Raw genomic sequence first — 57671 nt, 5'->3', positions numbered from 1 at the left:
CCTAGTCTCACCCCCGCAGGGTTGCTCAACAGTCTCCCAGACTGTTGAGGTGGTGGATAAAGAAAACAAAGTTTTTGTCAAAAGTGTTCTACCGAGCTTGAAAAGCAAACAACTTTGAGATTTGCTTTACAAGTTCTATCCGCCACCTCAAAGCAATGCTTTGAGCAATCAGTAGCTGCGTCGTTGGTTTATTATAACTATATACTTTATACTTTGAAGCTGGAAACTTTCGTCCCAGCTTCTTTTTAATATTCGCTTGCTTTGCAAGGTGCATTCTTCATCTAGTCTAAAATACACTTGTAGCAATCTTTTTAGACTTATACATCATTGCTCAGAAGTAGAACAAAATCAAGTTTTAAAAGTTACGTTTGTCCCGCTTCTTTAATTCGAACTACTTGATTGTGTTAATTTACTATTAACATGCTCTTGAACATTTTTTTCATGTTCTTCATAGGTATTTGCGAAATAAACATTTCCTGTTTCTGTATTGGCTACGAAGTAAAGATAATCCGTTTTGGCTGGATTAACAGTCGCTTCAATAGCAGAAAGACTAGGATTGTCTACAGGACCAGGCATTAAACCGGTATTTTTATAAACATTGTAAGGCGAATCAATATTAGTATCAATCGCAGCGTCTTCTGCTAAGGTTGTCTTTTGACCAAGCTTCCCTTGAGCATACAAAATTGCAATATTACTTTGCAAAGGCATGTTTTGATTTAAACGATTGTAAAAGACACTTGCGATGTTTTTTCGGTCTTGATCTGTTGAACCTTCTTTTTCAACCAAGGACGCAATTGTCAAAACATCGTGCACAGTCAAGTTCTTTGAGGCTAAAACATCATAATATTGCGACATGGTTTTATCCATTGCTGCTAACATTTGGTCAATGAGCGTTTCAGCAGTTATGCTGTTGGTCACATTGTAAGTAGCAGGGAAAAGATAGCCTTCTAAGCGATACTTAACACCGCTCTCTTTTTTAGCTAAATTGCCTAATAAGTTTGGATATTTTGTAGCTTCCTGAGTGATAAAATTATCATCTTGCACTTTCTTTAAGAACGTATCCGAAGACAATTTATTTTTCTTCAACTTCGCAATCGTTTTTGCAATTTGGTCAATCGTATATCCTTCTGGAATGGTTAATTTTTCCATTGAAGGATCCTGCGGAGTATCCGTTCCACCTTGCTGTAGCTTTTTAGCAATCGTATCCAAACTCATGCTCTTTTGCAGATTGTAATAACCCGATTGGAAATCTGCATAGTTATTAAACTTAGCATAATAGCTAAAAATCTGAGAATTTTTGATTAAACCAGCTTTTTCCAAGACCGTTCCAATTGCTTTGGTGCTCGATCCAGTCGGAATCTTAATCGTCACATACTTTGTATTTTTCGCATCAACTGGTTGTAAAGCTGATGTAACATAGCGATAAGCAAAGAAACCAGTTAAACCAATCCCTAAAAGCAACAAAATTAAGACCGTTTTGACGATTTTTCTGGCGATTTTGTTTTGACGCTTTTTCGTGTTAATCGTTTGAGCAGTCCGATTTGAACGGGAAAGTTTCTTTGTGTCTTGCTCCGTTCCGTAAACTGCAGGTCGAACCAATTCTTCCGGAGCTTTACTTTCTTCAACCGCTTGATTGGTTGGGTAAGAAACAGGCACTTTCGTTGTATGAGTATTAAACTCTTTATCTTCCCTAGCTGCCGCTTCGGCTTCTATTTGTTCAACGGTTGGAAGGGGACTTTCTAAAGGAGCAGGCTCTGGTTCGCCACTTTCTTCTTTTTGAACTTTTGGTATATCCTTTTCAGAAACAGTTGCTTTCTCTTCTTCCTGTGCAGAAGGAAGCACAGATTGACCCAAACCTAACTTTTCCTGCAAATCATTAGATTCTTCTACAGGTTTTGGTTGTTCAGTTCCCTTTGCTTTAGCCAAGTCGCGCAGAATCTGTTCTTTAAAACTCAGCCCTTCTTTTTCTTGTGAATCTTCAGCCAAATAGTTGACCTCCTTGTTCAATATCCCTACTATTATATCTTAAAAGGTAAAGAAAAGCAATAAGAGAATGCCTTTCTTTCAAGCATCCTACAGAATAATCAATTCTTTTCTCCACTATTTGGGAGTTTTCCAAAGCATATCATACCAAACTTCACCTGCATAAGTAGATTGGGATACACCCTCGTTGATAAAACCATGTTTTTCATAGTAAGTGACCAAATAATCATGACAGGTTAAGTTGATTCCCAAACGCTGGTCGCGAACAGCAATATCCTTCATTGTATTCAACAAACTTCTACCTAACCCCATATTTTGAGCATTTTTAGCAATAGATAAACTGGTCAACGAAATATAATGGTCTGTCAAATGACTATAATCTTCTACCTCAGAAGTAAAGGATTGATCTACTAAATGGCGTTCTGGACGAACAGGTCCTTCAAGGTATCCTAAAATCTGACCGTCTCGTTCAGCTACTAAGAAACTGGTTGTTAGTTTTTGGATATGGGCTTCTAAAATATCTCGACTCAGAGCTTCTTCTGGTCCAAAGTTTTCCCATTCAATAGTCGTAATAGCATCCAAATCTGATAAATTTGCCTGTCTAATCTTCATTTTCCCTCCTTAAAATATGGATTTTCCCAAACGAATTCATATAAAATAGCATGGCTATCTCCCCTTTCAGAAATTCCTTCGTTTATGAAAGCATTCATTTCGTAGTAAGAAATCAACTCATCCGAACAAACCAACTGAAGACCTTTTTGATTTTGTGCAACAGCTATTTCTTTGCAAGCAGCTAAAAGCAAAGTTCCCAGTCCCTGCTCTTTAAAATCTGGATGAATGGATAAGCGCTGAATCGTCATAAAATCAGAATTTTGCTGCCACTTTGACGAATTGTCTATCATTTCCTTTGTCAAATGACGTGAAAAAACGGCTGACCCTACAAGGTAGCCAGCTATTTTCTCATTTAATTCCGCTATTAAAAAGTTCGTTTGACCCTGTTCAATCCATTTTTGGATTGTTTCTGCACCAGCTGCTTCTGTGGAAAAATTCGCCTCCTCAATCGCAACGATTGCCTTCCAATCTTCCAAAGAAGCTTCTCGAAGGGTGACTTGTGGTATTAGATTACTGGACATTGCTTGTCAAATTGGATAGCAAACGTTCAAAAGAATATTCATAAGTCTGAATATCCCCAGCTCCCATGAAAACATAAACAGCATTTGGGTGTTCTAACAATGGCGAAACATTGTCAACAGTAATAATTTCTGCCTTTTTGATAATTTTTTCAGCTAAATCTTCTACTTTGACATCTCCGTGATCCACTTCACGCGCAGAGCCATAGATTTGCGCCAAATAAACGGCATCGGCTTGATTCAAAGCTTCGGCAAATTCGTCCAAAAGTGCAATGGTCCTGGTAAAAGTATGTGGTTGGAAAATCGCAACAATTTCTTTACTTGGATATTTCTGACGAGCTGCATCCAACGTCGCAATAATTTCAGTTGGGTGATGCGCAAAATCATCAATAATTGTCGTTCCGTTGACCACTTTTTCAGTAAAACGACGTTTCACACCACCAAAAGTGACTAAATGCTCCCGAACTAAATTTAAGTCAAATCCAGCGGTGTATAACAAACCAATGACTGCTGTTGCATTCATGATATTGTGGCGACCAAAGCTAGGAATCTTAAATTCTCCTAATTCTTGCCCACGGAAAGAAACTTTAAAGCTAGAACCCGTTGTAGAACGAAGTAAATCATGAGCGATAAAGTCATTACCTTCATTAAAGCCATAGTAATAAATAGGAGCGTTAGTTGTGACCCGGCGCAATTCTTTGTCTTCACCGTAAACAAATAATCCTTTGCTAACCTGTTTAGCATAATCATTAAAAGCATTGAAAACATCTTCTAAGCTGGTGAAATAATCTGGGTGGTCGAAGTCAATATTCGTGATAATTGAATATTCAGGATGATAAGGCATAAAATGACGTTCGTATTCATCTGCTTCAAATGCAAAGTATTTCGCATTTGCAGAGCCGCGCCCCGTCCCGTCACCAATCAGGTAACTGGTATCCGTAATGTTTGACAAAACGTGTGCCAACATACCCGTCGTTGATGTCTTTCCATGTGCCCCTGCCACTCCCATGCTGACAAAATCACGCATGAAAGTTCCCAGAAATTCATGGTAGCGCTTATAAGCAATTCCATTTGCATCAGCATAGGCAATTTCAATATTATTATCCGGACGAAAAGCATTTCCTGCAATGACTTCTACATCTGCTTGAAGGTTTTTTTCGTCAAAAGGCAGGATTTTAATCCCTGCTTGCTCTAAGCCACGTTGTGTAAAATAATATTTCTCCACATCGCTTCCCTGAACGTGATGTCCCATTTGATGCAGCATCAATGCTAAAGCACTCATTCCAGAGCCTTTAATCCCGATAAAATGATAGGTTTTTGTCATAATTTCTCCTTAAATGCTAAGAGCGTTAAATTGGGTGAAACCAAGTTCACACAAAAATATTTGGCTCTTGTCAACGTTCGATTATTTTTCTTCCAGCCGTGTTAAATTTAGCTCTTGCGCTATCCGACGCTCTCTTTGGCTTTGCAATTCTTTTTTGTTGTAAATTTGACTTGTCTTTAAAAAGTCATAATTATTTTTAGATTTTTTGGGTGATTCCTTCGGCAAAGAGGTATTTACTTTGATATCTGCTAAAATATAATGGTCCTGTTTCAAATTCCGACTGTATTTTGCCAATTCACTACCATTTTCCTTTTGGAAAAATGCTGTTGGTTGATGTGAAATAGCTGTGTTACCATTCGTAACAGCAAGATAGGAGCGCTTTTTAGCTGTAAAATCCGATGTCAAATAAGCTGCCGAACGTTTCTTTTTTAAATCCGCTCTGGCTTCTTCTCTAGCCAATTCTGCATAACTTTTTGAAGCAGACTTTTTGGCTTTGACAGATTGAACAGCTGAAGTCGCTTGGTAAGACTTTGCCTGTCCTTCTTTTACTTGACTGTCTGCAATTTTTTTTACAATTGGTTCCCATTCTAAATAATTTTTATCGACATAGTCACCATTAATATTGCTGATAAGATCGCTTTCATCATAAAGATTCATGCGCGGCATTTCTGATAACATGACTTCATCGTCAGAAATCAATGGAAAAGTTTTTTCTTTCATTAGCACATTTCCTTTCAACACCTCATTATAACCTATTGGTGCTATTTTTCAAGTGTTTCTGTAGAAATTCCTAGAATTTCTCGTATTTCAGCAACAGATAGACTGCTACGAGATTCTGTTCCGTCTAAGATAGTTGACACGAGATGACGCTTGCTTTCTTGCAATTCTTGAATTTTTTCTTCGATTGTGCCTCGCGTAATCAATCGATAGACTTCTACATTTCTTTCTTGACCCATACGGTGAGCTCGACCAATTGCCTGGGACTCTACTGCTGGGTTCCACCAAAGGTCTACTAAGATAACAGTATCAGCACCTGTCAGGTTTAAGCCAACGCCACCAGCTTTTAGGGAGATTAGAAAAGCGTCTCCTTCCCCATTGTTGAAAGCATTTGTCATCTCTTGGCGATCTTTTGCTGGGGTGGAGCCTGTAATTTTAAACATCTCCATTTTCATCTTTTTCAATTCTTTTTCGATAATGTCTAGCATACCTCGGAATTGAGAAAAGATTAACACACGGTGGCTTCCTGTCTGAATCTGCTCTAATAGTTCTAGCAGGCTTTCTAGTTTGCCACTCTCTCCATGATAGTCCTCCATAAAGAGCGCAGGAGTATCGCAGATTTGACGTAATCGCATCAAGCCAGATAAGATTTCCATTTTACTGCGATTAAGTTCTTCATCTGTAGAAGTAAGCACACGCTCCTGCATTTGTTTTAGTTGTGCTAGGTAGATAGCTTTTTGACTATCTGCAAGCTCATTGCGATAAGAAACTTCGATGAGTTCTGGCAATTCTTGCAAGACATCTTCTTTCTTCCGCCGCATGACAAATGGTTTGATAAAACGAGCAACAGTTTCTGCAGGCAGTTTCAAAAAGTTCTTTTTGCTAGGTAATAATCCTGGCAAAACAATTTGAAAAATAGACCATAATTCGCTGAGGTTATTTTCAATCGGCGTTCCAGAAAGAGCAAAGGTATTTTTGACCTCAAAATTTCGTAAATGATGAGCAATCTTGGTCTGTGCATTTTTCATGACCTGCGCTTCATCTAAAAAGAGATAATCGAAGTTCAATTGACTATATTCTTCAACATCTTGACGGAAAGAAGCATAGCTTGTAATCATCACCTGATGACCTTCTGCAATCAAGTTATCTCTGACTGGTTTTAATCCATAAATGACCGCTACATCCATTTCTGGTGCAAATTTCGCAAACTCATCCAGCCAATTGTAAATCAAACTAGATGGAGCCAAAATCAAAACATTGGTCTCTTTTTTTAGCTGACTACTTAAAAAGGCAATGGTTTGAAGGGTTTTTCCCAACCCCATATCATCTGCTAAAATACCACCAAATCCGTAACGATGAAGCATAGACATCCATTTGACACCCGTTTCTTGGTAATCACGCAAAGTTGCTTCCACTTTTAATGTAGGTAGCGCAAACTCCTCTGGATGCGTCAAGTCAAAGGCTAAATGGCGGAACTCCTCTGAAAAGCTAACTTTTTCTTGGTCTTTAAACAATTCAGATAGCTGATAAGCAGCAATCTTCTGCGTTTGGAAAATGCCGTCTTTTCCTTTTTTAGCTCGTAAATCCTGTAAGGTTTTGCTGACTCTTTTTGTTTCTTCGTCAAACATGAGCACCTTGCCAGAGCGACTAATGAAATAATCATTAGCCGAAAAAAGAGCTTCTAAAGCATCATCCACTTCCACTTGGTCAATACTTGTAAAATCAAACCCGATGTCCAACAAGCCACCATTTGTCTGAACAGAAACTGCCGGTCTTTCCACTTGGTACAAGGCTGTCAGGTTTTCTGCCACAGATACCCTTCCCAAGCGTCTAAAATGAGGCAGAGTCGCCGTGAAAAAGGAGTAGATTTCTTGTGGTTGCAATGGTGGAAGAGTGCTTGTGAAATCTGCTTCAAAACCAGCAGACAGAGCTTGTTGAAAAACCTTTTGTTCTAACTGGAAATCGCTGGCAAATGGTAGTTCTTCCAACTTAAAACGAGTATCCACAACACGATTTCCATAGTCAAACTGGATTTTGAGACGAATTTCCTGAGTATCCAATAACTCGAAAGCAAACAGCGGAGTGAACGTATGAATCATCAAACTTTCTGGTGCGTGAATAGAGCCGACTTTACCAAATTCTAATAGTCCTGAAGCTAGTTTTGCTTGATCGCTTGTATCAAATTGAAGGCGTTTTTTGCGATCGGTATCCACAGGCAATTCTCGAATCACCTGAATCATCCGCTTTTGTTGCTCCGTCAGTTGATAGAAATGATCCCCATAAAAAATAAAGTCACCACCATACAAGATTTTATAATTTTGCTCTGTAATGGTGAGTTCAAAATAATCCAAATTTTCCTCTACTGTAAAATCATAGATGCCTACTTCAGCATGCAAATCTTGGAAAAAGATTTTGTCATAGTCATAAAGACTGTATTCTAAGCGAAAATGTGGTAAATTCATGAGTCGATTTACGCCTTCTTCAAACAGACTAGACGGAAAATAAAGATGTCTAGCTGCATTTGGAAAGATAAAAGAAGTATCTTGATCTTGCTGATAAGAAACAAGTCCTCGTAAAAACTGGATCACCTCTTGACTAGCTTCATCAAAAGCAGCCAATTGCATTTTTTCATAATAGTGCTTGCCGATTTGATAATAATCGCCTTTTTCAACAATCTTTAAAAAAGCACGAATATCCCGGATAACATAGGAGCGCTCATCTGGTAAACGACTGATGCGCAAGGTCCACAAAAATTGTCCTGTATAATCATCTTCTTGCCCGACCGCAGACAGTTCATAGCGGACGGCTACTTCTTCTGTCTGGAGGATTTTATCCAAGAAGAGACTGCCAAAAGAAACCTTCGTTTGAGTTTCTTCTGAAGTTGTTTGCTCCTCTTCAAGATTAGTCAAAACGACTTTTCCTTCAGGGTCATTTTTAAGAAAATATTCTAAACCTGCTAGATGAGCACAGTATTTCTTTTTTTGAAAAAAATCACAGGCACAAAAAATGGCTTCGTCGTCCAAGCTATATCGCAGATTGTGATTTTCAACTCGGCTGTAAATCATCTGATCTTTCACTTTGAGAATTTCAATTTTCCCTGCTTCGTAAAGGGCAATTCCTTCCGTCCGAATCTTCCCAGGAATCAATTTTGCCATAAGTACCACCTTTATTTTATCTATTCATTATACCATATTTTCAGCATAAAGAAAAAAAGCAAGGTTCTCCTCGCTTTCTTTTAGAAAATGTCCTCGTTGAGCTTTTTATAGTGCTTAGTGCGTGCAATCAACACTTTCATAAAACCGACTAGCAATATTGTATTTCCTATTACTAAGAATACTAAAAGGAGCCAAATTCCCAGTAAAAGTAGAGAGAATTTTGTTATCATCAACCAAATGACGCCCAATGTTATAGCAGCCAAGAAAAGATGTGCAATTCCTACAACTATCAAACTAAAAAGTGATAACCAATAGCGAAAACCAAACGGTTTGTACTTTCTATCATCATAATGAATATTCACATAAGCTGCACTTGCAATTCCAATGAGCACCACTTTAGCAATATTTATCTAATTCATATTTCTTTCTCACATAAGTACGTTAGACTAGTTATCTTGTACTGTACCACTTCTACTATTTTTATGTTCAGCCTTGTTTAGTTAGTTCCGCCCTACTTCCGCTTTCTGGCAATGAGATGAATTGGTGTTCCTTCAAATACGAAAGCTTTGCGGATTTGGTTTTCTAGGAAGCGCATATAAGAAAAGTGCATGAGCTCTTCTTCATTGACGAAAATAACAAAGGTTGGCGGTTTGGTCGCAACTTGTGTCGCATAGAAGATTTTCAGCCGTTTGCCTTTGTCGGTCGGTGTCGGATTAATCGCAATGGCATCCATGATGACGTCGTTGAGAACAGCTGACGGAATGCGAGTATTTTGACTTTGACTAATTCTCTTAATCATGCCTGGCAATTGATGCAAACGTTGCTTAGTCAGAGCTGATACAAAGACAATCGGTGCATAAGAGAGATACTGAAATTGGTCGCGAATATCGGCTTCCCAATTTTGCATTGTCTTGTTATCTTTTTCCAGCGTGTCCCACTTGTTAACAACGATAATAATTCCTTTACCTGCTTCATGAGCAAAACCAGCAATGCGCTTGTCATACTCGCGAATGCCCTCTTCAGCATTGAGCACCATAAGCACCACATCAGAGCGGTCAATAGCTCGCATAGCTCGCATAACAGAATACTTCTCTGTATTTTCATAGACCTTACCTGACTTACGCATACCCGCTGTATCAATCATGGTAAATTCTTGTCCCTCATCGTCCGTAAAGACCGTATCAATCGCATCACGAGTAGTACCAGCCACAGGACTAGCAATCACACGATCTTCTCCTAAAATCGCATTGATTAGGCTAGACTTGCCGACATTGGGACGACCGATGAGGCTGAATTTAATCATGTCTGGATTTTCAGCTGCTTCTTCATTGGGGAGATTTTCCACAATGGCATCTAAGATATCCCCCGTGCCAATCCCATGAACAGAAGAAACGGGATAAGGGTCACCCAAACCAAGCGCATAAAAATCAAAAATTTCACTACGCATCTCTGGGTTATCTACTTTATTAACCGCTAGAATAATCGGCTTGTGGGTCTTGTAGAGCATACGAGCCACATATTCATCCGCATCTGTAATACCTTCTTTTCCAGACACCACAAAAACGATGACATCCGCTTCCTCCATAGCAATCTCTGCTTGGTGCTTGATTTGCTCCATAAAAGGCGCATCTACATCATCAATCCCGCCTGTATCAATCATGCTAAACTTGCGATTCAGCCACTCAGCCGTTGCATAAATACGGTCTCTGGTCACTCCTTCAACATCCTCAACAATCGAAATCCGCTCCCCGGCAATCCGGTTAAAAAGTGTTGATTTGCCGACATTAGGACGGCCGACAATGGCAATAGTTGGTAAAGCCATAGTGTTCCTCTTTCTGTTCTAAGAAGCTGAGACACAATGCTCAGCTTCGCTTGTTTATGTAGTTATAATTACAGGGCGCAGCGGTTTGGAGAAACTCTATTGATTTTAAGCAATTTAGTGCCAACCAAACACTGCTAAGTGGTGTCTAATACGCTGATAAATCAACTTTTACACCCTTTTGGCGTCAAGTTTTACTTGACTTTATTTCCAACCTCGGAAGGTTTCCCAAACCTTTCGAGCTGTGCGGGCAAGCCAACAAAATCGAATTGTTTCGAAATGACCGATTTTGTCTCACTCTCTTTATTTTACAATAATTTCTTGTCTTGTAATAGATTTTGACTAGCAAGATTGGGCTTTTGAGCAAATTGCTTCGCTAGTCGCTCGCTCCATGTATCAGTTGCTCGATCTCCAGCATAGTCTGCTTGAATCTGATCATAGTTCTGAATAACAGATGTGTCCTGTTCTTGATAGTTTTCTTCAAAAACGACTGTTTCATACGGCAAACGTGGTTTAACAGCATGGTGCTGATCCGGCTTTCCCAAAGCCATTCCAAAAATAGGATACGTATAATCTGGTAAGTTAAACAGCTCTGCTATTTCCCTAGAAGCATAGCGAATCAAGCCAATGATGACCCCGCCATATCCCAGACTTTCAGCCGCCAAAAGAGTATTCTGCGCGACCAGACTAGCGTCAACAGAACTAATCAGAAGATTCTCCACTCCTTGTGAGTAAAAGGTATCCGTATGAAGTCGCACACCTTTCTCAGCTCGATTGAGGTCTCCGATAAAAAGAAGAAAAACAGACGACTGACGAATAGCCTCCTGAGGCACTAAATCAAACAAGGCTGCTTTCTTTTCTTGACTGCGAACAACAATAATCGAATAAGATTGGAAATTCTTCCAGCTAGAGGCTGCTCGACCAGCATCAATAATCGCCTTCAAATCCTCATCTGAAATCTGCTCATCTGTAAAACGACGAACAGAAGTATGCTTTTTCATCAAATCAATCGTTTCATTCATCGGCGATTTTCTCCTTCCAGACGAACTTCCTCTGCTAAGAATTTTATTCTTTCCATGACCCGACGAGCCTGCCAAGTTTCATCTCCGTTTTTGGATGTAGCAAAATGGCGTTCCAAATCCGCAAAATTAAAATTTGATGTAAAGAAAGTTGGCAAATTTTCCTGCATCCGATGCTGCAAAATAACCTGCAAAATCTCATCTCGCATCCAAAGACTTGATTGCTCCGCACCAATATCATCCAAAATCAAGACTTGTGCTACTTTTACTTCATCAATCTTTTCCTTAACGAGACCAGAAGAAATAGCATTCTTTACATCCAAAACAAAACTAGGATAATGAAGCAAGGTCGTGGAAACACTGCGTTTTTCCGACAAATCATGTGCTAAGGCTGCCATCATGTAACTTTTTCCCACGCCAAAATCACCATAAAGGTAAATCGCTTTTTTGTAGTTTGGATAATCTGCCACAAAATTCGTCAGCAACTCAAAAGCCTTATAACGACCAACATCGTCCAAATCCACTTTTGCCAAACTAGCTTCCTTGAGACTAGCCGGAAGACTAATTAAATTTAACCGTGCATTGATAGTTGCTTGTTTCTGCGCTTCGACTAGTTCTGGAGTTTCTTCATAAGAAACGTCTGCATACCCCTCATTCTTCACCAATATCGGCTTATAGCCTTTGGCAATATACGCTTTATCACCTAGCAAGAAACGGTTTCGCTCAGAAATATACTGATTAAACTTAGAAATGCTTCGTTTGATTTCAGCAGGTGTCAATCGCTCAGACTGGATAAAAGCCGCCACATCTGGATCGGCAACGATTTGTTTCACCAACTCTTCATAGTCAAATTGACGAGCTTGTTTCCTATGCGCCATCGTTTGTCCAACACTCTCCATCTAGTCACCTCCTTGGTCTAATTTCGCTAAAAGTTTTCTCTTTTGCTCCTCTAGCTCAGCCTGCTTTTCAGCACTTGTTTCATTCTTATAGTCAGGATTGCTCCAGTCGGGAACATTGCTCTTTGAAGTAGTTGTTTGATTTGCTTTTTTGCTTGGTTGTTGATTTCGCTCACGAATCCGCAAAACTGCTTCTTCTGCTGATACCACCTCCTGATATGAAAAGTCATTTGCTACTTTTAAAGCATACTTTTCATTAAGGTTGGCTGAATTTACCTTATTAAAAGTCAACAGCAAAATCACATTGATCACTTCATCTAACAGTCCCAAATTAGCCAGTTCTTGCAAACACTGACGTTCTCCTCGTGTGATTGTCGCATGCTTGGTTTTTTTGATTTCTGCCAAAAACTGCATGGCTGACTTACTCTTAGCCTCTCGGATAATCGTTTGTTCAGCATTAGAAAATCCGCTTACAGCAGGTTTTTGATTTAATTTTTGTTTCATTCGCTTGGTCGAAATCACATGACCGACAGCCGTTTCCTTAGCCAACAAATAGGTCTCATACCAAGTCCAATTTTGTTGCTCTGAAATAGCAAAGAGTACCAGCAAATCTTCTTTTTCGTTTTCAAAACGCAAGTTTTCTCGCGCCATCAATTGTTTAAAGTAATCCAAGTCAAAATGATTCTGTTTTGATTGCGTCTCTGCCTTTGCATCTTCCACTTGAAAAATCTCTGACAGCTTCACACCTTGCTTCTCACCCTTTGGTTGACTAGGCAACAAAGCCTCTACCGCAGCTTCGCCAATCTTCTTTTCTAACAGGCGCTTGTAAACAGGATTGCTTAAAAATTCACCAGACGCTAATGTGGGCTGCAAATAGACCTGAAAATGATTCTCCGTATGATAAAGCTCTACTAACTGCATAGCGGACAACATTTCTAAACTTTTTTGCAAGGCATTCATCCCCAGATTGAGATGATTCAAAATGTGCCCAAAAGTATAAGATGATTTTCCATCGTCCCAAAAAGCAAGAAAATATTGATAGATAGAAGTCGCATCAAACCCTAGAATTGGCAAATACAGACGAATCAAATTGGTGCTGTCCTGACTAATCAGATTATTCTTCACAAAAGAAAATTGATCATTCGGTTTCATCTATTGTTCCTTTTTCTTTTTCGCTGTTTTTGTAATCTGTTTCAAGAGGTTTTCCAACTCGCTCACATCTTTAAAGCTACGATAAACACTAGCAAAACGAACATAAGTAATTTCATCTAAATCCGCTAACTCTTCCATTACTAAACCACCGATATACTCGCTTGCGATCTCGTTTTCATTGCTGCTGCGCACTTTTTGCTCAATTCTGCTGACAATTTCCTCAATCTCATCACTAGAAACAGGACGTTTTTGCGCCGAACGAATGATTCCATTAAAGATCTTGTCTCTTGAAAATTGTTCCCGCGTGCCATCTTTTTTAACGACAACGAGCGTCCGTTCTTCTACACGTTCATAAGTCGTAAAGCGATACTGACATTCATCACACTCACGACGACGACGAATTGTATTACCATCTTCTGCTTGCCGACTGTCAATAACACTTGATTTACTACCACCACACTTAGGACAACGCATCTGCTTCCCTCCTGAATTCTTAATACTTCATTATACCATGTTTTAAGAAATAACAAAAGATAGGACCTTCCTCACGAAAACATATAATAATCCGTTATCCTATTTACTTCTCTCGAGAAATTTTATATAATAAATTGTAAACGTTATCATTATAAGGAGAATTATGATGAAAAGATTTTTTTCTGTTGCCTTTTTTAAAGACAAAAAGAATATTGCTATTCTAGCTTTAATTGTTCTTTTGTTGGTTTCCTTTTCTACCAAAGGAAACCAGCGCGAAAATGGAGAAGAATATAAAGTACAGATTCAAAAATTAACAAAAAGCAATGAAAAAGCTGCTAGAGATTACAAAGCATTAAAAAATGAGTTTGACTCCTACAAAAAAGAAAACGAGCAATATATTGCTATAGGTAGAAAAGAGAAACAGGCAAAGAAGAAGAAGGCCGCTGAGGAAGAGAAGAAAAAGGAAGCGGAAAAAGCTAAGCAAGAAAAAGCAGCAAAAGAACAAGAAATAGCTAAACAAGCGGAAGAAAAACGAAAACAAGAAGAAGCAGCTGCCGCTCAAGCGCAGCAACAACAAGAGGCTGCTGCAGCACAAGAAGCTCAACAGCAGGAACGAACCGTTTATGTAGCTCGTAACGGAACTGCTGAGGTTTATTGGTACAGTATAGATAATATGCCACGCAATACACGGTTTGACAGAGTAGTCACCATGACTGAAGCCGATGCTATCAATGCTGGAAAACGCCACACCTCTAAAGAATGACAATCAAAAACGGGAAGTTCAAGATAAAACTTCCCGTTTTTGATTGTTAAAATGCAACTTCTGCTTCTAACCCAAAATGGTCACTAACGACAGGTGTTGCTTTGCCGTCAAAAACAACAGCAGATTTTTTAACGTTAAAATCTTTACTCGTAAAGATATAATCAATTTTTAGAGCATCCTTGTTTCCAGCCCAGCCGGCAATATCGCCTTCAACTGTTGCTGTACCAATGACTGTAGCCGCAACAACATGACTGTCTTGCAGAGCAAGCGGACTTTTTAGAATGTGCCAATAACCCTCATAACCGACGGGATTGTTAAAATCTCCCATCAATACTAGAGGCATATCGCGCTGCAACAATTCTTTTTCTACTTGTACCCATTCTTCTTGGAAGCCTTTGTCCCACCAAGAAAGATGACAGGAAGCCACCGTTACAAGCCGTCCATCAACTTCTGTTTCTGCTAAGAGGACTTTTCTAGTGTGATAATCTGTTGGATCGTTGGCATCTGAAACCAATAACTCACTTGGTTTCAACGGCTTTAAGGATAAAATAGCGACTCCCTCATGAAACCGATCAAAACCAATATGATTATAAGCCCAAGACCAATGATAAATAAGACCTTTCTCTATCAATCTCTCCACGAGACAATGCGCAAAGTGGTCTTTATGAATCGCAATGGCGCCATCTACCGCATGATAAAATGGAGCCTGAACAACCTGTTCAGACTCCATTTCTTGATTGACTTCCTGCAGGCAAATGACATCATATTTTTCTTGAAGAATCCGCTCAGCTAGTTGATCTAGCTTTTTTTCTTGCTCATCTTCCATCCAACTATGAGTATTTAAAGTCAGGAATTTTGCCATGATTTCTCTTTTCTATTTACAATTCTACTTTAGCAACAACTGTTTTCGCTGCTACTTTGCCGAATGTTTCAACAGTTACAGATTTAATAGCTTGTGCATTTGTGAAGACAACAACTGTTGAAGTTTCACGACCTGCTGCTTTGATAGCTTCTAAATCAGCTGTCACAAGAAGATCACCTGCTGCAACTTTTTGCCCTTCTGCAACATGCACTTCAAATGGTTTACCTTCAAGACTGACCGTATCAAGTCCGATATGAACAAGCACTTCAAGACCATTATCAGTCAAGAGACCAAGAGCATGTTTTGTAGGGAAAATGCTTGTAATCGTACCTGCTACTGGTGAGTAGATATTTCCATTTTCAGGTTCAACAGCAAATCCGTCACCCATCATTTTTTGTGAAAAGACAGGATCTTTGACATCAGAGATAGCAATAACTTCACCATCAGCAACCGTTTCAATTTCTTCTGTTACACCTTTGTAGCTCACTTCTGCTGCTTGTGAAGCTGTCATTTGACTCGGAAGAGTTTCGGGAATCACTTCACCTGAGTCAAGTAAGTCTTGAATATCAGATTTCAGAACATCCGCTTTCGGACCATAAATGGCTTGAACACCTTGGCCTTTCATCACCAAGCCCATTGCTCCTTCAGCTTTCCATTGTTCTTCTGTACCAACTTTTTCAGCATCTTTGACAGTCACACGGAGACGTGTCATACAGGCATCTACATCAACGATATTTGCGCGTCCGCCAAGAAGGTTAATGATATTTACAGCTTGGGATGCTTCTGCTACTTTGCCACCAGCTTGAGCAGATGAATCACTATCTTCCCCATCAGCTGTTTCATAGTTACCATTACGTCCTGGAGTTGCGTAGTTAAATTTCTTAATCATAAAGTTGGCAATAAAGTACATTCCAACTGCAAAGAGAACTGTTACCCAAATAAAGTTAATGATATCCATACCCAAACCAGCGTTGATTGCAAGTGGAGTACGAGTCAAGAATTCAATCGAACCAAATGAGTGCATACGCAAGTGAACAATATCTGCCATAGCAAAGGCTAACCCTTGCACAACAGCATACACCAAATAAAGAGGTGTTGCAACAAACATAAACATGTATTCAATTGGTTCTGTAACACCTGTTAAGAAAGTTGCAAGTCCTGTTGCAATCATCATCCCTTTGTATTTATGTTTCTTATCATCATCTACATTTCGATAAATTGCAAAGGCAACCCCCATCAAAATACCAAATGAACCAATCATTTGCCCAACTTTAAAACGAGCTGGAGTAATACTATTTAGAAGATGTTGATATTGATCAGCGTGTGAACCTTTTAAATTAACAAGGTCTGTTACCCAAGCCAACCATAATGGATCTTGACCAAATACAGTCGTTCCTTTAGCAGCCCCTGTCAACACTTCATATGTCCCACCTAATTGAGTATAGTTGATTGGAATTGTCAACATATGGTGAAGTCCAAATGGTAAAAGAAGACGTTCTAAAGTACCAAACAAGAATGGTGCGAGAATTGGAGCTGTCTTTTGAGAGTTAGCAATCCAAATACCAAAATTGTTGATTCCAGTTTGAACAACTGGCCAAAATACTGCAAGAATCAAAGCCACAATTGTAGAACGCAAAATAACAACGAATGGCACAAACCGTTTACCATTAAAGAATGAAAGCGCATCTGGTAATTTACGGTAATTATAATATTTGTTGTAAGCAGTTGCTCCAACAAAACCGGCAATGATACCAACAAACACCCCCATATTAAGGGCAGGAGCTTCAAGTACACTTACAAAATAATCAGCCACCTTAATGGTTCCACCAAAGACAGTTTTTACAGTAGCTCCTTGTTTTGTAAGAAGGTCTGAAGTTACTCCAAAAAAGACCCCTGTAATACGGTTAATTAAAATAAATGAAAGTCCGGCCGCAAATGCACCACCAGCACGTTCTTTTGCCCAGCTACCTCCAATAGCTAATGCAAACAAAATGTGAAGGTTTCCGATAACTCCCCAACCAATTTGCTCAAGAATACCACCTGTTGTAACAAGAGCAGCTACATTTGGATTGATCATTGGAATAGACTTACCAATACTGATCATCAAACCAGCCGCAGGCATTACTGCGATAACGACCATCAGAGCTTTTCCGAATTTTTGCCAAAATTCGAAACTAAATATGTTTTTGAATGTCTCTTTCATCATTCATATCTCCTTATAAAATTTCCGCAAACATTTTACGAAAACGTTTGCATTTATTTGACCCTTTAATTATATCATATATTTTTATTTTGTAAAGCGTTTTTATACAATAGTTTGTGTCTAAATTTTTGGGAAAGTCTAACTAACCCTTATAACCTAAGAAAACATTAGGTTTTTGTCAGAAAAAAACTGAAACAAAGTTTTTTCTCTGCTCCAGTCTTGACGATATTGTTCTTTGTATGGTACAATACTGTTTGACTGATTAAGCAAAGTTCCGTTTTGTCTTAATCGGTGGTGTAGAAGTTCACGCTTCTACACCTTTTTCGTTTTTAATAAATATATTGTACCATAGATTACACAAAAAAGCAAGAGAAAGTACGACAAAAAGACCCTAAAAATCCCTTTTTTTAGCGGTTCTTATGTATCCCTAATTATAACTATAACTTACCAAAATATCCTTTTTTCCTAATGACGGCTTTATGGGGATAATGGTTAACCAGACTACCAGCACTCAATCTATTTCCTTGATAATACTGATATTCTCTTCGCCAATCTCCAAAAAACAACTCCTCTAGCTGATCCATTCGTTCTAAGAGAATCATCTTAGCCATAGCACAAGCCCCCTTTACTGACCAATACATCCCTCGGTGCTTCATCCTATATGTAACCTTCCTGTGCTGACTTTCCATAACACCAATCCCTTGTGAGGATAAGCCTCTTAATTTGGGTGGTTTTGTTTCTTTGAAATGGTTAAAAAGTTTTTGACGGAAAGTATGAAACCGATCATACTCCTCATCGCTTTGAATAAGTGACTCTACAGTATCAAATACTGACTGAAGGAGAGGTTTTTGATATGTCTGAATAGCCTTAAAAGCTAGCACTTGCAAGGAATAAGGGTAAGGCTTTAGGAAGGTTTCAAGTTGTTCATTTAGGTGGTAAGCATCCCAAAAATGTTCATGATGTTTAATCCCTAAAGACTTCTTAATTTCTTGAAAGACTCGTTTGGTATAGCCCTTTCCGTTATCTGAATTAGTAATCAGAATCGTTTTATCCGTAATTTCAAAGTGGTTATAGAGATAATCCAGTAGCTCTTCTCTAGCCGTCTCATAGTTTGTATGAATGATTTCATGTTTATTTTGTAGGATATAACGGTTTTTACCTACCTTTTTAGTCCCTGTATGGACGAGAAAATGAGCCAAATCGGTATTGTGACGTTCGTCACCACCAGAGGTTGTTTTCACCATCACGCCATCCCCTTCCAAGTAGATTTTGTCTGCTTGGATTTTTTGCGGTTGCTCTTTTTCGAGCAAAAAGCGATATTGTTCCCTCTCTGAAAAAAGACGACCAGCTACTTTAACTGCTTTTAAGACAGCATCCTTTGTCACGAGCAAATCATAAGCTGTCTGAATCGTTCGACAAACTTCCCGATAGGACAATTTGGAAGCGTGCTTAGCCATGTGAAGAATAAGTTCGGGAGAATAGCGTATATAGGGTTTTAATCCCAACCACTCATCGACGGGATAACGCGTCTTTTTCCCTTTTCGCCATCTGTTTCGTGAGAAGGTCATTTCTCCAAAAGTAAAGAGCACGGTTCGCTCACTGCTATCTACTCGTTTATAACCATGTTGTATCATGTTAGTTGCAACACTATCGTCATATGCTTTGACACGTTTAAGAAATTCTTTCTCACGTAGTCGTGCCATCTCATCCATAAAAGTTCTTTCATCAAATCTAACCATACTTTATTTTATAAAATTTAACTGTTTTTGAAAATATTTTCTGAAAATTATTCTCCTTTTACAAAGGCAATGATTATAAGCGAGTTTGCGACTGTTTCCTGTTTGCATTATAACGCTGTTTCATCTCATTCGCAAAATCATAGTCTGTTACAATACGATCTCTATGTTCTTGCAATGTTGAGCGTTCGATTTGGAGCTCTTTGATTTCTTTTCGAAGACTGTCCGGAGCCATCTCTTTATTAATTTTAGAAGTATCTAAAAGGTGCAATGATACTTGAGATGGGACAAGCTCATTTTGATAATCTAATAAAGCTCCTAATAGTTTATTCAAATAAACGATTTTGTTATCCAGGCTCTCTAGTGTCTGATCCGTTTCAGACAACTGAGCTAAAAACTGTCCTTCTAGAATTTCAAACTGCTTGAAATTAGAAACTTGGTTAATCGCTAAGAAATTAAACTCTTCCACCAAACGATCTAACTTTGAGATATTCTTATTTTTTGTCAAAATCAACTCGCCATTTTGAGCAGCTAACTGTTTTATCAAAGTTGTTCCTTTGATGAAACGGTTTTGTTCTGAATGGTCTGCGTTTAAAAAATAGAAAAAATCATTTCTCTTCAAATATGCAGTAAAGCTACCATTATCATTTTGATCCAGCATTCGAGAAGGGATTGAAACGGTACCTTTGCGATCTAATCCAAATGTAATGGGAATATGAATTGATGTTGCAGTCAAGTGTGTAATCTGCCACGGCTCAATTGTGATTTTCAGTTCAAAATCCTCTTCCTTTTTGATTTTTTCTTCCTCATATCTATCCTTGACATTTTCTAAATTATAAACCACTTCATTAGTTGCAAAACGTTCTTGCAATTTTTCTAAACTGTACTTTCCTTTTTTAGAAAGTGTTCGGTCTCGGACGGGACGTTGTTGGGGTTGGTCGGTTAATTGATAGGTAACATATTTTCCACTTGTGTCAATCCTCAAATCCAAAGCTCTCGCTTTTTGAAAAAAGTCTTTTTGATCCAAAGAGTGCTTCATGAGAAAATCCAATCGTTCTTTAATCTCAACACGAAAATTATTTTTTCGTCGCCAAGCAGAATAGTCTGTATAAGAATTTCTCATTTTAGGTTTTAAGATTTTAGCTCCATACACTTCTGCATGTTTATTGGAAATTTGGAAAAGATTGCGAGCAGTATTTTTTTGCCAGCGGAACTTTTTCAAAGTAACCTCATTTGTCGTATTGAAAATGATATGATTGTGTAGATGTCCTTTATCAACGTGTGTGGCAATGACAAATTGATAATGACCTCCCGTTAATTCTAAAGCTGTCTTTCGACCAATTTCGTTCACTTGTTCTGGTGTGAGATGATCTTCCGGCGAAAAGGATTGGATGACATGATGTGCTAATACACGATTATCATTTTTTAAATCCGACAAAACCTCATTATCGTAAAAAGCATCAACAGACTGTTTTAATAGAATGAAATCTTCGTAGATCATATCTACATCTGAGATGTCTGTTAAATGATGACCAGCGACTAAACGTTTCATGACCTGATTATTGACCAACTCATAAGAAAATACATCCTCTTCTTTCTGACTTCCATTATCATGAATTAGCGTCGCATCATCTCGTGTGATATAGTTAATTGCCCGTTTGAGGTTTTTACTACTTTTGATTTGGATAACTTTGGTTACTACCATTTGATCGTGCCTGTCCTTTCGTCTTAAATTCACTTGTAATCAATTGTTTCATTTCCTTAATGTCAGATTGAAGAACTTGTAACAAATCACCATCTAACTCTTCAAAGGTATTGACATAGCGAACCAGCTGATTGATATTTTGACCAATCCGATTAATTTCCATTCGCAACTGATGCAGCTCTGAATAATCGTAGGTGACAATGTTTCCATTGAGTAACATTTTCAAAGCATATGCTTGAAAAGTCTTTAGATTTGCCTGCGTTATCCGGCGACGTAATTTCTCCGCCTCTTCATCAGTCGTCCGTAGTTCAAATCTATTAACTCGTGTTCTTTTCTTTTGGGGTATGCTCATTTTTCTTCCTTTCTCAATTTGGATACAAGTAGCTACCAAAAATAGCTGCTATTTATAGTTTGACAAACCTTTCCTAAAGGGAGTAAACTTGTTCTCTGGCGAGATTAGCATGTGTCCGGACACATGCGAAAATAAAAAGGTCACTAAGTTTATTTGTGAAATCTTCACAAATAAACTTAAGCCTTTTTACAATTTGGGGAAATCCCCAATCCCCTTTTGGGCACTTCGTGCACTTTTGCATTTTGTAACTTCTACGACCTTGCATTTTCTCAATATGACACTTTGGATATTTGTGCATTTTTGAAAAATAACACCAAACAAAAAGTGCACATTTTAAAAAATGTATACTTACTATTTACGATACCTGCTTACTCTGTCGCAGGTTCCCATTCTAAAAGTTCTAACTTAAACTTCTGGAAATCATCGTCAGTCATTTCAGACAAAGTCGCAACAACATCCGATAGAACTTCTGAATAGTCTTCTTTACCGTCATCATCAAACACAGGAAAATCTTTTTTGATCTCCTTTAGCATTTCCATTCTTGTCATGTTAGCGACTTTCTGATCAACAACTTTTCGCCCTCCAAGCCAAGCATTAAGGTCAAAAAAGTAAGGCATCAAAACAATCTCAGTTGCATCCATCATATTTTTCGTTATCATCTCGTTGTCCTCCAAATGTTTTTTGCGATGACCTACGTTGTACTACAGCATCGTAGGTCGTTGATCTTTTTTTACGTTTGTTTCTTTCCTCTTTGTTTCTTCTCTAGTATCCTCCTTCTTAACAGATGCCAAACTCTGATAAAACGGATGTGTCTTCTTTTGTACTTCCTTATTAGTCGCTTCTTTAGTATCTTGTATTAACGTCACAGCCTGATACTGACCCAAGCGCTCGTCAATACGGTTCATCAAAGAACGAGCTTCCTCCTGAACGATTTCCAATTGAGCCGTCAAATTATCTAGCCCATCCTTTGCCTGCGACCAACTCGCCAAGTACCCAAATGATTCTTGACTTGTATCAAACCCCAAGTGATGCGAAACCACATAAGCAATTGACTCCGCTTGAAGTTCTTTCGAGCTTCGGCTTAACTTGCCTGCAAAACGTTCGGTTAAACTCTTGTCATTGTGTAATTCTGAATGTGCCATCTCATGAATCAAAGTAGATAGTGTTCGTTCATATGACATCCCCTTCTTAATCACAATCTCATTTGTCTCACGATTATAAAAGCCGTCCTCTTGCCCTAACTCTCTAAAACGAATAGGAATATTGTTACTTTGCGAAATATCACGCAAACTCCGATATACGTTTTGATAATACGCCTTATCTAGCTGTTCAGGAATCAATCCTAACGCTTTTGGTAGTTCTAACTCTTTACCTTTTTGTGCCACAACCTGACTAACATCAAAGACGGGCACAGGTTTGAAATAAGTAAATGTTTCTTTTTCTCCCGTTTCAGGATTAACAATTGGTTTACCCTTAGAATCTTTACGGGTAACAACAACAGGCGCCTGGATATAAAGAGCTTTTTCGCGTTTTTTAATCCAACCATTTCGCTTTTGCCACTCCCGACCAGAAGCAACCAGTGTTGCTTTGGGGAATTGTGCTTTGATCAATTGAATGTTACGATAGGAGTAGTTGTTAAAGTGAGATATGCCTTCTAAATAAGATTTGTAGGTATCACTGTCAAAATACTCCTTAATCCCTTCTTGTAAGTGATTATTAAGTGCTGCTATATCTTTATTCTTTATCATCTGTGATAAATCAAGATCATGCTGGATAATTTCTTTCTCACGTGTCATCATATTGTCAGAAGGATTTGTCGGATCAGTGCCACTTGCTTTTTCAATACTATCTGAGATGCCATCGCCATCACTATCAGGACTATAAGGATTCGTGCCAAGCGCTATTTCCTCATCATCAGTTAAACCATCACCATCTGAATCCTTTGATCTTACATTTCGCTGCAACGTTTCCGTCTGAATAGGTTCCAGCTCTTTATTTTCTATCATCGCTTTTAATTCCTGCCCTCCATCCGTGATATAACGGTCGTTAACCGAAAGGATTCTAACAAATCCATCCTTTTCACTTAGAACACCTAAGACTTCATTTTCTTGAGCCTTTTCAATCAATTCAGCCGTTAAATTTTTCTTTCCTCGTAACAAAGAGGAAGGGAAGGTCACGTCATCAATCGTCTTTAACGCCACGACTAGACTCCGGTTATTGGATTGAATAGCATGGCTCGCTTTTAATTTCTGCATCTTTTGAACGTCTTCTAAGTCAGAAAAAATAAACGACTTAGATTGTGAGAGTTCTTGGATCATTGGCAAAACTTGAATCTTATCATTAAAACCATTTGACAAGGTGATATTAGAATAATCTCCTCGTCCTTCTGAAAAATCATCCAGTAATTTTTCAGCAGATAACCCTTTGCCAATTGGTCGAATACCTGTCAAGTGTGCAAATTTATCTTTAGCAAAAGAGACCTGAAGAGCCTTGATTCCTTCATTCCCTTTCAACATATAGGTCACTTGACGATCAGCAAGATTGTCTCGATACCAATTCGCCGTCTGTTGCAAACTAGGAGCATAGTAATTAAGGTTCCGAATGTCTTCCTCTGTTGCCACATGGTAACCCTCTCTAATAGTTGACACAAAAGCATCTCTTGTGCTAAACTGTAATAAAGGATAGGAGACAGTCGGGTGGCTGGTAACAGCTTGCTCAAAGGTATCTTTCGATGCGGGTACGGCACTGCCTTGAGGTTCGGCCTCTAAAGAACCCAAACTAATTTTGCTCCTATCCTTTTTTTCATGCTTCTGAATTGGTTCAGGAGCTTTTTCTTTTGCAGCTGGTAAAAGCTCCATGGAAGCAGTTTCTTCAATTTCTGCAGATGATCTAAGGTAAATTTCTGTGGCTTCTTCGTTAATATCATTAGGAAAAAGACTTAGGATACTCTGCCCATTCACTTCTACATTTGCTACAGAATCAATTGCCATCAGGATATCTAACGGTGTTCCTCGGCCAGATTCGGACAACAAAGAAGACAGTTCTCGACGTTGCGAACGCTTCAGTTTTTTATTTACAAATTGGTATAGATCTGAAACATTGTCAAACTCTTTTGAGAGTTTATCAGTAAAAACAGTATAACTGTTAACTGGCTGAGTGACTGTGATGGCTTTCCACGGTTTGACTGAAGGCTCTTCGTTCAGTAGACCTTTTTCTTGAGCAATAGTAATAAAATCCTGAACAGAAAATTGACTCAAGGCTTCTCTGTCAATATCACGGTTTATATAGTGTTCAATGAAGCGATACATCGGATCCGTATTAACTTTCCCAAGGTCAATGAGCAACGATTGATAACGTACGTCATCGTGATGGCTATTTGATTCATTTAAGACCTCTTCAGGACTGTATTTTTGCATAAGACCTATCATCTCTGCAAATGAGCGTCTATCAAATTTAGTTTGGAACTCTTGCTCCTCTTTTTCTGCCACACGATCAATATTTTTTTCTGAATGACGATATTCCTCAATAGGAGTATCTGGATTATATCCAAGATTTTCTTCAAGAAATTTTTGGTCAATCCGCTCAATATCAAATCCCAAAGCCACATGATCAAATTTTTGCCCATCCTCAGAAACTAGTCGGTTTATTAAGGCATCTACTTGCTTTGATGGGGATAGCATATCCAATTCCGCATAATGATTCGCAAATAAATACCCGTCTAGATAGTAAGCTATATCTTCTTGACCATTAGGTAAATAGATATAGTCAGTCTTAACATCTGAAATTCTTGTTTTGAAAAACTCACGAATATGTTCTTTTTGTGCATCTGAAAAAGGTTCCAGAGATTTTTGATTAGCTTCATCAATGTCCTTTTCTTCTGACGAAACTCCAAGTCTTTTCAGATAAGTTGCGGTAATCGCTTGACCTTCTTGATATACTTCTGTCTTTAATGAACTGCTTTGAAGTATTTCTCTCTGGATAGTGGTTAGTGCTTGACCTTCTAAGAGTAAAGCCGTCTGGGTCTCTGGTACGAGACGAACGACTCCTATACCGTTATGAACCAAATTCCAGAAATCCTTTGGATGGTCATTCAAAATATCTAACTCTGGTCGCCCCATTACATCGAAGTAGTTCCGAATGGCTCTATGGTCATCTCCTCTCATTCCATAGTCCCAAGAACTAACTAGGCGACCATCTGGAAAGAGGTACTCTGCTGTTTCAATATCCTCTGTATAATGTTGAGCAACTTCTTCAACATATTTATCCAATATTTCTGTACTAAAAAAAGGAGCCTGAAACTCCTTACGACTATTTTCTTCTGCCATCTGTTTTTCTCCTGCTTTTTCTTTGCTTTCCTTCAAGTAATCATTCCAATCCATCTTATCTTGATTATCTTTACGTGGGGGAATATCTACCGTAATAGGGATTCCATCATCTTTTAGTCCTTTAATAAAGCGTAGCCCCGCCTCGTCGTTATCTACAGCCAGAGTGATCAAGTTAGGAGAGTCTTTCAATAGTCCTGTCGTCTGATTTAAGGCATCTAGAGCCCTTCTAATTTGGTCTCGTGACATCGTTTGTGAGTATTGACCATCTGACAATAAATCTACCGTATAACGGCTGATAACGCCTTTTTTCAGCCCTTCCATAGCCACAAGACGGACATCTTCTAAGTTATCCTTATGCAGCTCATAATAACTCATGAGATCAATAGGGGCTTCCGCAAAGACAAGACGCTTTGGGGTGCCGATATCTAAGTGAAAACCTGCTAATCCATCTGAGTTTTTCATAATTTGCTTGAGTCGTCCTCTCTCTGGATGTTGTACTTTATTTTCAATAATCCCCTGCAGGCTTGCCCCAACCAAGGAGCCATCATCATTACGGCTCTTAAAGACGATGACTGGTTCAAAATAGTCCCCTTTTTTTCGTGTGGCTTGTGCTAGATTGCCAGCCGCTAAGAAAGTGTCAATCGTTTCATCAGATAAACCACGTTCCTCTCTGAGGTACTGTCTACCTAGATTAAATTCCTTGTGTTCATAAGGTTCCAAATAATATTGAAATGGTTCATATACCTGTGGTTGTACTGTTACATGCTCAAATTGACCTGTTTCTAAGAAGGTGACTACCTCTTTAAAAGAAGGCTTTCGTCCAGTTAGTTCTTCTTGGACGGTTTCAACTAAATTAATGGTATTCGAACCAATCCCTCGTGACCACCAACGAAAACTATTTGTTTTGGGATAAATTTTAAAACTGTCATGTTCCTCCCAATAATAAGTACCTCCTGATGATGGCTTTAGAGACATCCCTAAAGCTTCGCCTACTGCCATGATATCCATATTAACTAATTTTTGAATACGTTCTTCAAAACGCTTAGAAATCAAATCTTGTGTTTGTGTCATCTGTTTTCCTTTCTATTAAAAACTTAAAAAAATTTGTTTACACATCCAGACGTTCATCATTCAAGGACACTTCTCCAAAAGTATCCGATCTATCTTCGGGAGGCAATTCAAAGATTTCCTCTGTTTCCATATCTACAATTTTGAACTGATTTTCACCAGTTGATAGTGTCTGAGATTGATCCTCAGAGGTAATTTCGGGTACTGTTACGGGGACTTGTTCATAAACGGGGCTCTCTGGCACTTTAGAAAACTGATTATTAAAGCCATTTGATTCCACAAAGGCTTGGTAGTTAGCCATATCTGGCGCCCAAACCTGTTTTTCTTTGATTTTTCCTGTCATAACCGCATCGATAAATTCAGCACCATCCTCCATAAAGCGTTTGTAGTCATACCAGGTGTCATCTTTATAATGATTTGCCAAACGATCTTTCATAGGGTGATCAGTAACCCTAGCTTTTTTATCGCGAAAAACATTTTGTTTTGTGATAAAAACAAGGGCTTCATCCACTCCAATACGTGCAATTTCATCTGGTGTCATCAAATCCCGTTGATGAGATTGTCGACTCGTCGTTCCTGAAACTCGTTGCCCTCTTTGTTCAGAATAGCTGGTTTGGATGATGGTTTGTTTCCCAGCTCGCATTGAAAAATACTTCATAGTATCTTCATCGTTAGTCCCCAGAAATAGCAGGGTCGCACAATTATTGACAATTGACTTTCTGGCAGGTAACCCGTAGAGACTATCCAACTGACTAATCGCTTGGATAATAATCTTGATGGACATCTCACGACTCCGGATAGAAGATAACACCTCATTAAAATGAGGGATTTTCCCACAGTTAGCAAACTCATCAAAGATAAACTGGACATGCAACAAATTTTCAGGTCCATAGCCTTTCTTTTGACCTTGAATAATGGCATCCACTTGATGAGTTAATTGGTCAAAAACAACTGTAAAAAAAGTGGAAACTAAGAAGCTGTAAGCTTTATTAGTTTCTGAAATCGCCACAAAAACAGCTGTCTTTTCTGTATTCCATGTATCCATGTTCATGGTATCGCTTTTAATGAGGTTGGTTACCGCTTCATGATCGAAAATAGAGTATTGCGTCGCTACAATAGCTAAAACACTCGTTCTTGTCTCTGCTTCAAAGTTACTGTTAAATAGTTCCCATTGACGACAAGCATAGTTACCAGGCATCGCCTTTTCAAGTTGTTTAAAAAGCTTTTCAACAGGACTAGCTTTTTTCTCATTGGGACGCTTCAAGTTTCTAAGCAAGTCCGCAACCATTGATAAATTTGGCTCATAACCTCTCACTTGACTATCAAAATAGAGATAGCCAAGTAAAGCACGATTGAGAAGCAGTTTTGCTTGAAGCCAGAAGTCTTCACCTTCACGATCTCCCCTTTTCGTCCCCTCAACAAGGGCTTCTGTAATACGGTCAATATCTAATTCTGAAGTCATGTATTTAAAAGGATTAAACATGTCCGAATTGGTTAAATTAACGAGGTCAAAAACTTTGATTTGATATCCGTTTTCCTCCAACATCGTCCCCACTTCTCGAACTAGGACACCTTTTGGGTCTGTTACGATAAAGCTACTATTCATCTGCATGAGATTAGGCTTTACAAAAGTAAAAGTCTTCCCATCTCCAGGAAGACCTACGACCAAAACGTTTTTATTGAGCTGCCACTCAAACGGCAGCAACTTATTAAAGAGTCCCATCATAGCTTGTTTAGAAAAGATCATGTTGTTAGATAACTTTTTATCCTGAAAGCCTTGTAATTCTTGAGCAGTCGCAAAACGAGCAGATCCGGATTCTTCACCATGTCTATAATTACCACCCAATTTAACCTTCAGATAAAACAACATTCCAATAAAAAAGCCCACTAGAGCCGAGAATAGAGCTAGTGGGCTGATATCAAAATAAAGGTATGGTGAAACAAAAAAGTTCTTAAAAACATAGGTATATTGACTAAAGAGGTTTGTCATATCAGGTTCTGGAGCTACACTATATAGGACGTAACAACGATGAGTCGCAAAAGCTAAGACCAGACTTAATAACAGATAAGGGAAAAAAGGTTTCTTTTGAACTTGCATTAGATACTCTTTCCTTTCGTCTTATTTTGGACTGCCTCTCCAGTAGATTTCGTTGATTGTTTAATTTTGTCAATTTGTTGTTTAGGAGTCAATTCATTTGATTTTTTCATATACTTGTCTTTAGCTGCTTTAGGATCTGTGACAATCTCTTTAACTGTCTTCTGTAACGCAGCTGCAACAACTTCTTCATTGATGGCTTCAAACCAAATTTGCTTTGTTCCATCTTTATTATCTTTGAAGTGAAAACGAACGCCTGATTTGTTCAGTTCCCTTTTCAACTTATCAAAATTGATTTCAGACTCTTCAAATTCCCTAAACATTTTAGAATGTGGACTTTGATTAAACTCTTTCCAGGACTGTTCCCCCATTTGTTTACGTTCGTCATATTTTTTAGCTATTTGTTCTAAGGTATAAGCAAAAAATTGAAATAAGTGTTTTCCTGTTTCCAAGGTAACTCGAGAGCCTTTTTCCATCACACGTTCTTGTTCCATTATGTTCATTCCTCCCTTTCTGTATTAAGGATATTGGGTTAGCTGAGGAGTTTTGACGACCAAATAACTATATTTTGCGGTCTTATCTTTTTTTACCGTCAACATTAATCGCTTACTAGAAATCTTCTGATCTTCATAGCGTAGGCTAATCACATAAGTAACAATCGTTGTCTTACTATTTACATGTTGACTTTCTAAAAGAACACTAACTGGAGTAGCTTTGTCTGTTTTAATGTCAGTAGGAACGATATTCTTTGATAAAAAATCAGTACGACTATCCGCATTTGAAAAATAGCTACTAATGAAATAGCGACAAAAAACATCTGCTTTTTGATCCATAACTACCTGTTTGGTTTGAACTTGCTTCTCTTGTGGTTGTGTTTTAATTAACTGAAGTGTTTTAGAAGACAAATAAAGGCTAAACAAGGATAATATCAGTGGTAACAACCAAATAAGGCCTTTTAGCAGTCTTGGGGAATTCCTATATTTTGACTTATCTCCAATTGTTTCGGATTTTTTTGTCCCTTTTAAATGTTGCCAGAAGGGTTTGCTTTCTTCTTTCTTCAAGCCAAAGTCTCCTAAAAGTTCCTTGACATCTTGACCGCCGGCAGACGGAATAGTCACTTCCATTGATTCCAAGATCTCTTCTGGTCGGCCATAATGAAAAATATGGAAAGTAGCTGTCATATTAAGTTGTAAGCAGCGATTTTCCTCACCTTCTAAACCAATTAATAAGGCCTCACGATTAGGAAAATCCTGTTCCTTTCCACTTGCTTGATTTTGGATGCGAAACATTACCCCTCACCTCCTAACTCATCTTTGTGAGTGGCTAAAATTGCTTCCAGATCTTTTAAATCCACGCCGTATTCCTTCATGATTTCTTGTTGGCGTTTACTTTCCAGGATAGCAATCTCATCTTTTAATGCTTTAATACGTTTTTGAAGGGCTTCAAAGTTCTCTGTCGTCTTAGCCAGTTGTTTTAATTTATCTTGTAGGCGTTCTTGCGTCGTTTTTTGACGACGTCCTTTTGAAGGTGCCTCTTGATTTCCGTAATCTTGATTCATCATTGATATCTCCTTTTTTATTATTCATTCGTTGATTCTGAAGGGGCAATCGCTCCATAAGCATCTTTTGTCGCTGACGGATTTGACGAGTCTGTTATGAGTAGAGTACTCATATGGTTAACTAGGTACTTACCATTGACCTTGGTATAGTCTAGTTGAAGAGTTGTATGATTAGTCACCCCAACCTGTGCTCCTTCAGTACTATCTTTCTTCTTGAGTAAATCATTGGTATAAGTGATTTTAGTGATTACCCGATGGTTAATCTTGTCAATATAGATTTGAGCATCTTGAAACTCGTAATTAACCACATAGCCTTTGTAGGCTTGATTTTGCGCTTTATTTTCTTCAGAAACAGTCGCATTATAAAGTCCTTCTGTCATATAATCCTTGTATCGGTTACGATTTTCTTCCAAGTCTTTCTTCGTATAGTAGGCCACTAAGAACTCTTTGACCTGTTTTTGTGTCAATTCTTTTTCTGTGCTTGCTTTTTGTGTAGTATTTTTCGTGGGTTTATTTTCAGTTTGAGAAGACTTGCCCATTTGTCCAAATCCAAGTCCTAAGAAAAAAACGAGAATAAGAACAAGAATACTCATTAGCCGTTTAACCCACATCACTTTAACAATATCTATCATATTTTATTTCCTTTCTTTATTTCATTTCGATACGGCAAATGTATAGTAGGGTGCCGGTTGACAGACTCTAAAATGTATTGCATCTTGTCTTCCCGCATAATTGCATTCAGATACTAAAAATGAGCCATCCGCATTAACGGCTTCGACAATCCCAACATGACCAAACAAAGCAAAGGTTCCATCAAATCCACCCGCTGTAGAAACAACTGCTCCCTTGATAGGTACTGTACTAAAACGCCAACCTTTAGCCACTAAAGAGCCAACCCAATCTTGTCCATTTCCTAAATAACCATAGACTCCTGATAAGTCGGTGATGGAACCTAACTCGACTAAACGATTATAAGCATACCAGGTACACTGACCTACGGAGTAACCCGAACCTGCCTGTGTTGTCATTGCTCGTTGTGTCGGTGGATTTTCTACTTTTGAGCGGTATTCTTCAGGAAAGTTCCAAGAAGAAGCCAAAGCTCCACCACCTGCTAGATTAGGTTGCTTGAACCAAGCAAGAGCTTGTTTCGCAATGGCTTGACGTTGTGCCAATTTATTGCCTGGGACACCTTCCCACTTAGCTAAGAACTCTGATGTCAGATTATCTATATCTCCATTGCTAGTTGCGATTCGCTTAAAAATATTAATGTAATAGGGGTTATCTCCTTCCAGCATAAATTCAACCTGCAGATCTAAGCTATACCATTTTTTACCTCTACTTTTCGCAAACTCACGTAACAAAGTATTCCGATTTGCGCCGTCTGAAGTATCTGTAAACTGTCCCAGTCCCAACCCTCGATGAATAATATTAGGATAGCCACCACCATAAATGGCTGGTCCTCCTATAGTCAGCCAACTCTCATCGTCCCAAGATCTACTCGAAGCCCCAACTGGAGGACTCAAATAGTCGCCTTCCGCTCGTTTGGGATTGATGCTAGATTCCACTCCAAAACATCCTGCAATCGCCGCAATTCCATTATCTGTCGCATTGGGAAGATATTTTTTCACGAGGTCATAGAATTGTTTTGCTCGCCCGCTCATTTCAGAAGAATTTTGCGTGACAATGGTCGTCTCAGCATACTTGACAAAAGGAAAATAAAAACCTGGATTAACGAGTATCCAGACATTTGTCTTCCCTTTCTTTGTTTTTTGAGTATAACCGTAGGAGACATCCTTATCTCTAATGTCCTTTAACCAACTAGAGTCCTTATCATCTACCACCCCATATTTCTTAGCATAAGCAATTTTCTGAGTATTTCCTGAAACAGTCGCTAATTCTTGCCCTGATCTTACAGGATCATCTGTTTTCACTCGTATATTTGAAACATTGTAATAAATAAAGCGAGCTTCTTTACCTTCAATAATCAAATTTGTTATCTTTGTCTCTTCCCCTTTAAGGTCTTTTGTGGTAATGGTAATCTTACCATCCATCACTGCATAAAGTTTTTGACCGGTTTTCGCTTGGAGAGTCGTTGTCGGATCAATTGTCTCTTTAGTGGTATAACCATAACGTTTTGTGACCGTTAGGTACTCTGTCTCTGCTTTCTCATCAGAAGATGAATAAAAAGGATTTGCCAATTCTTGGTAGGCTAAATATTTTCCTGTGTCGGCTTGGCTATCAAGAATCTCCTTGTATTCCTCTAAATCATCCTTAGATAATTTGATCCACTCTTTTCCCTTGGTATAGAGTTCAGCCATGGTTTTTAAGTTATCAATATCTTGGTTTTCTTCCTTCCAAATATCATCTAAAGCATCTGAGAAGTGATTAAAGCCTAAAGCGCCCGTAACCTTCCCACCAAAACCATCATTCCATTTGGCATCAGGCTCCCACTCACCACCGTAGCGATAATTCATATAGAGCAAGATGGAATCAATGTCTGTATAATAATCCACCTTATCAGAAGACTTCTGACGGTCTACTTTTGAAATATGAAGCCAGGACTGATTGAGGGTAAACTCGTTTTGTTGGACAATATTACTCGAAAAGATAGAAGAAATCAAAATGATTAGAAATAATAACAGTCCCATAATGCCTGCCACAATCCACGTAATAGGGTTAGCTATTAAACCAGTGACTGCACTAATAGCTACCTTAGTAACACTGACCAGTGACTGCGCTACTTTAGACGCCGTCCTAGCTGTCGCCTGAGTAGCTTTCAGCGTGCCTTTTCTTGCTTTTCTATAGGTATATTTCGTTCCTTTTACACCTATTTTAACTGTTCCCTTAGCTCCTCGATAGGCTAGTTTAGCCCCCTTTCCAGTTGCTTTTCCAGCCTGTCTAGCCGTAACATGGGTTTGTCTGACTTGATGGTTGATCCTAACCATATCGGCTAATGTATCATCTTGGGACAAACCAGCTTCTAGGAATTCTTGACCAGCTCTTGTCGTGATTTTCCTTCCCGTCTGTCTTGCCTTTTGCCCAATTGTCGGGTTGGTTTTCTTTACTTTCTTTTTAACTTTTTTGGCAATTCTCTGCTTTTCTTGAGCTTTCCGTAACTTGACTTTTGCGTTCTCTAGAGCTTCTTCATCAATTTTGCCAGCTTTGAAGGCTTCTTGGGCTTTTTCATAAGCTTCTTTTGCCTTTGTCAGCTCTTCATTCGCTTCTTTTAGATCAGCTTTAGCAGCCTTTTGTGCCTTTCTTGCGGAAGATTGATTGTGCCGTTGAACAGTCTCCTTAATTTGGCGATTTCTCACCACTCGATTTCTAGGAGTTTTATCTTTGTCTGCCACCGTTACCTCCTTTCTTTAAACAGTTTTTGCGATTAGTCTTCCAAGTTCCTATAAGCATCGGTTGCGACTAAGCGGAATAATTCGGTGTCTTCAGGAATTGGATTTTCAAAAGGTACTGTCGTTGAACCTGCAATAATGAGCCCCGTTCCGATAGCCTTGGGTTTTTCAATATAGCGAATGAGGGCATCCGTTAGATTGATGGTCTTTAGTAAATAAGGAATGGTTGTTTTCTTTTGCTTTAAGAGAACAATAAATTCACTATTATAGAGTAGGTTACGCCCTTCTTTACGAGAGAGCAAGGTTTCCACATTTTGAGTGATTCCTGTTGGAATAGAGCCATATTTACGGATACGAGCATACATATTCGTAAAGAAAGCAGCTTGATCATCTGTTTCGAATTGATTTTGCATTTCATCAAAGTAAACCCGCGTCACAAACTCATCTTTATGATCAACGACATGTTGCCAGATATAATCCTGAATGACCATAAGAGCAAAAGGTTTTAGTTTACCTGACAATTTCTTTAAATTAAAGATAACGACTTGGTTATTCAAATCGACATTGGTTTCATAAGCAAAAATATCTTGAGATCCTTTAGTGTAGGATTCCGATTTTAGAGCTAGGCTTTGTGCTTCCTCTTCAGGTTGTTCAAGGAGGATATCATGCCAATCTTTCAAGGTTGGGGTTCTGTCAGTAATTTGTTCATAACAAAGGTGAGTCACACGGTCAATCAGTGATACATCATCATCGGTCACTTCCTGAAGGATATTTTCAAAGAGACCCATGATAAGAGATGATTTTTGACCAACAAAGTCTTTATCTTCCTTACGAAGTTTATCAAGATTTGGAATATCCATCAGGTTAAAGTGTGTCTTGGTTCCTGGATAAATATCAATAATTTGAGCCCCAAAAGCCCGTCCAATATCTGCATACTCTTCTTCGGGATCAACAATAATTACACGGTCATTAGGAAACCTTAGAATCGCTGGAATAATCTCGTTTGTTTTGACAAAGACAGATTTCCCAGAACCAGAAGATCCTAAAATCACACCTGAAGCAGTTTCTAGGTCTCGTTGACGGTCAAGGGTAATAATGTTATTGGAAATTTGATTCTGACCGTAATAGTTCGCTAGAGGGCTGTGAGATTGGAGGTCTGTATTGGTAAAAGGAATCTGCGTTGCGATATTGGTTGTCGTCATATCTCGCATAAAGCGACGTTTAACGTCAATATATGTCTTCCCAATAGGTAACAGGCTATTCAAGGCTTCTTCTTGATGGTAGTAAGTTTCTTCAAACTCAATGACATGTTTACGACCCGCTTGTTTAATTCGGCTGGTGTAATCCGCTAATTCTTCAGCGGTATCTGCCTTTACCATAACTAGAAAAACGCCAGAAAACATCTTCTGGTCATTGTCATTGATTTCCGTTTTCCATTTTTCAGCTTCTTCTGCTGTATCTTGAGCCACGCTAGATACAGCTAAATTGCCGGATACTCCTTTTTGTGCTGCAGCAACCTGAGACTTTACCATATCCATCTTAACCCCTGCTTCAGCGGTATTGACTTTTTTTACAGCTTCAGCAACATCATAGGGCTTAGCGTGGATAGAAATGGCCAGCTCAATCCCAATATCGGTTAGAGATTTAATCAAACGATCATTCAGAAAAGCTGGAAACGTTCTGGCAAAGAAAATCTTACAATATTTTTTATCCATCATAAACTGATCTGGTTGAAACCAAAGACGACCAGGAGCGATAAAGGATTTGGTTAGAAGACCAGATATTCTCACATCTTTATAATCAACATTGAGATAGGGATTGCCTCGTAATAGATCCGCAAAAATATTAAGACGTTTCGTTCCATCTAGTGCATGAAAAGGGATGTCTACAATTTGGAATTGTTTTGAAAAATGATTAGCAACATCGTTTAGCTTTCGGTAAGCTTGTTTACGATCTCGAGAAGTCGTTGAAACCGTCACAAATTTTTCAACCTGAAAATTATTCTGATCCGTCGCAAAACGAGAGCGAATCATTGCATTATATTCTTGACGAAAAATATCGCGATCATCACCCTCTAAATCATAAGTAATCTGATCTAAGAGGGTTGAGGGAACGGGACGATTGAGAATCGTCAACTGATAGGTATTATCGCTGTCTAAACCATTGAGAGCCTCAACATAATAGTCAATAATATCTAGCTTCTCATCCTCACTTCCTGTAATGTAATTAGCATCCCCTAATTGCCAGGTCTTGGAATAGTCTTCATCAACAATATGCATGAGACCGTCTTCAAATAAAGACGTATACTTTATGGTATTTTGCGTACTGGCTTTTAATGCTTTTTGGAGCTGCTTGGCTCGTTCTTTTTCTGCTTTAGTTAAAGTCGTTCCATTCATGGATACCCTTTTCGGGAATAAACGTACCATGGTTTTCCTCACTTTCATATTCTGTTTGGTAAGCTCGCTCTTGTACTTTGAGCTTAAAGGTAATCACTTCTTTGATTTGTTCATCTTTCTTAATCCCATAAACAAAAGCTGGGGGGACTGTTAAAGCTAGTGAGAGGTAAAATAGGAGGCTTGGTAACTTCAACAGTGAAATAACAGTCGCAAGTAACACACCAAAAACAATTCCTACCACCATCACAACTTGTCGCCAAGTCGCTCCTCCGATAATTCCCCGTTCAAATTGATCAATCGCTTTGAAAAATTCAGAACCTAATTTATTCATATCTCTCCTTTCTGTTAGTTATTTTTTAGCTATATGTTCCATTAAAAAAACAGCTCATATTGAACTGTTTTTCACTTATTGTTCTTTTCTCTCTCCTTAGTAAGGATTTCTAAGGGGATCGTATTCATATGAATACTGTTGTCTTTTAGATCGAAACCAAACTTTTGGTAAACATGGTCTCTACGTTGATGATTTTCTGGGTCTTTTTCATCGACAAATGATAGCTCACCTATAATCCTCACGTTTTCTCCAAATAATTGACTAATATGATAAAGTGCCTCCCGTAACAAAAAACTACCATATCCTTTATTAGGGATCCTTATGACAAAATCTCTAATCACTAGATGGTTCAATGTCCCCAGTTTATGATCCCCTTCATCACTATAATAAGCTTCCACGTTTAAGAAATTCAATCGGTCTTTACGACTATGCTTAAAGGTGTCATTTACCTTAAACTCCAAACGATTAATCCGTTTTAGATGATCAAGAGAATAAGACACACTCGCAAACATATAGATGCCTTTTACAGCCTGACAATATAGTAGCTTTCGGTCATTCTGATTGAACTCTTCAAAGTAGGATAATTGCCTTTTCAAAGCTTTATTTTCTCTTTTTAGAGCTCTTAGCTGTTTATCATAAGCCGTAATCATTGAATAAGCTTCGGCTAGCTTCTTTTTGGTCTTGAAAATAGCGCTCAAAGTCTTTCTCTCCTTTAAAAGCTATTCTACCACGTTCTAAAAAACTTAGCCACTTCTCCAGCCATTGAGAATACTGTTTTTGTGACATTTTTCCAATTGAAAATAGATAGTTCAAATCGTCTCGAAGCATTTTTAAGATGATGATACCAGATTGGCAATCTCCCTTAGCTTCCACAAACCGCCAAGCATAAGTGTAAAAAAGATCATCATCTTGTATTAAACGAATAGCTTGTGGCAATTCACTTAATGTTAACTGTCCTTGTAATAGACTGGACGCTATAACATCCCTCAATCGTCGACAGTCAGATTCATAGGGAGACAAACGGATCACCTCACTTTCTAGATGACTGATTTTTTCTTGAAAATATTGGTATTCCTGTCTTTGATGAACCATAGTCCCCTCCTTAAGATACTTGTAACAACTGCTTGGCTTTGCGTTGAGAGCCAAACAATAGAATTAAAAAGACAATGCACTTGCCTATGTAGCTAATAGCTGGTGCGTAAGTTCCTAACCAGCCATTTTTATCTAATTGTATAGCTGTATCAACTTTGAATCCTTGCCAAATGACCAATAGCAGAACAATAACAGCTCCTTGAAGTGCAATCGCTCCAAAGGTTTTCAAGAAATTTTTGGCAATCGGTCTCGTATCATCTCCCATCCAAAAGGCCACAATGATCGGGGCTATAGCTCTGTAAAAATACAATTCAATAAATCGTAGTAGCACCATAACTTTTATAGACATTGTAGCAGCTGCACCAATTAGATATGCTAAGAAGTTAAGACCCGTTCTAATTCCATAGGCTCCTTTTTTCAAAGCTTCAAATTCAAATAAATCATTTCCACTCAAATCAACGCTAATCAACTTCGTAATGACATTGGTAAACCATAAGATAGCGTTGAGAACAGCTCCTGATTGAGCCACCAAAAAATAAGCAATAAAGTATTTGACTGCTACTTCTAAAAATAGTTTCCAGGTCATCTCTCCGCCCTGATTCCGAATAAAACGATACCAAGATAACATCTCAATCAAAAATAGAATTGAGACAAGAATATAACCAATCACCATTAAAGATTTATTGACTGCGTTAATTGAACTATTTACAGAAGAATTATAGCTTCCAAGACCTCTAGTCAGCTCTGATAGTATATCCTTCATTCTTCTCCTTTCTTTAAAAAATAAAAAGAACCTCGAAAGGTTCTTGAAATATTTTAAGTCTCTGTTTTTGAAAACGTAGCAACTAAGGCTAATAAGAATGTAAAAATAATACAGATTATAATATCAATCTCAGTAAAATAAATTGGCTCTAATTTATCCGTCATAAAATCTTGTGCAAAAAAGCGAAATAAATTTGAAGTCTGCGATAAAGTCTCTACGTTTCGCCAAGACAAAAACTCTGATAGCAAAACACCAACAATACCTTTTGTCACAACATATATAACCGCAACTCCGATAGTTGATTTAATTAAATTAAAGAAAAAGAGTGTGAGGTAGATTGGCGTTTGAAGTAGTAGAACAAAAGCCTTAATACCATTTCTACCTAAAAAGCTAAGCCCTGTTTTTAGGCGTTCCCCAAAGCTAGGTTTGTAAGAAGCATTAATACGAGCCATTTCCGTCTCTACTTCCTCTTGGGTAGGAATTCTCATCATTCCTTCCAAAGGATCTATGCCTTTTTCAAGTTCTTCAGACGTCGGTGGACGACCATAACGTTTTTCAAAGTCTCTTGCAAATCCCACATAATCAAATGTTTCAGCCATTGTCTCACATCCTCTCTTCTTGTTTCATTGCCTTTATTATACCATATTTTTAGAGTAATGGATAACTCATTTTCTTTGCCTTAGTCACTTTTTTCTAAAATGTAATGGCACGCATAGCAGCTACAATGGCTGCTGCAACTCCTGCTGCAATCGCTGCGATGGCTCCGCCAGAGATCATTGAGGTCATCCCCTGATCCATCATTTGAGGATTCCCATTTTTACGTCCCGCAAAATAATCAAACGCTCCTGTCAATACCCAGCCAAGTCCAACAATTGCAAGAACCCCACCTAAAGCAATGACAACACGTACTGCTGTATCCATAATATATATTCCTTCTTTCTTTTAATCTTTTCAAAAATAAAAGGTCACAAGCATCTGGTTCTTATCTTCTTGTAACCAATTTTGTTATAAAATCAAATCAATCATCTACCTGGTTAGTCTTTTTTACGTTTGCGAACACCTACTAATGCCAAACCTGAAAGGAGGCAGCCTCCTAATACTGTAAGGACACTACTTGCTTCACCCGTATGAGGGAGTGTTTTCTTCTCTCCTGTAGCAGTGGAAACGGTGACGGTTTTATCCGCATTAACCGTTGCCCCTACGACTTCAGGTTCCACCACAGAAGTTGTTCCATCGCCATTTGCGATCACGGGATGACTATCTTGTACTCCTACAATCGTATAGCCATTTTCTGTATGGACAGGTTTATTAGGGGCTACATCCTGAACCACTTGTCCTGTTGAAGTGGAAGTGGTACCAACTTGACTTTTACCTGCTTGATTTGCCTCATCTGTTGTTTTTGGTTGTTCTTCTGTAGGTTTGGGAGTCGGTTGGGGATCTTCCTTTTTCTCATCTTTAGAAGGTTTTTCTGGTTCCGCTGGTGCTGGAGTTGGTTGCTTTGGTTCCGTCGATGGATTCGTTGAAGGTGTCGTTGGATCGGAAGGAACAGAAGGTTCTGATGGAGTTGTTCCTGGGGTTTCTGGCTTTGGCTCAGATGGATTAGTGGACGGTGTCGTCGGATCTACTGGTGTTTCTGGTGCTGGCTGACTCGGCTCTGATGGCGTAGGGGTAGATGGGTCTGGTGCCACCACTCCAGGAGTAGAAGGATCCACCACAGGAGGCGTTACCTCCGCCAAAGCAGCTCCACTATTTGCCAAAACGAGGGTAGAAACAGCTAGTGCTGCAAGAAATTGTTTTTTGGTCATATAGAATACCTCTTTCTTTTTTATCAAACATCACCCAGTCATAAAACAACCTTATGACTGGATGACAGATTGTGTTTCTTTAATTTTCTTTATGCTTTTTCAAACCAAATAAACCAAAGCCTGCAAGAATCATTCCCAAAACAGACAATCCAATACCAGAAGCTGTACCTGTTTGTGGTAAAGTTGGAGCTGGTGTTTTTGGAGCTGGTGTTTTTGGAGCTGGAGTTGGTTTCTTAGGTTGTGGTTTTTCCGGTTCAGGTGTACTTGTTTTAACCGTATTAGAAACAACTTCATGACCATTTACTACGTTTTTATAGGTGTTTTCAAATGTTCCAGCCGCAATCCGTTTCATTTGAATCGCAGCATCCACGTCAAACTCGGAAGCATTATCTACCTTATCCAAGAAGTCTTGCTTCATAGAAATCTCGACAACACCTTTGGCTTTGTTATATTTCAGCTCCGCATATTGTGATAAGTCTGTACCTGCCTTAATCACTGAACCATCTTTCAATTTGATGTCAACCCCTGCAAGAGCTTTATATTCGCCAGTAAATTCATCACCTTTTTGGTCAAAATCATCAAAGAATCGGTATTCTTTGAGTGCTTCACCACGATTTGCAGGCAACTTAGCTCCATCTAAGAAGTAATAGAACTTATCACCCAATTTAACAAGCTTACCATCCAGATTTTGACCGTCACCTAATTTATTGTAAACCTGCTTTTGAACTTTTAGCTCTGGCACATGATTTACTACTACATTTGAGTAATAGCCATTGCCGAACTGTACTTGGAAAGTTTGGTTGGTATATTTTCCAATAAAACTCTTTTTATTTTTCATTGGTGTGTGAAAATATAGATCCATACCAGTTTGCACATAAGCCTTGTAAAATTCTTCTGGTTTTTCGGCAACCCACATATAAAACGCACTTTTTGGAGAAATACCTGAACGATCAATCATATCATTTAAGGCTTTAGAGAGTGTCTTACGATCTAAAACATGATACATCTTCAATCCATTCACAGCTTTACCCTGTGCATCTTTTACTTGGAATCGACTTTCGAGCGGTGTTACTGCATCATCTTGATAATCTTCAATGTATGCAAAGCCTTTAGCAATCGCTTCTTTGCCAGATTTGTCGTTCTTGTTTGGACGATTCGTCCATTTAGAAACGTAGTAATTGATTCCTTCAGGCAACATTTCTTTGCCATCTACCAATTTTCCAGCAGCATTGTAATTATGCTTTTCTGGTTTTAATGGATCCCGATTTGGATTCTTTGGATCATTTGGTTTGTTTGGTTGTTGTTTACCTGGCGTATGAATTAACACTTTATTTGATTTACGTGTATAGCCACCCTTACTATGTCCTTCGTTTACAACCATTTCAAAGACATTTTCGTAATCTGCAGCGTCATTCTGAGGACGACCCCAGACAGACAATGCCTCCAATTGATATTCCTTCGCACGGTTTTTATTAACTGCATCAAGGATTTCTTTTTTAGCTGTAAAGCTCAAGAAATTCGTTTTTTCATTATAAACAACCTCATAGCCTTTATTGGCTTCTTTTGTTTTTTCTACATCTAACTTAAAGCCTGATGGTAAATGGTCATTAAAGACTAACTTTGTATAAGTTGTTCGATTAGCAGGAAGAACTTCCGTCTGCAAAGCAAAACGATTAAGCGAGTTTTTAGCAACATACTGACCGTTAATATTCATCTTATCCGAATTTTCAACAGCTTTCGCAATTTGCGGACGAGTAGATAATTTATAATCATGAACATGTACCGTTGGCACTACGGGAGCAGTTGGTTCTTTTTCTTTTGGCTTATAGATTGGAGTTGGTACACCATTCACTTTTACCAACATCAATTTAACTTTTGGAGTTGGTACAGTTTTTTCCTTTTCAGGAACGAACTTCTTCAACTCTTCCAATTTAGGAGTTGGAACTTCTTTGAGTTTTTCAGGAGTAAAAGTCTTATGAGATTTCGATTCTTTATAACGTGGTGCAGTCGGAACTTTTGGTACTGCAATTTCAGAATTGATAGCTAACCAAACCGTAGGACGTTTATAAGAAATAGACGTTAAAGAAATTTTATCTACATTCTTAAATTTAGCTACAGCAGCACCATAATAACGACTACTACTCGTTCCTGTATCCCAATCATCTTGCTCAAATTTCGAGCCAGCAGATTTAAAGTGATTATCTGTATCAGAATAAGCTAAATTTCCATGTTTTTTAACACTGCTTCCGGTAATTTCAACAATTTCACCATTATTAACCCGTACTTGTTCAATTGCGGAACGTTGAGCATTTGCACCATTCATCGTAGTATCATTATTCAGTGAAGCAAGTCCAATCAACGCTTCATCTTTTGTCAAAGAAATTTTTTGACCTTTATCATCAAAAAATTCTAAGTCAATGCCCACTTCAGTTGGAATCGTATCACTATTTGTCGTTGTAAATAGCCAAAATGTCTTTGTTGGATCTTTAAAGAACGCCATTCCTAAGTCTGCTTTAGGATTTGGATCTTTTGTTTTATTAGTATAAGTCAACACAACACTAGAAATTTTCTTACCATTGTAAAAAGAATTTTGAAGATTGCTATATTTTACTTGAATACTCTTACCTTGTTTTAAATTAATCGTACCAACAAATTTACCTTGAGCAATTTTTTCTTGTGGTCCATATATTTCATCACCTGAACTAAGAGCTTGATAACCAGAATTAGGTGTCAACACTTCAAATGTTGCATTTGGTTCTGAATTATAAATTAAATTCTGAACTGACGCTTGAGACAAATAACCGTCTTTTGCCTTATCTTTTTCAGCTTGCGCTTTTTCTTTCGCAACCCGCTCATCTTCAGACTTGTTAAATTCCGCAACTTCCTTATTGAATTTATCAATTTCCTTGTTTTCTGCATCTACCTTTGCTTGACCGGCTGCATTGCGTTTTTTGATTGCTTCATTTTCTGCTTCAACAGATTGTTTATGAGCCAACTGAGCTTGGTTGCGTTTGGCAATTTCTGCATTTTCGGCTTCTACTTTTGCCTTGTTCTCACTATTGCGTTTTTGCACCGCTTCGTTATAAGCCTTTGTCTCTGCGATTTCTTGATTTTCTTTCGCTTTTTCAGCTTGATAGGTTTCAGTAGCTTTTTTATTTTCAGCTTTTACTTGATCGACAACTTTTGTATAGGCATCATAAGACGTTTTGGTTGGATCCACTTTAAGTTCTTTAGTGGTCTCCGTCACTTTGGCATCTGGAAACTCAGCTTTAATCTTAGCTTTCACTTGTTCCACTGCTTGATTGGTTTGCGCTGCTTGTTGGCTAGCCTTGTCATGTGCTTCTTTCAAAGCTTTATTTTCTGCTTCAATTTGCGCATTCTTTTGCTTGGTTTCTTCAACCGCTTTTGCATGATCCACTTTCGCTTTTTGATAATCAGCCGTTGTTTGTTCAACCGCAGCTTTTTGTTTTGCTTGATCTGCTGCAATTTCAGCTTGTGCCTTTTGCGTTTCAGTTAACGTATTCGTTGTACCCTTATCAACTGGAGTATCTTGTACAACCTTAACACCAGCATTTTGAGCTTGGTTAGCTGCTTGATTAACTTGCGAATTATCTACTGTGACATTTACAGTTCCTTGGGCTTGATTCGCCTGAGCAATCGTTTGTTTAGCGGCTTGGGTTTGCGCAGGCTGACTAGCTGGCAAATTTGTAGCCGTATTCGGAGTAGTTGTTGCCTCATCAGCATAGCTTGTTTGCGCTGTTGCCACAGCTAAAGCAGCAAGCCCTAAAATAACTCCACAAGCACCATAAGCCTTAATCTTACGGATAGAACCATACGTTTTTGTTTCATTTGATTTCATGTTTTCAGTTTCTCCTTGTATTTTAAACTAATAATTAACATTTCCCATTTGATACACTCAATCCAAGGCTGGCGCACGAGCCATCCGAAAATACATTAAATACATACTTGCTCCTTATTTCACTTCTTTTCTTTTATATTCCACAAAGCTAAAGCCAATTAGAAGCAATCCACCAATTGCACTCAAGATTGAGCCTTTTTCACCAGTAGAAGGAAGTGCTTTTTCAAAACGAGTTGAATAATTTACCTGAACTGGCTGAACAGTTGATTGACTTCCCACTAATAATTGTGTAGCTTGTTTATACATACTTTCGTAAGAAACCAATTTACCAGTTTCATCAAAGACTGGAACTGCTTGTCCGCCTGCTTTTTCAATAACTGCTTTTTGTTCCGCTAATTTAGCTTGACGTTCTGCTTCCAATTGTTCTTGATAAATCTTCACAAGTGCTTGATGTTGTTTTGTCACTTCTGCTTGTTCAGCTTTTAATACAGTCAATTTAGCTTCTTCACGTCCTAATATTTCTTTCTTTTCAAATAACATTTGTTTAGCAGAGCGATAAGCCATTTGAGCTTGTTTCAGCATGGCTGGAGCGGCTTTCAATTGAGCAACAACTGCTTGTGCTTTTGTACGGTGTTCTTTTACTTGTACTAATTCAGCTTCACGTTGTTTAACAAGTCTTCTTGCTTGTGCAAGAGTTGCTTGTTTAGCAGCTAAAGTGGATTGTTCCGTTGAAAGAATCGCTTCAAGAGCTTTTAACTCTGTTTCTGTTTGAGCTAATTCCGCTTTGGCTTGCGCTAAAGCTTCTTGTTTCGCCTTAACATCCGCAGTTAGTTGCTTCACCGCCTTTTGTGCCGCTTTGTTTTCTGCTTCATCTACTTTCAACGTTTCCTGTGCTTTTGTGAGAGCTGTTTCTGCGGCAGGAGTTAAAGGAGTTTCAGCTTTCAAACTATCCCGTTTAGCAGTCACAAGCGCTAGCTTCTCTTTCGCTTTTTGATAGTCTGTTTCTGCTTGGGCTTGATTCGCTTTGGCTTGTTCGTCAGCTTTCTTAGCTAAATCATAAGCGCTTTGCGCCGCTTTTTGACGGACTAAGACTTCCTTACTATCAAATGGATTAGACAATGCTTTGGCGTCAAAGGTATTTGGTTGTGTAAGAGCCTTATCATACACAAAGAGGAAGTTGACTACTTGCCAAAAGTCATCTTTATAAGATGTACCGACTCCTAAGTAAGCCTTTTTCACACCGCTTTCAGATAATCCAGCTAGCGTTCCAGCATGGAGAAACTCATTGTTTTCATTATCCTCTACATCTTCAAAAGCATTAAACATCAAGTTCAAGATGTTATTATAAATCAGTCGTTTTAACTCACGTGGACTGATTCTCTGTTGTTTCCGAGCAGAACCAGATCCACCCATTAAGCCAATGCTTTCTTCTGTTCCGCTAGTAATGCCTACTTTAGCTAGTACTCGATCTAGATTTACTCGATCATGACCTTTCACACCATTCGTTGCAGAAGTGGAAACATGTTCATTAACTGCTTCAGTTGCACCTCTAGAAACTTCAACTTTCGCTGTTCCAAAAGCTGCACGAATTTGATTGAGCAAATCAGCCGCAAAGAGAGACATCTCTTCTCGAACTTCGGCTGGGAGATGATTCAAATCTAAGGTATCAAGATCACTATCATCTTGATTCGTTTTAAATTGATTCTGTTTAGCGAGTGCCTTTCCCATAGCAACCAGCTTATCAGTTTGAGCCTTTAATTCTGCTTTACTATATTTAGTAAAGTTTTGATTATAGTCTCGTAGAGCTGCAATATAATCTTGCGAAAGCGTAATCGTATTGATAGCTTCAACTTTATGATTGGCTTTTGTTAAGTTAGAATCAGCTTCAAAGAGTTTATCGGCTGTTTTATTTGCATCATTTACTTTATGCGCATAATCAAGTCCTGTTTCTTGTTCAGTAGCTTTAGCAATCTGTACTTCTTTTTCAGCGGACGCTAGAGCTTTCTCACGCTTAGCGTCTGCTTGCTTCGCTTCAACCAAGTTCGTTTGAGCTTTGGCAACTGCTTCTTTATCAGCATTAACCTTAGCTTGTGTTTGTTCAGCTTTTTCAATGATTTCTTTTGTGCCTGTACCATCTAAAATCGCTTGTTTTTGCGCAACTTTTTCTTTGGCTTTACTTACTTCACCCTGTTTTACCTTCACCGCTTCCTGTGCCTGTTTCGTAACTTTTTCCTGACTTGTGACAACTGATTGAGCTTGTGTTTGAGCTGCTTGACTTGCTGTAACAGCTTTCTCAGCATTTTCTACAGCCGTTTGCGTATTTTTCACCGTCTGTTCTGCTTTAGAAATATTTCCTGGTGTTGCTTCAGCAACTACTTTCTCTGCTTGAGAAAGATTAGTTTGTGCAGTACTTGCTTTCTTTTCAGCAACTGTGACTTCTTGTCTAGCTGTCGCAACAGCTGTTTCCTGCGCTTTAACTGCTGTATTTGCGGCAGTTACTTTTGTTTGACTTGCCGTCACATCTGCTTGAGTTACTTCTTTTTGAACTTGATCGACTTCAGTCTTTTGAGGATCTACTTTTGATAATTCTTCTGCTTGAACTGCTTGTTGTCCTGCATTAAGAGCAGCAATTGTTGCAATAGTTGTTAAAATTGTTTTAGAAACTTGTTTCATAATGTGTTACTCCTATTTTTTATTTCTTTATTTTTGTTATGAGTTCAATCTACTCATCTACTTCTCTTTCCTTTACACCTATCTGCTTTCAACAGCAAAGAAAGAGGCTTTCTTTGCTCTTCAAAACAGACAGATGAGGACTCTATCTGTTAAGATGGAACGATCGGTCTATGGTAACCTTTGCCAGTTAATTGTAAAATAGACTGTTTCCCTCGTTTGACTTTACGGGCTACAAGAATATTGCCACGTTTAATGGTGCGTATGCTTTTATAAATATTCCCATAATTTGCGATTGTCGCAACCGTTACAAGTTTTCCTTCAACGTATCCTTTCCGAGAGATTAAACCATATTTTTTCGTCAACTTGACTTCTTCACCATTGTCAAGAAGGGCTGTTGCACCTCCTTGCATTCCTAATCGTCTTAAATCTGTGAGGGTTACCTCACTTGTTGAATTTATTTGATTCATCATTTTCCTCCTTGTGAATCAAAGGCTGATTTACAGCCATGCCGAGTTAATGCCGTAGCATTTCTACTGTGTTTCTTACGCACGGTTTTGAGTCTAGTTTACCGCAAACTCCTTCGGCTTATAGCTTTAACTAGCTATGCCTTTACGTGGCGGAACAGCGCTAGATATCTTTTTCTAGCTACACACCGCCCTTTTTCTTTTTTATGCTTAGTTCCGCTAATCAGGACAGTGGGGGTATTCAATTGTCAAAGAACTTCAAGTAGTTTTATGACTTGCTTAGGTCATTTATTTTTTGAAGAACTATTAGGTTCACTTCTCACTTTTAAGACGATAAGCTACATAGTGACCTAAATCTGAACTTGCTTTGCGATCTGAACTCACGCCTAATAAGTATCCAACCGACACTTGAAAAAATCTAGCTAGGTTTTCAGTATGTTCAGGACTGATCCGATTCGTTCCTCTTTCCCAATTTGAGATTGTCTTACGAATAACTCCAAGCTGATCTGCAAGCTCTTGCTGGGTTAGACCTGCTTGTTTTCGTAGTTCCTTCACTCGGTTTTGGATAGGCTTAGTCACATGGAATCACCCCTTTTACTTTGTAGGTCACCTTCTTCACCCATCTTGGGTTGATTGTAAAAGGTGGTCGTGCACTTGGAAAATTCATACTAGCTCCTGTACTGAAAGAGCTAGATACTAATCTCTGTAGTTCTTCTAGGTTATAGGTGAGTGAAATTGTTTCTGTTGTTTTATCAAAATACTCAATCTCCATCACTATCTCTTGTACTGGTTTCGGTTCTGTCGGACGTATTCTAGCAGCCATCGAGCCTCTGATAATGCCTTTTTGTCTGTTAAACGCCATACTTGTCTCCTCCCTTGCTCTTGCCATATTTCAACTCTGCCTGTTTATGCGCCAATATCTTCACTTCTAATCTTCGCTCTTCCTTGAGGTTTTCTAAACTGCGCATGAGATAGGCTAAAGGAGATCCGCAATCATAGGGAATACGATTAATAAGATTAAGAACTTCTTTACTGGTCACATAACCTTCCGAAAGGTATTGTCCTATCATCATCTTTTGCCTATGAGTTAAGCTGTAATTTTGGAACTCTCCAGTAAACAAATCTTGTTGGCAAAATTTGCCATTATACTCATCTGCAATTACTTGTAAGAGAGAATAATATTTTGGTGAAATATATTTCTCAACTTTTTCTAGATGATGTATATGATCAGCTTCAGGAGAGGGAGAAATTTCATCAGAAATTTTCTCACTCTTTCTAGAACTAATATTATTTATCTCAGTCTTACTTGTATTATTCTTACTTGGGTTAAAATTTTTACCCTCCGGAAGTAAAGATTTTGGACGTTCAATTTTTTTACCTCCGCTATTATCAAGGGTTTTCGCTTCTTCTGTTAACGACTCCTCTTTCTCATAAAGAAGTTTTCCAAAGTAGTCAAACCGTTTTAACAAGACATTATTTTCATCGTAATGCTCTACTATTTGGCAAGTTGCATCAACATTTTGTAAATACAATCGATTCGGTTTATTATTTCCTTGTCGAACTTCTCGCAACAAGCCCATTTCAGTTAATTCTTTCTTAATTTTGGTAACAGTTGGTTTTGATTTATCTAATACTTCCATCAAATCGCTGACTGTATAAATCATAAACACTGAGCCATTTTCATCTACATATTCACTGTTCCCACTTTCATGAGAATGAATACTTAACTGGCAACGGTTCAGCAATATGCCATAACTAAGTTTGGCATCTGAAGATAATTTAACGTATGGACTAACGTAACGAATCGTCATCAGTATCTTTCTTTCAGGATTCCACTTGCGTTCAATTCTTGTCATAAATAATTGTGGAATTTGATAAAAGGTCTGTGTGGTTAATTGATTGACTGTAATATCTCTATTTGGAATCATTTAAAACACCTCAGCATTGATACATAGCTTCATACCACCTTGATGAGAAAACTGGATTAAACTCGTTGCTTCCAATTCTTCAATCGCAGCAAGAGCTCGATCTCGTGACCAACCTGTTGTTCTCATCAAATCAATTACCATCATATTTTTTGTTAGTTTAACCATAGAAGATTGTTGTGTTCTCATAAAAACTCCTTTATTGGATTCTTTTTTCTTTTGTTTTCTTAACTGCTTTTTAACAATTTATTAGGCATTAATCGAGATTTTTTAGCATGTTCAAGACCAGTTACATACGCCTCAAAATCAATATTCTCAATCTGTGCTTTAGTTTCGCGATTTTTCAATTCTCCCATACGTAGTCTTTGTTCTTCCAGCACTTCTGCTGGTACCTGCACCATCAAAGCAAATTCTTCTGAGGATTGTGCCTGTTTTCTAAATCGCTCGTCTAGTCCTGCAAGAAATCCTATCAAGTATGACTTTTTATAATCTTTCCAACGTGCTTTAGGAATTGTAGGAAATAGCCATTTTAATCGATACTTCAGATATAAAATAGCTCCTTCATAGACCTTGGTACACAATTCAGCATCCGTATCATACCCAAAGAAAATGATTTGTGTAATTCCTTCATCAACAACCCTTCTTCTTATCGTTTTACATCTAAAATTTTCACCTAGAATAGCTGCTAATTTCTCTTGCCACCAAGGCATTCTATACTCCCAGGTTCCTACTGTTTCACCAATGTTATTTTTGTTTTTAGTAGTCGTTAGGTCGGTCATAGATAGATTGTGCTTGACCATAAGTTTTTGAGCCATTAGAAGAGCTGTTTGTCCTTCTTCGTCATTTGGTGCATCATAAGCTAATTCAAGAAGGTTCTGTATCTTAAAAATAACCTTGTTATTCATATCAATCCTCCAATCGATACTTTCGTGGTAAATGCCAAGCATAATGTTCTGGATCATCAACCATTGCATTGTAAAAAATCATATTCTCATCGATAATTTCTTGCCATTTAGGTATCTCTTCACGATAGATACGTTTTAGTCCATAGAATTTTTTTGCAATAAAACGAACAGCTCCAATATGATCCCCTAAGCCAACTACACACAAAACATCATGTTCCATATCATAAACCCAGTGACTTTTTGGATTTGTCAATATTCCCCATGCAAATTCTCTATTTCTCTCAAGAAAATCATAACCTGGCCTATAGTAAACTTTCGTCTGATAAGGTTCATCATTAAATCCATAAAAACAATGACTACACAGCGTTCTATACTACCCACCAGCAAGGACCATACTTTTCATCGATACAAGGGGTAATCCAATTACATCCGCATCGTCTACAAATTCCAGCTTCTATTTCTTCTTGAGTCATCCTCTATCTCCTTATTTCAACCAGCCTAAATAATTAAAAATCTCATACAGTGATACTAGAGCATTTATCAGAAAGAGAAACAAATGCAACAAATAAGGTTTTCTTTTCCGATAATTACTGATAAACATAGGGTAAAGTATTAAAGCAAAGATAATATTTACAGGAATCAAGACACTCATTCTTTCTACCTCTCCTTTCTAAATACTGATATAATCAATAAAAAGTTAAAAATACCAAATATCATATTCCCCCTCTTTATCAATAAATATCAATTCAATAATCTTGTTCTTATTAGCAGCGCAAAAAGCAGACATCAGTAATTCTCGCTTAGTGTATTTTACTTTCCATAATGGGATTCCAAATAGGCATAACCTTACTTCATAAAGTGATTCTTCTCGTTCGGTCATTTTTTATTTTCTCTCTTAACCCTACACATAACTCATCAATTCAGGATTAAACTCTAAGGTTAGCCACAAGGCTTCTTCTTGTGTCAGTTGATAAATATGACCCCACGTCCCATCTCGGGCTCGTTTATGATAAGGATAGGTGCCATGTTTATTCTTGGGATTCAGCTCATGAATAACATCATCTTTCTCAGTTCTCCAAAGCAAGCTAAAAGGCTTGTAGTAATAACCATTCCCTAGCCAAACTCTTCCTAGGTCATCGTATGGGGATGTTTTTACTTCTTCAGGAAGCTCCTCAGTATCTGTAACAGCTGCTTCTTTCTCTTCATCAAGATCAATTACTTCAAAGATTTCTAAGGTATCAAGATTCATGATGATTTCAATGTTATTTGACATCTGTTTGGTGTCCTTTCCATTATTTTAGGCAACGAAAAAAGAGAACGATTTTTTCGTTCTCTTAGGTTACAAGGTATTTAATTTTACGTTTCCCGAAACTCTAGACACTTACTATACAATATTTTAAAAATTTTTCCTATTTCTTGCTTGCAAATTGTAATAGACTAGGGAAATACGCCCATTAGAAAAGTGCAGAAAAACGATATTTCCTGCACCTCAGAGTTATTCTTGCATAGCATAACCAACACCACGCACGGTTTTTATATAACTTTTTTGCCCCGCTATATCAATTTTACTACGAAGATAGCGAATATAAACATCGACAACATTTGTTTCAACAGCTCCTTCGTATTTCCACACGCGTTCTAACAACTGTTCACGGCTTAAAGCCTGATGACTTCCCATCAATGTTGCTAATAAATCATACTCTCTTCGAGTCAAAGCAATCACTTCTTCACCTCGATAAACTGTATGATTTTGCACATCAATCCGAAGATTCCGATAAGATGTTGGAACTTTCATCTGACTACAATGCTGGTCAATAAAATCACGCCCACGAAAAATGGCAGAAATTTTTTCAACTAAGTCCGTCACAATGAATGGTTCTACCATGTAAGCAACAGCAAAGCGTTGGATTTCCTCAGTATATTGAAGAATATTATCACGATTATCCAATACAATGATGACCGAAGCAGGCTTTATCACACTTAATTGTGCGGCAAATTCTGTTCCTGTCATATCGTCAAGCATAAAATTCAACAGGAATAAATCGTATTGATTAGCTCTCGCAGACGCCAAAGCATCTTTTCCCGTTTCGAAAAGATCAACCCGATAACCTTCTTTTTGTAATTCTAAGCCAATAAATTGCGCTAATTTTTTTTCTTTCTCAACTAATAAAATCCGCTTCGCCATAGCCTATCCTATTTTTCATCATACCAAGAATAGTGGTAAATTCCTTCTTTGTCCTTGCGTTCATACGTATGCGCACCAAAGTAATCGCGTTGCGCTTGAATTAAATTGGCTGGCAAGTTTTCTGCACGATAGCTATCAAAGTAAGCAATCGCACTAGAGAACGTTGGTACCGGCACACCTGCTTGAACAGCCAACGCCACTACATCACGAACAGCTTGTTGGTATTTGGCAGTGACGTCCATAAAATATTCGTCAAGCAGTAAGTTTGCAAGATCTGGATTACGTCCGTATGCATCTGTAATTTTTTGCAAGAAACGAGCACGAATGATACAACCAGCACGCCAAATAGAAGCAATTTCACCAAACGGAAGATTCCAATCCTGCTCTTTAGATGCTACACGCAATTGTGAGAAACCTTGTGCATAAGACATAATTTTTGAGAAGTAGAGGGCTTGACGAATTTTTTCAATCAATTCAGCCTTGTCTCCTTCAAATTTAAATGCAGCTGGTTTTGGAAGAACCTTGCTTGCAGCCACACGTTCATCTTTATAAGCAGAAATATAGCGTGCAAAGACAGACTCTGTAATGAGCGGAAGCGGTACACCAAAGTCAAGAGCTGATTGACTCGTCCATTTACCAGTTCCTTTATTTCCAGCCGCATCCAAAATGTAATCAACGATTGGTCCATCTTGACCTTCATCATCTTTACGAGTCAAAATATCAGCAGTGATTTCAATCAGATAGCTATCTAACTCACCTTTATTCCATTCTGTAAAGATGTCAGCCATTTCTGCTGCTGAAAATCCAAGCAAGTGTTGCATTAAATCATAGCTTTCCGCAATCAATTGCATATCACCATATTCAATCCCATTGTGAACCATTTTTACATAATGACCTGCACCGTTTGGACCGATGTAAGTCACACATGGTGCACCATCTTCTGGTGCTTTGGCTGAAATTTCTTCCAACACATCTGCTACTAATTCATAGGCTTCTTTTTGCCCACCAGGCATAATAGACGGTCCTTCAAGCGCACCTTTTTCACCACCAGATACACCTGTTCCGATGAAATTGATTCCTGAATTTGCCAATTCTTCTGAACGACGAATGGTATCTTTATAGAAAGTATTTCCACCGTCAATCAAGATATCTCCCTTATCAAGGAAAGGTAAAAGTGCCTGAATCGTTGCATCAGTTCCTGGCCCAGCTTTGACCATGAGCATGATACGACGTGGTTTTTCAATAGAATTTACAAAACTTTCCACATCATAACTTGGAACAAAGTTTTTTTCAGGGTGAGATGCAATCACATCTTCTGTTTTATTCGCTGAACGGTTGTAAATTGCTACTGTATAGCCACGAGATTCAATATTAAGGGCAAGGTTACGACCCATGACGGCCATACCAACAACACCAAAATTCGCTTTTGTCATTTTGTACTCCTCTTTTTAGTTTGTTTTATTTTATCATTTTTATGCGTGAAAATAAAGGATTTGTTGTTTTACATGAAACTATTAGCTAGCATAAATAGAAAAACATATAAGTAAAATAATTCTTAGAACCTGTCCCCGCAAAGATAGTTTTGTCAGACGAAGATTCACTCCTCAGTTAATCTAGACAAAAATTTGCAAGAATACTGAATATATGTCAAAAAACTTTAATAACGGACGAGTGACGGAGAATAGTCTTTTATATATGAAAAAGTTGTCTATAGAATACAAGCCCTTATATTTATATATGTGTGCCAATGAATTTACTAGCTAATTGATAAACCTGTCGCTCTGCTTTATTGGTTCCCCACGTCTTGAGTTCCGATTTTACAAGTTCTGGAAATTTTTTACTAATATCTTTTAAAGCATTCCCTACGGACTTTCTTACGTATTCACTAGAGTCTAATCTTAAGTTCGACAATCTTTTTATCGCTTCCTGAGGATTCTCATTAAAATAAGGTCTGCTAGTCCATATTCGTAAACCTTCTGTTACTGCTCTTCTTGTATTTGGCTGTTCTGCATATAGCCACTCATCAATTATATCTAGAGATTGCTCATATCCAACTCTTTTGCAATACTCATCAAAGGATTTTGCTAGAATTTCCTGAACTCTCCAATTCTTATCTTTCGACACTTCTTCTTTCATAAAATGCAAAACTGCCTTATCATCAGACAAATATCCGAATAAAAAGACAGCATACATCCGAACTTGATATACCTCTGATTGATAAGCTAATTTAGCTAATGCATGCACTTCTTTTTCTTCATAACTTTCAAAATCTAACTGCGCTCTTTTCTCAAATTCTTTAAAACCATTTTTTATTTCAGAAAAATCATGCTCTAATCTTTTTATGTATTTTTGCATATTCTGCTCCTTTTTCCAATAAAAAATATGGCAAACAAAAATTAGATTTTTCACTCCTCATCAAATAGACCTTGCAGGCTAGCAAAAGGACTGTTTTTCTCTTTTTGCTCTTGTTTACTTTGCTGATACTCTTCTTCGGTCATGACCTGCCAATCATTTCCTGAAGGCATGCTATCACTCGCTTTCTCCTCGGACGTCAACACTTTAAGTGGAATATGCAATAAAATATTATCTGCCACACTTTCAGCTAAATCAATTTCTTCATTTTCAATCGGCAACACCAAGTCATCCGCTATCAAATCCTGATCTACTTTTCCACTATGCGCATCGACAAAAACTTCATTCACCAAGTAGCTCTCTTTTTGCTCTACCGGCTCCATACTACGACTTGACGCCAGTGTAATGGTATAAGACAAATCATAATCTAAAAAGTAAAGACCGTCCTCATATTGCACTCTTCCACTTGCAAAAACGTCTTGGACATTTAAAATTTCAGGATTACGCATTTGTAATTCTTGTGTCAAATCAAATCCTTGCTCAAAAGCAAGACCATCTGGATTTTTACGAATTTCTTGAATATGTAACATCATTTCCTCATTTGTATTTAAATTTCTAGATTTATTATACCATTTTTGAGATGAGAAATAGGAGAAAAACCATTATTTTGTTATAATAACAATCAAAAGGAGGATTGTGATGGATAATTTAGGTCGTATATTTAAATCTTTCCGAGAAGCTAGACATATTTCCTTGACAGAAGCAACCGGAGAAGAATTTTCAAAGTCTATGCTGTCACGTTTTGAAAATGGTCAGAGTGAACTTTCTGCTCAAAAATTATTTACAGCTCTTGAAAATATCCACACAGATGTGAAAGAATTTACTCTAGCAGCTCATGAACATAAAAAAAATTCCGAACAACAACTAATTGATACCCTTCAAGAACAGTCTGATAATCCAGATTTTATCGAAGCTTTTTACTTAGAAAAACAAGCTCTATATCAAAAATCCAGAAAAAAAGAAGATAGGATTGAAGCTATTATTGTCAAAGGTTTTCTTTGCGCTCTAAAAGATGGAATTACAGCTTCCACAGAGGAAAGTAACTTTCTTCATAATTATCTCTTTTCTGTGGATATTTGGGGGTTGTACGAACTTAAACTTTTCGCCTTTTGTACGACTATTCTCTCCTCAAAACTTTATACACAATATACAAAAGAAATGGTCAACAGAAAAGATTTTTTAGGCTTATTTGAGAGCAATCGTTATACTATTCATACCATTTTTATAAATGGCTTCTTTCTAGCTATTGAATCAAGACACTTTGCAGAAGCTACTTTCTTCGAAAACTGGATTAAAGCTCATTTTTATAAGGAAAATGAAGCCTATCTACGAATCGTTTTTAAATTTGCTCAAGGAGAGCTCCTATTCCTTCAAGGAAATAAAGAAAACGGATTGAAACAAATGAAGCAAGCTGTCCATATCTTACAACTATTAGATTGCCAGACTAGTGCCGAATACTATCAAAATGGAATCGAAAAGCTTCTCAAAGAAAATTAACTTTTGTTGAATATGTGCAACGTTTTGCTGACGTTGCATTTTTTCATTTATACTAAAATATATAAAGTTTGCTTGCAAGTTACTTTTCCATATCGTTCACTTACTTAGGATTTATTCCCACTTGCGAAAAGGCTATTGAATTTACTTTTTTGCTTGTTATAATCATTGCAACACACATAGGAGGTTATCATGAAACTTATTTTGAGAAATAAAGTATTTGCTTTTATTAGTCTGTCACGCATATTCAATATTTTGGGCTCTTCCATTTATAATATTGTTTTTGTAGTCTTTGCATCCAGTTTACCAAATCCTAAATTTGCTGTTGGAATTGCTAATTTTATCGTTCTCGTTCCAGTATTTTTCACTATCTTTGTGGGAATGAAAGCTGATCAAACAGCCCATAAAGCTCGTTGGCTCATTCACATGGGCTATCTCCAAGCCATGTTATTTGTCTTTGTGGCATTTCTAACTCGCTCAACTTCTTATCTAGCTTTTTCTGTCGTTTGTTTGCTAAATATCGTATCAGATATGATGAGTGATTATCGTAGTGGTCTGCAAATGCCTATTTTGAAAAAGAATCTAGCAGAGGAAGAGATGATGCCAGCTTTCTCCTTTATGCAACTAATTGCTTATCTCTGCAATCTTGCCGGACAAGCATTAGGAGTTTGGCTTCTTGCTGTCAGCAACCAACAATTTGCGTTGGTCGCCTTCATCAATGCCTTAGCTTTCCTACTTTCTTCCACTACTCTTTATTTTGTTCGTCATAAACTCACCCATGACCCAGTCAAAGAAAATGAAAATCCTCTTCCTCTCAAACAACAATTCCTAGAAATGTATCACAGCTCCAAACTAATTTTTGAACAAAACGGAGACAGCCATTTTTTGACTTTACTCTTTCAGATACTAATACTCAATGCACTCGGCGGCTCTATTATGGCCATTTACAATCTTTATTTATTGGATCATCCTTTATTTGGACTCCCTTTCAGCCAATCTCTTCTCATTTTTGAAACAACGATTATTTTAGGAGTTATCTCTGCCAGCCTGACTCCCAATGATTATTTTAGCAAACTTTCCGTCAATAAAATTGCTTTTTGGGCTACTTTATCCATTGCTTTAATTGGCTTCATAAATCTTCTCCAGCTACCTGTTTTCCTTACTATTTTTGCTATTTTCTTTATCATGTATCTTTCCGGAAAAGTCAATCCCAAAATCAACAGCATGCTCCTCAGCAAACTTCCATCAGATATCTTAGCACAGACTTCTAACTTTCTGAGTTTGCTATTTAGTTTTTCTGTCCCATTTGGGACCATGATCTTTACCAGTCTCGCTATTTGGAATATGAAAGTCGCTTGGATTGTGTTTACAATCTGTGGCGTGCTGTCTCTCTTACTCTCATTCCAAAAACAAAATAGATAAAGCTATCATAACTAAAATTTATATGGTGAAATACAAAAAAAGATTGGGACAGACAGTCATGATTGCGGCACAATCATAATAGTCTATCTCAACCTTTTTACATTTTTCTTAAGTGCTCCACTCGCTCTGAAATCGGCGGATGAGTGTAAAATAGCTTTTGAAGTCCACCTTCTTTTTTCGGATCATTGATATAGAGAGCTGCACTAGCGTCGTCTACTTTATGGTGCATCGGCTCGCTATTTTCTAATTTCAAGAGAGCATT

52 protein-coding genes (1 of these 52 only partly in view) are annotated in these 57671 nt (G+C 38.1%); 3 read left to right on the top strand and 49 right to left on the bottom strand.

Features of this window, described 5'->3' with window-relative positions:
• Positions 1–381: 381 nt before the first annotated feature.
• The 12 genes from mltG to nrdR all read right to left on the bottom strand — a co-directional run bounded on the left by mltG (position 382) and on the right by nrdR (position 13669).
• A complete protein-coding gene (mltG, locus tag EL079_RS00565) occupies positions 382–1986 on the bottom strand; it encodes an endolytic transglycosylase MltG (protein WP_003031592.1) in 1605 nt (534 codons plus the stop codon).
• Between the two features lie 114 nt (positions 1987–2100).
• Complete coding sequence (locus EL079_RS00560) at positions 2101–2595, bottom strand: GNAT family N-acetyltransferase (RefSeq protein WP_003031662.1); 495 nt, start codon at positions 2593–2595, stop codon at positions 2101–2103.
• Positions 2592–3116 (bottom strand): GNAT family N-acetyltransferase, encoded by a 525-nt coding sequence (locus EL079_RS00555; protein WP_003031617.1) that lies wholly within the window; start codon positions 3114–3116, stop codon positions 2592–2594. The genes EL079_RS00560 and EL079_RS00555 overlap by 4 nt, the downstream gene beginning before the upstream one ends.
• Entirely contained in the window at positions 3106–4437 is a 1332-nt protein-coding gene (gene murC / locus EL079_RS00550) for a UDP-N-acetylmuramate--L-alanine ligase (protein ID WP_003031594.1), read from the bottom strand. Before murC ends, EL079_RS00555 begins: the two co-directional genes overlap by 11 nt.
• An 81-nt stretch (positions 4438–4518) precedes the next feature.
• Positions 4519–5157, bottom strand: a complete 639-nt coding sequence (locus EL079_RS00545) for a hypothetical protein (protein WP_018543709.1) — start codon at positions 5155–5157, stop codon at positions 4519–4521.
• 41 nt (positions 5158–5198) lie between these two features.
• Positions 5199–8309: a DEAD/DEAH box helicase gene (locus EL079_RS00540; protein WP_003031596.1), complete on the bottom strand. Its 3111-nt coding sequence runs from the start codon at positions 8307–8309 to the stop codon at positions 5199–5201.
• An 80-nt stretch (positions 8310–8389) separates the two neighbouring features.
• Complete coding sequence (locus EL079_RS00535; protein ID WP_003031608.1) at positions 8390–8704, bottom strand: hypothetical protein; 315 nt, start codon at positions 8702–8704, stop codon at positions 8390–8392.
• A gap of 116 nt (positions 8705–8820) precedes the next feature.
• The gene (gene der / locus EL079_RS00530; RefSeq protein ID WP_003031656.1) at positions 8821–10131 is read right to left on the bottom strand and encodes a ribosome biogenesis GTPase Der; all 1311 of its coding nucleotides are present in this window, start codon (positions 10129–10131) and stop codon (positions 8821–8823) included.
• A gap of 305 nt (positions 10132–10436) precedes the next feature.
• Positions 10437–11150: an NADPH-dependent oxidoreductase gene (locus EL079_RS00525; protein WP_003031610.1), complete on the bottom strand. Its 714-nt coding sequence runs from the start codon at positions 11148–11150 to the stop codon at positions 10437–10439.
• Positions 11147–12046 (bottom strand): primosomal protein DnaI, encoded by a 900-nt coding sequence (gene dnaI / locus EL079_RS00520; RefSeq protein ID WP_003031645.1) that lies wholly within the window; start codon positions 12044–12046, stop codon positions 11147–11149. Before dnaI ends, EL079_RS00525 begins: the two co-directional genes overlap by 4 nt.
• The gene (locus EL079_RS00515; RefSeq protein ID WP_003031644.1) at positions 12047–13195 is read right to left on the bottom strand and encodes a hypothetical protein; all 1149 of its coding nucleotides are present in this window, start codon (positions 13193–13195) and stop codon (positions 12047–12049) included.
• A complete protein-coding gene (gene nrdR / locus EL079_RS00510; RefSeq protein WP_003029936.1) occupies positions 13196–13669 on the bottom strand; it encodes a transcriptional regulator NrdR in 474 nt (157 codons plus the stop codon).
• A 166-nt stretch (positions 13670–13835) separates the two neighbouring features.
• Between nrdR and EL079_RS00505 the strand changes: the two genes are divergently transcribed.
• Positions 13836–14432 (top strand): hypothetical protein, encoded by a 597-nt coding sequence (locus tag EL079_RS00505; protein WP_003031654.1) that lies wholly within the window; start codon positions 13836–13838, stop codon positions 14430–14432.
• Between the two features lie 46 nt (positions 14433–14478).
• On the opposite strand, the gene EL079_RS00500 is transcribed toward EL079_RS00505, so the two are convergent.
• The 36 genes from EL079_RS00500 to EL079_RS00325 form a co-directional block, all read right to left on the bottom strand.
• A complete protein-coding gene (locus tag EL079_RS00500) occupies positions 14479–15294 on the bottom strand; it encodes an endonuclease/exonuclease/phosphatase family protein (protein WP_003031598.1) in 816 nt (271 codons plus the stop codon).
• Positions 15295–15310: 16 nt separating this feature from the next.
• Positions 15311–17500: a PTS transporter subunit IIBC gene (locus EL079_RS00495; protein ID WP_003031589.1), complete on the bottom strand. Its 2190-nt coding sequence runs from the start codon at positions 17498–17500 to the stop codon at positions 15311–15313.
• A gap of 434 nt (positions 17501–17934) precedes the next feature.
• Positions 17935–19236: an ISLre2 family transposase gene (locus EL079_RS00490; RefSeq protein ID WP_428696083.1), complete on the bottom strand. Its 1302-nt coding sequence runs from the start codon at positions 19234–19236 to the stop codon at positions 17935–17937.
• Positions 19237–19309: 73 nt separating this feature from the next.
• Positions 19310–20938, bottom strand: coding sequence for a helical hairpin domain-containing protein (locus EL079_RS00485; RefSeq protein WP_003030377.1), 1629 nt, complete (start codon positions 20936–20938; stop codon positions 19310–19312).
• Positions 20904–21290 (bottom strand): plasmid mobilization protein, encoded by a 387-nt coding sequence (locus tag EL079_RS00480; RefSeq protein WP_018543571.1) that lies wholly within the window; start codon positions 21288–21290, stop codon positions 20904–20906. Before EL079_RS00480 ends, EL079_RS00485 begins: the two co-directional genes overlap by 35 nt.
• Before the next feature lie 368 nt (positions 21291–21658).
• On the bottom strand, positions 21659–21949 hold the full coding sequence (locus EL079_RS00475; RefSeq protein WP_003030368.1) for a hypothetical protein: 291 nt from the start codon (positions 21947–21949) through the stop codon (positions 21659–21661).
• Between the two features lie 42 nt (positions 21950–21991).
• A complete protein-coding gene (locus tag EL079_RS00470) occupies positions 21992–26686 on the bottom strand; it encodes a PBECR4 domain-containing protein (RefSeq protein WP_003030401.1) in 4695 nt (1564 codons plus the stop codon).
• A gap of 37 nt (positions 26687–26723) precedes the next feature.
• Positions 26724–28781, bottom strand: coding sequence for a VirD4-like conjugal transfer protein, CD1115 family (locus tag EL079_RS00465; RefSeq protein ID WP_003030370.1), 2058 nt, complete (start codon positions 28779–28781; stop codon positions 26724–26726).
• Complete coding sequence (locus EL079_RS00460; RefSeq protein WP_000434508.1) at positions 28781–29272, bottom strand: DUF3801 domain-containing protein; 492 nt, start codon at positions 29270–29272, stop codon at positions 28781–28783. The genes EL079_RS00465 and EL079_RS00460 overlap by 1 nt, the downstream gene beginning before the upstream one ends.
• Positions 29273–29296: 24 nt before the next feature.
• A complete protein-coding gene (locus tag EL079_RS00455) occupies positions 29297–30067 on the bottom strand; it encodes a hypothetical protein (protein WP_003030379.1) in 771 nt (256 codons plus the stop codon).
• Positions 30067–30339: a hypothetical protein gene (locus tag EL079_RS00450; RefSeq protein WP_000981847.1), complete on the bottom strand. Its 273-nt coding sequence runs from the start codon at positions 30337–30339 to the stop codon at positions 30067–30069. Before EL079_RS00450 ends, EL079_RS00455 begins: the two co-directional genes overlap by 1 nt.
• Positions 30340–30356: 17 nt before the next feature.
• Positions 30357–30968 carry an RNA-binding protein gene (locus tag EL079_RS00445; RefSeq protein ID WP_003030395.1) on the bottom strand — a complete coding sequence of 204 codons (612 nt, stop codon included), beginning with the start codon at positions 30966–30968 and terminating at the stop codon, positions 30357–30359.
• Between the two features lie 21 nt (positions 30969–30989).
• Positions 30990–33686, bottom strand: a complete 2697-nt coding sequence (locus EL079_RS00440) for a phage tail tip lysozyme (RefSeq protein ID WP_003030354.1) — start codon at positions 33684–33686, stop codon at positions 30990–30992.
• A gap of 32 nt (positions 33687–33718) precedes the next feature.
• The gene (locus EL079_RS00435; RefSeq protein ID WP_001014605.1) at positions 33719–36079 is read right to left on the bottom strand and encodes a VirB4-like conjugal transfer ATPase, CD1110 family; all 2361 of its coding nucleotides are present in this window, start codon (positions 36077–36079) and stop codon (positions 33719–33721) included.
• Positions 36057–36410 carry a PrgI family mobile element protein gene (locus tag EL079_RS00430; protein ID WP_001037290.1) on the bottom strand — a complete coding sequence of 118 codons (354 nt, stop codon included), beginning with the start codon at positions 36408–36410 and terminating at the stop codon, positions 36057–36059. The genes EL079_RS00435 and EL079_RS00430 overlap by 23 nt, the downstream gene beginning before the upstream one ends.
• Positions 36411–36481: 71 nt before the next feature.
• Complete coding sequence (locus tag EL079_RS00425; RefSeq protein ID WP_000627003.1) at positions 36482–37060, bottom strand: hypothetical protein; 579 nt, start codon at positions 37058–37060, stop codon at positions 36482–36484.
• Positions 37044–37502: a hypothetical protein gene (locus tag EL079_RS00420; protein ID WP_000233592.1), complete on the bottom strand. Its 459-nt coding sequence runs from the start codon at positions 37500–37502 to the stop codon at positions 37044–37046. The genes EL079_RS00425 and EL079_RS00420 overlap by 17 nt, the downstream gene beginning before the upstream one ends.
• 10 nt (positions 37503–37512) lie before the next feature.
• Positions 37513–38265, bottom strand: a complete 753-nt coding sequence (locus EL079_RS00415; RefSeq protein ID WP_000651827.1) for a membrane protein — start codon at positions 38263–38265, stop codon at positions 37513–37515.
• A gap of 53 nt (positions 38266–38318) precedes the next feature.
• The gene (locus tag EL079_RS00410) at positions 38319–38864 is read right to left on the bottom strand and encodes a hypothetical protein (protein WP_000852162.1); all 546 of its coding nucleotides are present in this window, start codon (positions 38862–38864) and stop codon (positions 38319–38321) included.
• Positions 38865–38958: 94 nt separating this feature from the next.
• A complete protein-coding gene (locus EL079_RS00405; RefSeq protein ID WP_003030381.1) occupies positions 38959–39186 on the bottom strand; it encodes a hypothetical protein in 228 nt (75 codons plus the stop codon).
• 113 nt (positions 39187–39299) lie between these two features.
• Positions 39300–40070 carry an LPXTG cell wall anchor domain-containing protein gene (locus EL079_RS00400; protein ID WP_003030357.1) on the bottom strand — a complete coding sequence of 257 codons (771 nt, stop codon included), beginning with the start codon at positions 40068–40070 and terminating at the stop codon, positions 39300–39302.
• Positions 40071–40149: 79 nt separating this feature from the next.
• Complete coding sequence (locus tag EL079_RS00395) at positions 40150–43929, bottom strand: SspB-related isopeptide-forming adhesin (RefSeq protein ID WP_003030363.1); 3780 nt, start codon at positions 43927–43929, stop codon at positions 40150–40152.
• A 114-nt stretch (positions 43930–44043) separates the two neighbouring features.
• Entirely contained in the window at positions 44044–46602 is a 2559-nt protein-coding gene (locus EL079_RS00390) for an SEC10/PgrA surface exclusion domain-containing protein (protein WP_003030374.1), read from the bottom strand.
• Positions 46603–46751: 149 nt separating this feature from the next.
• Positions 46752–47069, bottom strand: a complete 318-nt coding sequence (locus tag EL079_RS00385; protein WP_003030405.1) for a hypothetical protein — start codon at positions 47067–47069, stop codon at positions 46752–46754.
• A gap of 309 nt (positions 47070–47378) precedes the next feature.
• On the bottom strand, positions 47379–47645 hold the full coding sequence (locus EL079_RS00380) for a helix-turn-helix domain-containing protein (RefSeq protein WP_003030391.1): 267 nt from the start codon (positions 47643–47645) through the stop codon (positions 47379–47381).
• A complete protein-coding gene (locus EL079_RS00375) occupies positions 47638–47889 on the bottom strand; it encodes a thiopurine S-methyltransferase (RefSeq protein ID WP_373852534.1) in 252 nt (83 codons plus the stop codon). The genes EL079_RS00380 and EL079_RS00375 overlap by 8 nt, the downstream gene beginning before the upstream one ends.
• Positions 47890–47917: 28 nt before the next feature.
• Entirely contained in the window at positions 47918–48994 is a 1077-nt protein-coding gene (locus EL079_RS00370; protein ID WP_003030403.1) for a replication initiator protein A, read from the bottom strand.
• A complete protein-coding gene (locus EL079_RS00365) occupies positions 48995–49180 on the bottom strand; it encodes a hypothetical protein (protein WP_003030351.1) in 186 nt (61 codons plus the stop codon).
• A gap of 38 nt (positions 49181–49218) precedes the next feature.
• On the bottom strand, positions 49219–49896 hold the full coding sequence (locus tag EL079_RS00360; protein WP_003030358.1) for a DUF2786 domain-containing protein: 678 nt from the start codon (positions 49894–49896) through the stop codon (positions 49219–49221).
• A 1-nt stretch (position 49897) separates the two neighbouring features.
• Positions 49898–50149 carry a hypothetical protein gene (locus EL079_RS00355; RefSeq protein ID WP_018543574.1) on the bottom strand — a complete coding sequence of 84 codons (252 nt, stop codon included), beginning with the start codon at positions 50147–50149 and terminating at the stop codon, positions 49898–49900.
• Between the two features lie 444 nt (positions 50150–50593).
• Positions 50594–50776 (bottom strand): hypothetical protein, encoded by a 183-nt coding sequence (locus tag EL079_RS00350; RefSeq protein WP_003030386.1) that lies wholly within the window; start codon positions 50774–50776, stop codon positions 50594–50596.
• Positions 50777–50797: 21 nt separating this feature from the next.
• A complete protein-coding gene (locus EL079_RS00345; RefSeq protein WP_003030375.1) occupies positions 50798–51169 on the bottom strand; it encodes a hypothetical protein in 372 nt (123 codons plus the stop codon).
• Between the two features lie 222 nt (positions 51170–51391).
• Positions 51392–52081, bottom strand: a complete 690-nt coding sequence (locus EL079_RS00340; protein WP_018543712.1) for a response regulator transcription factor — start codon at positions 52079–52081, stop codon at positions 51392–51394.
• 8 nt (positions 52082–52089) lie between these two features.
• On the bottom strand, positions 52090–53514 hold the full coding sequence (gndA, locus tag EL079_RS00335; protein WP_003030963.1) for an NADP-dependent phosphogluconate dehydrogenase: 1425 nt from the start codon (positions 53512–53514) through the stop codon (positions 52090–52092).
• Between the two features lie 298 nt (positions 53515–53812).
• Positions 53813–54436 carry a DNA alkylation repair protein gene (locus EL079_RS00330; protein ID WP_003023578.1) on the bottom strand — a complete coding sequence of 208 codons (624 nt, stop codon included), beginning with the start codon at positions 54434–54436 and terminating at the stop codon, positions 53813–53815.
• Between the two features lie 50 nt (positions 54437–54486).
• On the bottom strand, positions 54487–55023 hold the full coding sequence (locus EL079_RS00325) for a DUF177 domain-containing protein (RefSeq protein ID WP_018543713.1): 537 nt from the start codon (positions 55021–55023) through the stop codon (positions 54487–54489).
• A 109-nt stretch (positions 55024–55132) separates the two neighbouring features.
• Here EL079_RS00325 and EL079_RS00320 point away from each other — a divergent pair, with 109 nt between their 5' ends.
• Both EL079_RS00320 and EL079_RS00315 read left to right on the top strand, forming a co-directional pair.
• The gene (locus tag EL079_RS00320) at positions 55133–55990 is read left to right on the top strand and encodes an Rgg/GadR/MutR family transcriptional regulator (RefSeq protein WP_003032153.1); all 858 of its coding nucleotides are present in this window, start codon (positions 55133–55135) and stop codon (positions 55988–55990) included.
• 189 nt (positions 55991–56179) lie between these two features.
• Complete coding sequence (locus tag EL079_RS00315; protein WP_003032166.1) at positions 56180–57409, top strand: MFS transporter; 1230 nt, start codon at positions 56180–56182, stop codon at positions 57407–57409.
• A 97-nt stretch (positions 57410–57506) separates the two neighbouring features.
• On the opposite strand, the gene htpX is transcribed toward EL079_RS00315, so the two are convergent.
• Positions 57507–57671, bottom strand: the 3' end of a protein-coding gene (gene htpX / locus EL079_RS00310; protein ID WP_003032148.1) for a zinc metalloprotease HtpX. The gene runs 732 nt beyond the window's last position; only the last 165 of its 897 coding nucleotides appear in the window; its start codon lies off the right edge, out of view; its stop codon occupies positions 57507–57509.

Origin of the sequence: Streptococcus anginosus (genome assembly GCF_900636475.1) — a bacterium.
Classification (GTDB): Bacteria; Bacillota; Bacilli; order Lactobacillales; family Streptococcaceae; genus Streptococcus; species Streptococcus anginosus.
This window is presented reverse-complemented; position numbering and strand designations above follow the sequence as displayed.

Excerpts from the sequence above, each read along its gene's own strand:
- murC (WP_003031594.1), bottom strand. The coding sequence starts at position 4,437 with ATGACAAAAACCTATCATTTTATCGGGATTAAAGGCTCTGGAATGAGT.
- EL079_RS00400 (WP_003030357.1), bottom strand. The coding sequence starts at position 40,070 with ATGACCAAAAAACAATTTCTTGCAGCACTAGCTGTTTCTACCCTCGTT.
- EL079_RS00555 (WP_003031617.1), bottom strand. The coding sequence starts at position 3,116 with ATGTCCAGTAATCTAATACCACAAGTCACCCTTCGAGAAGCTTCTTTG.
- EL079_RS00560 (WP_003031662.1), bottom strand. The coding sequence starts at position 2,595 with ATGAAGATTAGACAGGCAAATTTATCAGATTTGGATGCTATTACGACT.
- EL079_RS00525 (WP_003031610.1), bottom strand. The coding sequence starts at position 11,150 with ATGAATGAAACGATTGATTTGATGAAAAAGCATACTTCTGTTCGTCGT.
- EL079_RS00390 (WP_003030374.1), bottom strand. The coding sequence starts at position 46,602 with ATGAAACAAGTTTCTAAAACAATTTTAACAACTATTGCAACAATTGCT.
- nrdR (WP_003029936.1), bottom strand. The coding sequence starts at position 13,669 with ATGCGTTGTCCTAAGTGTGGTGGTAGTAAATCAAGTGTTATTGACAGT.
- EL079_RS00430 (WP_001037290.1), bottom strand. The coding sequence starts at position 36,410 with ATGAATAAATTAGGTTCTGAATTTTTCAAAGCGATTGATCAATTTGAA.
- EL079_RS00410 (WP_000852162.1), bottom strand. The coding sequence starts at position 38,864 with ATGGCTGAAACATTTGATTATGTGGGATTTGCAAGAGACTTTGAAAAA.
- EL079_RS00500 (WP_003031598.1), bottom strand. The coding sequence starts at position 15,294 with ATGGCAAAATTCCTGACTTTAAATACTCATAGTTGGATGGAAGATGAG.
- EL079_RS00395 (WP_003030363.1), bottom strand. The coding sequence starts at position 43,929 with ATGAAATCAAATGAAACAAAAACGTATGGTTCTATCCGTAAGATTAAG.
- EL079_RS00435 (WP_001014605.1), bottom strand. The coding sequence starts at position 36,079 with ATGAATGGAACGACTTTAACTAAAGCAGAAAAAGAACGAGCCAAGCAG.
- EL079_RS00475 (WP_003030368.1), bottom strand. The coding sequence starts at position 21,949 with ATGATAACGAAAAATATGATGGATGCAACTGAGATTGTTTTGATGCCT.
- EL079_RS00370 (WP_003030403.1), bottom strand. The coding sequence starts at position 48,994 with ATGATTCCAAATAGAGATATTACAGTCAATCAATTAACCACACAGACC.
- EL079_RS00495 (WP_003031589.1), bottom strand. The coding sequence starts at position 17,500 with ATGATGAAAGAGACATTCAAAAACATATTTAGTTTCGAATTTTGGCAA.
- EL079_RS00425 (WP_000627003.1), bottom strand. The coding sequence starts at position 37,060 with ATGATTACGGCTTATGATAAACAGCTAAGAGCTCTAAAAAGAGAAAAT.
- EL079_RS00505 (WP_003031654.1), top strand. The coding sequence starts at position 13,836 with ATGAAAAGATTTTTTTCTGTTGCCTTTTTTAAAGACAAAAAGAATATT.
- EL079_RS00450 (WP_000981847.1), bottom strand. The coding sequence starts at position 30,339 with ATGATGAATCAAGATTACGGAAATCAAGAGGCACCTTCAAAAGGACGT.
- EL079_RS00385 (WP_003030405.1), bottom strand. The coding sequence starts at position 47,069 with ATGAATCAAATAAATTCAACAAGTGAGGTAACCCTCACAGATTTAAGA.
- EL079_RS00330 (WP_003023578.1), bottom strand. The coding sequence starts at position 54,436 with ATGCAAAAATACATAAAAAGATTAGAGCATGATTTTTCTGAAATAAAA.
- EL079_RS00540 (WP_003031596.1), bottom strand. The coding sequence starts at position 8,309 with ATGGCAAAATTGATTCCTGGGAAGATTCGGACGGAAGGAATTGCCCTT.
- EL079_RS00470 (WP_003030401.1), bottom strand. The coding sequence starts at position 26,686 with ATGACACAAACACAAGATTTGATTTCTAAGCGTTTTGAAGAACGTATT.
- EL079_RS00480 (WP_018543571.1), bottom strand. The coding sequence starts at position 21,290 with ATGAGCATACCCCAAAAGAAAAGAACACGAGTTAATAGATTTGAACTA.
- gndA (WP_003030963.1), bottom strand. The coding sequence starts at position 53,514 with ATGACAAAAGCGAATTTTGGTGTTGTTGGTATGGCCGTCATGGGTCGT.
- EL079_RS00515 (WP_003031644.1), bottom strand. The coding sequence starts at position 13,195 with ATGAAACCGAATGATCAATTTTCTTTTGTGAAGAATAATCTGATTAGT.
- EL079_RS00455 (WP_003030379.1), bottom strand. The coding sequence starts at position 30,067 with ATGTTTCGCATCCAAAATCAAGCAAGTGGAAAGGAACAGGATTTTCCT.
- EL079_RS00350 (WP_003030386.1), bottom strand. The coding sequence starts at position 50,776 with ATGACCGAACGAGAAGAATCACTTTATGAAGTAAGGTTATGCCTATTT.
- EL079_RS00405 (WP_003030381.1), bottom strand. The coding sequence starts at position 39,186 with ATGGATACAGCAGTACGTGTTGTCATTGCTTTAGGTGGGGTTCTTGCA.
- EL079_RS00340 (WP_018543712.1), bottom strand. The coding sequence starts at position 52,081 with ATGGCGAAGCGGATTTTATTAGTTGAGAAAGAAAAAAAATTAGCGCAA.
- EL079_RS00320 (WP_003032153.1), top strand. The coding sequence starts at position 55,133 with ATGGATAATTTAGGTCGTATATTTAAATCTTTCCGAGAAGCTAGACAT.
- EL079_RS00465 (WP_003030370.1), bottom strand. The coding sequence starts at position 28,781 with ATGCAAGTTCAAAAGAAACCTTTTTTCCCTTATCTGTTATTAAGTCTG.
- EL079_RS00445 (WP_003030395.1), bottom strand. The coding sequence starts at position 30,968 with ATGATAGATATTGTTAAAGTGATGTGGGTTAAACGGCTAATGAGTATT.
- EL079_RS00490 (WP_428696083.1), bottom strand. The coding sequence starts at position 19,236 with ATGGTTAGATTTGATGAAAGAACTTTTATGGATGAGATGGCACGACTA.
- der (WP_003031656.1), bottom strand. The coding sequence starts at position 10,131 with ATGGCTTTACCAACTATTGCCATTGTCGGCCGTCCTAATGTCGGCAAA.
- EL079_RS00420 (WP_000233592.1), bottom strand. The coding sequence starts at position 37,502 with ATGGTTCATCAAAGACAGGAATACCAATATTTTCAAGAAAAAATCAGT.
- EL079_RS00360 (WP_003030358.1), bottom strand. The coding sequence starts at position 49,896 with ATGAATAACAAGGTTATTTTTAAGATACAGAACCTTCTTGAATTAGCT.
- EL079_RS00485 (WP_003030377.1), bottom strand. The coding sequence starts at position 20,938 with ATGGTAGTAACCAAAGTTATCCAAATCAAAAGTAGTAAAAACCTCAAA.
- EL079_RS00325 (WP_018543713.1), bottom strand. The coding sequence starts at position 55,023 with ATGTTACATATTCAAGAAATTCGTAAAAATCCAGATGGTCTTGCTTTT.
- EL079_RS00460 (WP_000434508.1), bottom strand. The coding sequence starts at position 29,272 with ATGGAACAAGAACGTGTGATGGAAAAAGGCTCTCGAGTTACCTTGGAA.
- EL079_RS00545 (WP_018543709.1), bottom strand. The coding sequence starts at position 5,157 with ATGAAAGAAAAAACTTTTCCATTGATTTCTGACGATGAAGTCATGTTA.
- EL079_RS00415 (WP_000651827.1), bottom strand. The coding sequence starts at position 38,265 with ATGAAGGATATACTATCAGAGCTGACTAGAGGTCTTGGAAGCTATAAT.
- dnaI (WP_003031645.1), bottom strand. The coding sequence starts at position 12,046 with ATGGAGAGTGTTGGACAAACGATGGCGCATAGGAAACAAGCTCGTCAA.
- EL079_RS00345 (WP_003030375.1), bottom strand. The coding sequence starts at position 51,169 with ATGTCAAATAACATTGAAATCATCATGAATCTTGATACCTTAGAAATC.
- EL079_RS00375 (WP_373852534.1), bottom strand. The coding sequence starts at position 47,889 with ATGGCTGCTAGAATACGTCCGACAGAACCGAAACCAGTACAAGAGATA.
- EL079_RS00365 (WP_003030351.1), bottom strand. The coding sequence starts at position 49,180 with ATGAGAACACAACAATCTTCTATGGTTAAACTAACAAAAAATATGATG.
- EL079_RS00315 (WP_003032166.1), top strand. The coding sequence starts at position 56,180 with ATGAAACTTATTTTGAGAAATAAAGTATTTGCTTTTATTAGTCTGTCA.